53 protein-coding genes (1 of these 53 running past the window's edge) are annotated in these 57671 nt (G+C 66.4%); 26 read left to right on the forward strand and 27 right to left on the reverse strand.

Going from position 1 to position 57671, the window contains the following annotated elements; translation table 11 throughout:
* On the reverse strand, positions 1-1771 hold the 5' portion of the coding sequence (locus O6P37_RS10295) for an acetyl/propionyl/methylcrotonyl-CoA carboxylase subunit alpha (RefSeq protein ID WP_269893956.1). The gene continues 44 nt to the left of window position 1, outside the view; only the first 1771 of its 1815 coding nucleotides appear in the window; its start codon is at positions 1769-1771; the stop codon falls past the left edge of the window.
* A gap of 310 nt (positions 1772-2081) precedes the next feature.
* Here O6P37_RS10295 and O6P37_RS10300 point away from each other — a divergent pair, with 310 nt between their 5' ends.
* Together O6P37_RS10300 and O6P37_RS10305 are read left to right on the forward strand one after the other, a co-directional pair.
* The gene (locus tag O6P37_RS10300) at positions 2082-2408 is read left to right on the forward strand and encodes a PASTA domain-containing protein (protein ID WP_269893957.1); all 327 of its coding nucleotides are present in this window, start codon (positions 2082-2084) and stop codon (positions 2406-2408) included.
* Between the two features lie 133 nt (positions 2409-2541).
* Positions 2542-2877: a PASTA domain-containing protein gene (locus tag O6P37_RS10305; RefSeq protein WP_269893958.1), complete on the forward strand. Its 336-nt coding sequence runs from the start codon at positions 2542-2544 to the stop codon at positions 2875-2877.
* A 19-nt stretch (positions 2878-2896) separates the two neighbouring features.
* Here the strand turns inward: O6P37_RS10305 and O6P37_RS10310 are convergent, their stop codons facing one another.
* Positions 2897-3304, reverse strand: a complete 408-nt coding sequence (locus tag O6P37_RS10310; protein ID WP_408633148.1) for a SufE family protein — start codon at positions 3302-3304, stop codon at positions 2897-2899.
* A 14-nt stretch (positions 3305-3318) separates the two neighbouring features.
* Positions 3319-4206, reverse strand: a complete 888-nt coding sequence (locus O6P37_RS10315) for a sulfurtransferase (protein WP_269893960.1) — start codon at positions 4204-4206, stop codon at positions 3319-3321.
* 164 nt (positions 4207-4370) lie between these two features.
* On the opposite strand from O6P37_RS10315, the gene O6P37_RS10320 reads away from it, so the two are divergent.
* The 3 genes from O6P37_RS10320 to O6P37_RS10330 are packed head-to-tail and all read left to right on the forward strand — an operon-like array spanning position 4371 to position 7640.
* Positions 4371-5702, forward strand: coding sequence for a nucleotide sugar dehydrogenase (locus tag O6P37_RS10320; RefSeq protein WP_269893961.1), 1332 nt, complete (start codon positions 4371-4373; stop codon positions 5700-5702).
* A gap of 11 nt (positions 5703-5713) precedes the next feature.
* Complete coding sequence (locus tag O6P37_RS10325) at positions 5714-6691, forward strand: NAD-dependent epimerase/dehydratase family protein (RefSeq protein WP_269893962.1); 978 nt, start codon at positions 5714-5716, stop codon at positions 6689-6691.
* A 7-nt stretch (positions 6692-6698) separates the two neighbouring features.
* Entirely contained in the window at positions 6699-7640 is a 942-nt protein-coding gene (locus O6P37_RS10330) for a GDP-L-fucose synthase family protein (protein WP_269893963.1), read from the forward strand.
* A gap of 19 nt (positions 7641-7659) precedes the next feature.
* Here O6P37_RS10330 and O6P37_RS10335 read toward each other — a convergent pair whose 3' ends face one another.
* Together O6P37_RS10335 and O6P37_RS10340 are read right to left on the reverse strand one after the other, a co-directional pair.
* Positions 7660-8439, reverse strand: a complete 780-nt coding sequence (locus O6P37_RS10335; RefSeq protein WP_269893964.1) for a hypothetical protein — start codon at positions 8437-8439, stop codon at positions 7660-7662.
* Between the two features lie 97 nt (positions 8440-8536).
* A complete protein-coding gene (locus O6P37_RS10340) occupies positions 8537-8755 on the reverse strand; it encodes a hypothetical protein (protein ID WP_269893965.1) in 219 nt (72 codons plus the stop codon).
* Positions 8756-8823: 68 nt separating this feature from the next.
* On the opposite strand from O6P37_RS10340, the gene O6P37_RS10345 reads away from it, so the two are divergent.
* The 6 genes from O6P37_RS10345 to O6P37_RS10370 all read left to right on the forward strand — a co-directional run bounded on the left by O6P37_RS10345 (position 8824) and on the right by O6P37_RS10370 (position 14758).
* Positions 8824-9951, forward strand: coding sequence for a glycosyltransferase (locus O6P37_RS10345; protein ID WP_269893966.1), 1128 nt, complete (start codon positions 8824-8826; stop codon positions 9949-9951).
* Between the two features lie 32 nt (positions 9952-9983).
* Positions 9984-10655: an SGNH/GDSL hydrolase family protein gene (locus tag O6P37_RS10350; RefSeq protein ID WP_269893967.1), complete on the forward strand. Its 672-nt coding sequence runs from the start codon at positions 9984-9986 to the stop codon at positions 10653-10655.
* Complete coding sequence (locus tag O6P37_RS10355; protein ID WP_269893968.1) at positions 10652-11455, forward strand: SGNH/GDSL hydrolase family protein; 804 nt, start codon at positions 10652-10654, stop codon at positions 11453-11455. Before O6P37_RS10350 ends, O6P37_RS10355 begins: the two co-directional genes overlap by 4 nt.
* Positions 11452-12885 (forward strand): Wzz/FepE/Etk N-terminal domain-containing protein, encoded by a 1434-nt coding sequence (locus O6P37_RS10360; RefSeq protein WP_269893969.1) that lies wholly within the window; start codon positions 11452-11454, stop codon positions 12883-12885. The genes O6P37_RS10355 and O6P37_RS10360 overlap by 4 nt, the downstream gene beginning before the upstream one ends.
* 10 nt (positions 12886-12895) lie before the next feature.
* Positions 12896-14188 carry a Wzz/FepE/Etk N-terminal domain-containing protein gene (locus tag O6P37_RS10365; protein ID WP_269893970.1) on the forward strand — a complete coding sequence of 431 codons (1293 nt, stop codon included), beginning with the start codon at positions 12896-12898 and terminating at the stop codon, positions 14186-14188.
* An 84-nt stretch (positions 14189-14272) separates the two neighbouring features.
* A complete protein-coding gene (locus O6P37_RS10370) occupies positions 14273-14758 on the forward strand; it encodes an acyltransferase (RefSeq protein WP_269893971.1) in 486 nt (161 codons plus the stop codon).
* 10 nt (positions 14759-14768) lie between these two features.
* Here the strand turns inward: O6P37_RS10370 and O6P37_RS10375 are convergent, their stop codons facing one another.
* The gene (locus tag O6P37_RS10375; RefSeq protein WP_269893972.1) at positions 14769-15371 is read right to left on the reverse strand and encodes an LbetaH domain-containing protein; all 603 of its coding nucleotides are present in this window, start codon (positions 15369-15371) and stop codon (positions 14769-14771) included.
* A 242-nt stretch (positions 15372-15613) separates the two neighbouring features.
* Between O6P37_RS10375 and O6P37_RS10380 the strand changes: the two genes are divergently transcribed.
* Both O6P37_RS10380 and gmd read left to right on the forward strand, forming a co-directional pair.
* A complete protein-coding gene (locus O6P37_RS10380; RefSeq protein WP_269893973.1) occupies positions 15614-16333 on the forward strand; it encodes an O-methyltransferase in 720 nt (239 codons plus the stop codon).
* A 103-nt stretch (positions 16334-16436) separates the two neighbouring features.
* A complete protein-coding gene (gmd, locus tag O6P37_RS10385) occupies positions 16437-17468 on the forward strand; it encodes a GDP-mannose 4,6-dehydratase (RefSeq protein WP_269893974.1) in 1032 nt (343 codons plus the stop codon).
* 43 nt (positions 17469-17511) lie between these two features.
* On the opposite strand, the gene O6P37_RS10390 is transcribed toward gmd, so the two are convergent.
* The 10 genes from O6P37_RS10390 to O6P37_RS10435 form a co-directional block, all read right to left on the reverse strand.
* Positions 17512-18951 carry a sugar transferase gene (locus O6P37_RS10390; protein ID WP_269894166.1) on the reverse strand — a complete coding sequence of 480 codons (1440 nt, stop codon included), beginning with the start codon at positions 18949-18951 and terminating at the stop codon, positions 17512-17514.
* A 328-nt stretch (positions 18952-19279) separates the two neighbouring features.
* Entirely contained in the window at positions 19280-20644 is a 1365-nt protein-coding gene (locus O6P37_RS10395; protein WP_269893975.1) for a hypothetical protein, read from the reverse strand.
* A gap of 44 nt (positions 20645-20688) precedes the next feature.
* Complete coding sequence (locus tag O6P37_RS10400) at positions 20689-22041, reverse strand: lipopolysaccharide biosynthesis protein (RefSeq protein ID WP_269893976.1); 1353 nt, start codon at positions 22039-22041, stop codon at positions 20689-20691.
* Positions 22038-22862 carry a glycosyltransferase gene (locus O6P37_RS10405; RefSeq protein ID WP_269893977.1) on the reverse strand — a complete coding sequence of 275 codons (825 nt, stop codon included), beginning with the start codon at positions 22860-22862 and terminating at the stop codon, positions 22038-22040. Before O6P37_RS10405 ends, O6P37_RS10400 begins: the two co-directional genes overlap by 4 nt.
* The gene (locus O6P37_RS10410; protein ID WP_269893978.1) at positions 22859-23782 is read right to left on the reverse strand and encodes a glycosyltransferase family 2 protein; all 924 of its coding nucleotides are present in this window, start codon (positions 23780-23782) and stop codon (positions 22859-22861) included. The genes O6P37_RS10405 and O6P37_RS10410 overlap by 4 nt, the downstream gene beginning before the upstream one ends.
* Positions 23779-25182 carry an O-antigen ligase family protein gene (locus tag O6P37_RS10415; RefSeq protein WP_269893979.1) on the reverse strand — a complete coding sequence of 468 codons (1404 nt, stop codon included), beginning with the start codon at positions 25180-25182 and terminating at the stop codon, positions 23779-23781. The genes O6P37_RS10410 and O6P37_RS10415 overlap by 4 nt, the downstream gene beginning before the upstream one ends.
* A 187-nt stretch (positions 25183-25369) precedes the next feature.
* The gene (locus O6P37_RS10420; protein ID WP_269893980.1) at positions 25370-26599 is read right to left on the reverse strand and encodes a glycosyltransferase family 4 protein; all 1230 of its coding nucleotides are present in this window, start codon (positions 26597-26599) and stop codon (positions 25370-25372) included.
* 73 nt (positions 26600-26672) lie between these two features.
* A complete protein-coding gene (locus O6P37_RS10425; protein ID WP_269894167.1) occupies positions 26673-27218 on the reverse strand; it encodes an LbetaH domain-containing protein in 546 nt (181 codons plus the stop codon).
* Between the two features lie 94 nt (positions 27219-27312).
* Positions 27313-28386, reverse strand: coding sequence for a lipase family protein (locus tag O6P37_RS10430; protein WP_269893981.1), 1074 nt, complete (start codon positions 28384-28386; stop codon positions 27313-27315).
* A gap of 177 nt (positions 28387-28563) precedes the next feature.
* Positions 28564-29127: a YdcF family protein gene (locus O6P37_RS10435; protein WP_269893982.1), complete on the reverse strand. Its 564-nt coding sequence runs from the start codon at positions 29125-29127 to the stop codon at positions 28564-28566.
* 703 nt (positions 29128-29830) lie between these two features.
* Between O6P37_RS10435 and O6P37_RS10440 the strand changes: the two genes are divergently transcribed.
* Both O6P37_RS10440 and O6P37_RS10445 read left to right on the forward strand, forming a co-directional pair.
* Positions 29831-30742, forward strand: coding sequence for a class I SAM-dependent methyltransferase (locus O6P37_RS10440; protein WP_269893983.1), 912 nt, complete (start codon positions 29831-29833; stop codon positions 30740-30742).
* Between the two features lie 157 nt (positions 30743-30899).
* On the forward strand, positions 30900-33497 hold the full coding sequence (locus O6P37_RS10445; protein WP_269893984.1) for an alpha-L-fucosidase: 2598 nt from the start codon (positions 30900-30902) through the stop codon (positions 33495-33497).
* Positions 33498-33502: 5 nt separating this feature from the next.
* On the opposite strand, the gene O6P37_RS10450 is transcribed toward O6P37_RS10445, so the two are convergent.
* From O6P37_RS10450 to pdhA, 3 genes are all read right to left on the reverse strand, one after another.
* Positions 33503-34774 carry a dihydrolipoamide acetyltransferase family protein gene (locus O6P37_RS10450; RefSeq protein WP_269893985.1) on the reverse strand — a complete coding sequence of 424 codons (1272 nt, stop codon included), beginning with the start codon at positions 34772-34774 and terminating at the stop codon, positions 33503-33505.
* On the reverse strand, positions 34771-35745 hold the full coding sequence (locus O6P37_RS10455; protein WP_408633149.1) for an alpha-ketoacid dehydrogenase subunit beta: 975 nt from the start codon (positions 35743-35745) through the stop codon (positions 34771-34773). Before O6P37_RS10455 ends, O6P37_RS10450 begins: the two co-directional genes overlap by 4 nt.
* A gap of 67 nt (positions 35746-35812) precedes the next feature.
* Entirely contained in the window at positions 35813-36886 is a 1074-nt protein-coding gene (gene pdhA, locus O6P37_RS10460; RefSeq protein WP_269893987.1) for a pyruvate dehydrogenase (acetyl-transferring) E1 component subunit alpha, read from the reverse strand.
* 460 nt (positions 36887-37346) lie between these two features.
* Between pdhA and O6P37_RS10465 the strand changes: the two genes are divergently transcribed.
* Entirely contained in the window at positions 37347-38078 is a 732-nt protein-coding gene (locus O6P37_RS10465; protein ID WP_269893988.1) for an SGNH/GDSL hydrolase family protein, read from the forward strand.
* Here O6P37_RS10465 and O6P37_RS10470 read toward each other — a convergent pair.
* From O6P37_RS10470 to O6P37_RS10485, 4 genes are all read right to left on the reverse strand, one after another.
* Positions 38052-38774, reverse strand: a complete 723-nt coding sequence (locus O6P37_RS10470) for a DapH/DapD/GlmU-related protein (RefSeq protein ID WP_332909784.1) — start codon at positions 38772-38774, stop codon at positions 38052-38054. The two genes, O6P37_RS10465 and O6P37_RS10470, sit on opposite strands and share 27 nt — an antisense overlap.
* Before the next feature lie 67 nt (positions 38775-38841).
* Positions 38842-39480: a Maf family protein gene (locus O6P37_RS10475; protein ID WP_269893989.1), complete on the reverse strand. Its 639-nt coding sequence runs from the start codon at positions 39478-39480 to the stop codon at positions 38842-38844.
* Between the two features lie 7 nt (positions 39481-39487).
* Positions 39488-39766 carry an acyl-CoA carboxylase subunit epsilon gene (locus O6P37_RS10480; protein WP_269893990.1) on the reverse strand — a complete coding sequence of 93 codons (279 nt, stop codon included), beginning with the start codon at positions 39764-39766 and terminating at the stop codon, positions 39488-39490.
* Positions 39767-39785: 19 nt separating this feature from the next.
* Positions 39786-41435 carry an acyl-CoA carboxylase subunit beta gene (locus O6P37_RS10485; RefSeq protein WP_269893991.1) on the reverse strand — a complete coding sequence of 550 codons (1650 nt, stop codon included), beginning with the start codon at positions 41433-41435 and terminating at the stop codon, positions 39786-39788.
* A 72-nt stretch (positions 41436-41507) separates the two neighbouring features.
* Here O6P37_RS10485 and O6P37_RS10490 point away from each other — a divergent pair, with 72 nt between their 5' ends.
* From O6P37_RS10490 to O6P37_RS10515, 6 genes are read left to right on the forward strand one after another with little or no spacing between them, the layout of a single operon-like run.
* A complete protein-coding gene (locus O6P37_RS10490) occupies positions 41508-42317 on the forward strand; it encodes a biotin--[acetyl-CoA-carboxylase] ligase (RefSeq protein ID WP_269893992.1) in 810 nt (269 codons plus the stop codon).
* Positions 42318-42326: 9 nt separating this feature from the next.
* Complete coding sequence (locus tag O6P37_RS10495) at positions 42327-42845, forward strand: PH domain-containing protein (RefSeq protein ID WP_269893993.1); 519 nt, start codon at positions 42327-42329, stop codon at positions 42843-42845.
* A 26-nt stretch (positions 42846-42871) separates the two neighbouring features.
* Entirely contained in the window at positions 42872-44650 is a 1779-nt protein-coding gene (locus O6P37_RS10500; RefSeq protein WP_269893994.1) for a lipopolysaccharide biosynthesis protein, read from the forward strand.
* Positions 44651-44677: 27 nt separating this feature from the next.
* On the forward strand, positions 44678-46009 hold the full coding sequence (locus O6P37_RS10505) for an O-antigen polymerase (RefSeq protein WP_269893995.1): 1332 nt from the start codon (positions 44678-44680) through the stop codon (positions 46007-46009).
* The gene (locus O6P37_RS10510) at positions 45999-47126 is read left to right on the forward strand and encodes a right-handed parallel beta-helix repeat-containing protein (RefSeq protein WP_269893996.1); all 1128 of its coding nucleotides are present in this window, start codon (positions 45999-46001) and stop codon (positions 47124-47126) included. The genes O6P37_RS10505 and O6P37_RS10510 overlap by 11 nt, the downstream gene beginning before the upstream one ends.
* An 8-nt stretch (positions 47127-47134) precedes the next feature.
* On the forward strand, positions 47135-48178 hold the full coding sequence (locus O6P37_RS10515; RefSeq protein ID WP_269893997.1) for a glycosyltransferase family 4 protein: 1044 nt from the start codon (positions 47135-47137) through the stop codon (positions 48176-48178).
* 4 nt (positions 48179-48182) lie between these two features.
* Here O6P37_RS10515 and O6P37_RS10520 read toward each other — a convergent pair whose 3' ends face one another.
* Positions 48183-49529 carry a GumC domain-containing protein gene (locus O6P37_RS10520; protein WP_269893998.1) on the reverse strand — a complete coding sequence of 449 codons (1347 nt, stop codon included), beginning with the start codon at positions 49527-49529 and terminating at the stop codon, positions 48183-48185.
* 377 nt (positions 49530-49906) lie between these two features.
* Between O6P37_RS10520 and O6P37_RS10525 the strand changes: the two genes are divergently transcribed.
* The gene (locus O6P37_RS10525) at positions 49907-50944 is read left to right on the forward strand and encodes a glycosyltransferase family 2 protein (RefSeq protein ID WP_269893999.1); all 1038 of its coding nucleotides are present in this window, start codon (positions 49907-49909) and stop codon (positions 50942-50944) included.
* A 29-nt stretch (positions 50945-50973) separates the two neighbouring features.
* Here the strand turns inward: O6P37_RS10525 and O6P37_RS10530 are convergent, their stop codons facing one another.
* Both O6P37_RS10530 and O6P37_RS10535 read right to left on the reverse strand, forming a co-directional pair.
* The gene (locus tag O6P37_RS10530) at positions 50974-52083 is read right to left on the reverse strand and encodes a glycosyltransferase (RefSeq protein WP_269894000.1); all 1110 of its coding nucleotides are present in this window, start codon (positions 52081-52083) and stop codon (positions 50974-50976) included.
* Between the two features lie 166 nt (positions 52084-52249).
* Positions 52250-52933: a GtrA family protein gene (locus tag O6P37_RS10535; protein WP_269894001.1), complete on the reverse strand. Its 684-nt coding sequence runs from the start codon at positions 52931-52933 to the stop codon at positions 52250-52252.
* Between the two features lie 131 nt (positions 52934-53064).
* Between O6P37_RS10535 and O6P37_RS10540 the strand changes: the two genes are divergently transcribed.
* From O6P37_RS10540 to O6P37_RS10550, 3 genes are read left to right on the forward strand one after another with little or no spacing between them, the layout of a single operon-like run.
* A complete protein-coding gene (locus tag O6P37_RS10540) occupies positions 53065-54222 on the forward strand; it encodes a 5-(carboxyamino)imidazole ribonucleotide synthase (RefSeq protein ID WP_269894169.1) in 1158 nt (385 codons plus the stop codon).
* On the forward strand, positions 54219-54737 hold the full coding sequence (gene purE, locus O6P37_RS10545) for a 5-(carboxyamino)imidazole ribonucleotide mutase (RefSeq protein ID WP_269894170.1): 519 nt from the start codon (positions 54219-54221) through the stop codon (positions 54735-54737). Before O6P37_RS10540 ends, purE begins: the two co-directional genes overlap by 4 nt.
* 39 nt (positions 54738-54776) lie before the next feature.
* Positions 54777-55943: an acyl-CoA dehydrogenase gene (locus O6P37_RS10550; RefSeq protein ID WP_269894002.1), complete on the forward strand. Its 1167-nt coding sequence runs from the start codon at positions 54777-54779 to the stop codon at positions 55941-55943.
* A gap of 15 nt (positions 55944-55958) precedes the next feature.
* Here O6P37_RS10550 and O6P37_RS10555 read toward each other — a convergent pair whose 3' ends face one another.
* Positions 55959-57581: a sugar transferase gene (locus O6P37_RS10555; protein WP_269894003.1), complete on the reverse strand. Its 1623-nt coding sequence runs from the start codon at positions 57579-57581 to the stop codon at positions 55959-55961.
* Positions 57582-57671 lie beyond the last annotated feature (90 nt).

Consider the following 57671-nt stretch of genomic DNA (forward strand, 5'->3'; position numbering starts at 1 on the left):
GCGTGACGGCGGCACCGGCCTCGACCGCGAGGCCGGTGATCGTGCCGTCCTTGTGCGCGGTGACCGGGTTCTCCATCTTCATGGCCTCGAGCACCACGACGAGGTCGCCGGCCGAGACCTGCTGACCCTCCTCGACGGCCACCTTCACCACGGTGCCCTGCATCGGCGCGGTGACGGAGTCGCCCGAGGCGGCAGCGCCACCGGCCGTGCCGCGCTTACGCGGCTTGGGCTTCTTCCTGACGACACCGCTGGCGCCGCCGACCGAGCCGCCGTTGCCCAGTGCGAGGTCGCCCGGCAGCGACACCTCGAGCCGGCGACCGCCGACCTCGACCACGACGGTCTGCCGCGGGATGGTGTCCTCTTCCTCGATCGGATCGCCGCCGGTGAAGGGCTCGACCTTGTTGTCCCACTCGGTCTCGATCCAGCGGGTGTGCACGGTGAAACCGTTCTCGTCGCCGATGAACGCGGGATCGGACACCACGGCGCGATGGAACGGGATCACGGTGGCCAGACCTTCGACGGTGAATTCGTCGAGAGCGCGCCGCGACCGCTCCAGCGCCTCCTGGCGGGTTGCGCCGGTGACGATCAGCTTCGCCAGCATCGAGTCGAACTGGCCACCGATCACCGAGCCCGTCTCCACGCCGGAGTCCAGCCGGATGCCGGGGCCCTGCGGCGCCTCGAACTTGCTGACCGGGCCGGGGGCGGGCAGGAACCCGCGGCCGGCGTCCTCGCCGTTGATGCGGAACTCGATCGAGTGGCCGCGCGGCGTCGGATCCTCGGTGATGTCGAGCGCCTCGCCGTTGGCGATCCGGAACTGCTGGCGGACCAGGTCGATGCCCGAGGTCTCCTCGGTGACCGGGTGCTCGACCTGCAGGCGGGTGTTCACCTCGAGGAACGAGATGAGGCCGTCCTGGCCGACCAGGTACTCGACGGTGCCCGCGCCGTAGTAGCCGGCCTCCTTGCAGATGCGCTTGGCCGACTCGTGGATCTCCTTGCGCTGCGCGTCGGTGAGGAAGGGGGCGGGAGCCTCCTCGACGAGCTTCTGGAAGCGGCGCTGCAGCGAGCAGTCCCTGGTGCCCGCGACGACGACGTTGCCGTGGGTGTCGGCGATGACCTGGGCCTCCACGTGGCGGGGCTTGTCCAGGTAGCGCTCGACGAAGCACTCGCCGCGGCCGAACGCCGAGACGGCCTCGCGCACCGCGGAGTCGTACAGCTCGGGGATCTCCTCGAGGGTGCGGGCCACCTTCATGCCGCGGCCGCCGCCGCCGAACGCCGCCTTGATGGCGACCGGCACGCCGTACTCCTTGGCGAACGCCACGACCTCGTCGGCGTCCTTGACCGGATCCGAGGTGCCCGGCACCAGCGGGGCCTGCGCGCGGGCGGCGATGTGGCGGGCGGTGACCTTGTCACCGAGGTCGCGGATGGACTGCGGGCTGGGACCGATCCAGATCAGGCCGGCGTCGAGCACGGCCTGGGCGAAGTCGGCGTTCTCGCTGAGGAAGCCGTAGCCGGGGTGGACGGCGTTGGCGCCGGACTTCGCGGCCGCGTCGAGCAGCTTCTCGAAGACCAGGTAGGACTCTGCCGAGGTCTGGCCGCCGAGGGCGAACGCCTCGTCGGCGAGCCGGACGTGCGGGGCGTCGGCGTCTGGTTCGGCGTAGACGGCCACGCTGGTCAGCCCGGAGTCCTTCGCCGCTCGGATCACCCGGACCGCGATCTCGCCGCGGTTGGCTACAAGCACCTTCGTGATCTTCGAGCTGGCGTGACTGGCCACTTCGCCTCCTGTTGGATCGCCTTGCGCTGGCGTCTCTAAGAACGTCTTTAAGAACTTATCCCGGGCAGTTTAAGCGCCGCACCTGAGGTCTCGGCGAGGCGGTGCCGGTTACTGGCAAGTAGGTTCAGGGGGGCGACGCGATCCCGGTCTGTAGGCGTGCAATTCCGGTCGTTCACCGCGTGTACAAGCTGCGGATACCGGGGGGCGCAGCAAATATCGGAAGTGTGCTCTCGAGATGCCGACGGCCGGGCGCCGCGGTACCTTTCCGGTGCAGAGACAACGGATTTGGCGCAGTGCGAAGGGGGAAGTCATGTGGAGGAAGCCGCTACAGATCATCGGTATCTCGTCGATGATTCTGATCGGTGCCAGTGGCGTCGCGATTCCGGTCGCCACAGCGGATGAGGCGGAGATGCCGGATCTGGTCGAGATGACCCTCGACGAGGCGCAGGCGGAGTTCGCCGAAGCCGCCGCCAACCCGGAGCTGGTCCTGGAGTCCTCGAACATCACAGGACCGAAGCAGGAGCAATTGGTTCCCATCTTCTGGAAGGTGTGTGAGCAGTCGCCCGAAGCGGGTGAACCGATTGCCGAAGAAGAATCCTACGAAGTGGGTGTGGTCAGGGCCGGCGAAGAGTGCTGAGCCGGACCTGACGCCCGCCCGCCGGTAGCTGTACCGACGGGTGATGTCGCGAATATGACGGCTTGCGAACAACCCGGATTGCCAACCGCGCGTTGCTGTAATCTCTCTCCCGGGCGGGGCGAAGGGGGAGTTCATGCGGATCGAACGGATACACGTCGTCACCATCTGCTCGGCCATTCTGGTTGCTGCAAGCGGTGTCGCGGCACCGACCGCACTGGCGCAGGAGCCGCCGGAGATGCCGGATGTCGTCGACATGACCCTCGACGAGGCTCAGGCGGAGGTGGCCTCCGCCGCCGGCAAGCCGGATCTGGTCCTGGAGACACAGAGCGTCGGCGGGCCGAAGCAGGAGCACCTGGTCGAGAATTTTTGGAAGGTCTGCTGGCAGTCGCCCGAGGCAGGTGAGCCGATGTCCGACGACGCCTGGTACGGGGTGGGCGTGGTCAGGGCCGGCGATGAGTGCTACAGCTAGCTGACGCACCGAACAGGCGTCAGGCTCTCAGCCGCTTCTTGATCCGGGCCAGCATGGCCGACATGCCGCGCAGTCTCAGCGGGCTGATGAGTGCGGCCAGGTCGAGGTCAGAGTAGAAGTCGTCAGGCACGGCGAGGATCTCCTCGGCGGGCAGGTCGTCGAGTCCGGTGGCCAGGATCGAGGCGAAGCCGCGCGTCGTCGGCGCCTCGGCCGGCGCGCTGAAGTACAGCCGGACGTGCTCACGGTCGCTCGCGTCGACATGCAGGAACAACGGGGACTGGCACTCCGGTACCGGTTCCATCGCGGCCTGCTCCAGCCCGGCCGGCAGCGGCGGCAGGTCGTCGGCGAACTCCAGCAGCAGCCGCAACTTGTCCTGCCCCTGCACCTCCGCGAAGTCGGAGACGACCTCGGCGAGGGCGGCCGGCATCCCGGCGGCCGACGTCACGGCGCCTCGCCGGGCTCTTCCCCGACGGCGACGGGCACGCGCACGGCGTTGCCCCACTCGGTCCACGAACCGTCGTAGTTCCGCACGCCCGGCAGTCCGAGCAGGTGGGTCAGTACGAACCACGTGTGGCTGGAGCGCTCACCGATGCGGCAGTACACGACCGTCTTGTCGTCCTGGTGGAGAAAGCCGTACAGGTCCTCGAGTTCGGCACGCTTGCGGAAGCGTCCGCTGTCGTCGGCGGCCTTGGCCCACGGGATCGACCGGGCGGTGGGGATGTGCCCGCCGCGCAGGGCGCCTTCCTCCGGGTAGTCGGGCATGTGGGTGCGTTCACCGGTGTACTCCGCCGGTGACCGGACATCGATCAGCGGCTGGGCGCCGAGGATGCCCAGCACGTCGTCCTTGAACGCCCGGATCGGCGCGTCGTCGCGTTCGACGACGGGATAACCGCTGGAGCGCCGGTTGGGGACGTCGAGCGTGGTGTCGCGGCCGTCGGATACCCACAGGTCGCGCCCGCCGTCGAGGAGCCGGACGTCGGGGTGGCCGAACAGGGTGAACACCCACAGCGCGTAGGCCGCCCACCAGTTGCTCTTGTCGCCGTAGATGACGACGGTGTCGTCGCGGGCGATCCCCTTGCGGTCCATCAGCTCGGCGAACTGCGCGCCGTCGATGTAGTCGCGCACGTTCGGATCGTTGAGATCGGTGTGCCAGTCGATCTTCACCGCGCCGGGGATGTGACCGGTGTCGTAGAGCAGCACATCCTCGTCGGACTCGACGATGGCAAGGCCGGGCCTGCCCAGATTGCTCGCCAGCCAGTCGGAGGTGACCAGGCGTTCGGGGTGGGCGTAGTCCTGCAGCGCGGAGCTGGGATCTGGTGGGAGCGGCACGTCAGCGAGCCTACCGATTCGCGTCGCACGTTCAGCCCAGTCGGGCATGCCGAACTAGGAGAAGTGCTGCGGGTGCCGGATTCGGGAAGCACTGTACGCTTTCACTGGCAAACTTTTGGCGTAGCGGAATGGCGCTACCGATCACCCAAAACGTCGGAGGAGCAATGGGCAATCCGCATTACGACGTCGGGATCCTCGGCCTGGGCTACGTCGGTCTGACTCTGGCCACGGTGCTGGCCGAAACCGGCAAAAGGGTGATCGGTGTCGAGCGGCGCCCAGAGGTGGTCGAAGCGACCAACTCCGGACGCCCACATTTCTCCGAAGTCGGTCTGGAAGAGGTTCTGACACGAGTGACGCAGTCAGGGCAGCTGACCGCGACGTCGAAATTCGACCCAGAGACCTGGTGCGACACCTACATCATCACTGTCGGAACACCGCTGTCCAGCGAGGGCACCGCGCGTATCGACATGATCGAGGCCGCCACGCGCGAGGTCGCCGCGAACATGCGCGACGGTGCGCTGGTGATTCTCCGATCAACGGTGAAGGTGGGGATCACCCGGGAAGTTGTCACGCCCATCCTCCAGGAATCCGGCAAGAGATTCGACATCGCCATGTGCCCGGAACGCACGTTGGAGGGCAATGCTCTTCAGGAATTGCGCGAACTGCCTCAGATCGTGGGCGCCGACACCCAGGAGGTGGCGGACCGTGCTGCCGCCGTCTTCCGCCACCTGACGAATTCGGTGGTGCAGGTTTCCAGTCCCGAAACGGCCGAGATCCTCAAGCTCGTGGACAACACCTACCGTGACGTCCAGTTCGCGTTCGCAAACGAGGTGGCACGTGTCTGCGATGCCTTCGGAGTTCGTGCACACGAGGTCATCTCGTCGGGGAAGCTCGGATACAAACGTACCGACGTTCCACTTCCCGGACTCGTCGGCGGACCCTGCCTCGGTAAGGATCCGCACATCCTGATGCAGAGTGCAAGCGGAAAAGGCATCGTGCTTGAGATGGCCGCGGCCGGGCGTCTGATCAATGAGCGGCAACCCGTCGAGACCGCCGAATTCATCGCGGCCGAGATCGCCAGGCGCGAATTGCCGTCGCCGCTCGAGATTCGCATCCTCGGGATGGCGTTCAAAGGGATCCCGGCGACCGACGATCTCCGCGGGTCGATGTCCCTTCAGGTGCTCGCTGCGATAAAGAAGCAGTGTCCAGACGCAAGCATCGGGTTGTTCGATCCTGTCATCACTCCCGAGGTGCTGCGAGCATCTTTTCCTGAGGAACGAGTGTTCAGCCGCATCGGGGATGCGATCAGCGGGGCGTCCGTCGTCGTGATCGCGAACAACCACCCGGCGCTGGGCCGCATCTCACCGCGCACACTCCGTGAATTCGTGTCCCCGAACGGCTTCGTCTTCGACTTCTGGAATCACTTCAGTCATCTGCCGATCTCAGAACTCGGCGATTCATATTTCGGTGTCGGCAATGCGGGAGTCGCGACGTGACGGCGTCACGGGTGGTGGTGACCGGCGGCGGTGGTTTCATCGGTTCCTACCTGGTGAGGCGGCTGGTGCACGATGGTTGGGATGTCGCCGTCGTCGACACCATGATCCGCGGCGACATCAGCCGCTTCCGGGACGTGGCCGACCATGTAGAGGTGTTCGACTGCGATGTCCGGGACGAGGAATCGCTGGTGAACGCGTTCCGGGGTGCGGAGGTGGTGATGCACCTCGCCGCCGTCAACGGCACAGAGAACTTCTACAAGAGGCCTGAACTCGTCCTCGACGTCGGGGTTCGCGGAGCAATCGCGGTGGTGAACGCCGGACGGGAAGCTGACGTACCGGATCTCGTGCTGGCGTCCACCGCCGAGGTGTATCAGACCCCGCCCATCGTCCCCACACCCGAGACCGTGGCGCTCACTCTTCCGGACAGCCTCAACCCCCGGTACTCGTATGGCGGCTCGAAGATCGTCAGCGAGCTGATCGCCTTCAATTACGGGCAGGAGCACTACCGCAAGGTTCAGGTGTTCCGGCCACACAACGTGTACGGCGCCGATATGGGCTGGAAGCACGTGATTCCGCAGTTTGCGGTGCGCGCGCTGGAGGCGGCCGACAGCTCGGAACACCGCCCTGTTCCATTCGAGATACAGGGCGGCGGAAACGAGACGCGAGCGTTCTGCTTCGTCGACGATGTGGTGGATGGCGTTCTCACGATGTACGAACGCGGAGGACATCGCGAGATCTACCACATCGGCAACGACGAGGAAGTGACGATCAGCGAGCTGGCGAAGCGCGTCGGCGACAGCTTGGACGTGAAACTCGACATCCGCTCCGGGCGCGGCGCGGCAGGTGGGACGCCCCGCCGTTGCCCGGATATCACCAAGATGCGTTCCATCGGCTACTCGCCGAAGATTTCCCTGACAGAGGGATTGGCGCGCACGGTGCCGTGGTACGTGGAGCACCGGGCCGACGTGGTCGACAACGAGCTGATGTGAGGTAGCCATGGACGCCGATTCAAGGATCTATGTAGCGGGCCATCGCGGGATGGTGGGTTCCGCCATCGCACGCCGGCTGGTTCGCGCCGGCCATGACAACCTGATCACCCGGACCCACGACGAGCTACCGCTCGACGACGCCCAGAAGGTGGAGGAGTTCTTCGCCGGCGAACGTCCCGAGTACGTGGTGATGGCCGCTGCGAAAGTGGGTGGCATCGTCGCGAATGCCACGTACGGCGCCGATTTCATCCGCGAGAACTTGAAGATACAGACCAACGTCATCGATGCCGCGTATCGGCACGGCGCGAAGCGACTGCTCTTCCTCGGTTCCAGCTGCATCTATCCGAAACTCGCCGAGCAGCCGATCGTCGAGGAATCGCTGCTGACCGGCCCGCTCGAGGAGACGAACCTGCCGTACGCCGTCGCCAAGATCGCGGGCAAGGTGATGTGCGACGCCTATGCCGCACAGTACGGTTTCGGCGCGTTCACGGTGATGCCGTCGAACGTCTACGGAGTCGGGGACAATTTCCACCCGGAACACTCCCACGTCGTCGCGGGGATGATGCGCAGATTCCACGAGGCGAAGGAGGCCGGTGACCCTGAAGTCGTCGTGTGGGGCAGCGGATCGCCGCTTCGCGAGCTGATCGACGCGGATGATCTGGCCGACGCGTGCGTCTTCCTCCTCGAGAACTACGACGAAGGCGGGATGATCAATGTCGGTTCCGGAGAGGAGATCTCGATACGCGACCTCGCCGAGCTGATGAAGGAGGTGGTCGGGTACGAGGGCAGGGTGACGTTCGACCCGAGCCGGCCCGACGGGACGCCTCGCAAGATCATGGACAACAAGAAGCTGACCGCACTCGGCTGGCGGCCGTCGACCACGATCGCGGCGGGGATGGCGAAGATGTACGACTGGTACCGCAGTTCCGTGGAAGCGCGAACCGTCTGACGACGGGGATCGGGTTGCATCAGGTATCTGCCCACACCCGCAGCAGGCCGGCGCGGGAATCCGCCACACCCGTTTCGGCGTAGACGCCGAAGAAGGCGACCCTGCCGGCCCATGCGGCGATTCTCGGGTCCGAGACCTTCCGGGCGGTGCCGTCGGGCAGGTGAACGGTGGCAACCGGACCGTCCAGGTCGATCTCAACGCGCTGGGCGGAGCCATCGGCCGGCAGCGGAGCACTGAAAGCGCCGTCGGCGACAGGAATGAGCCGGAGATCGCCGCCGATCGCACCTGGTGACACCGACAGGCTCCAACTGTTCTGCCCGACCATGAACTGGACCGGAATCGGTGCGCCCTCCGGCTGATCGAGGGGCAGATTAGTGATCCCCAGAATCGCCAGGCCGGATCCGTCGCCGGCGCCGGGAGTGTAGTTCCACTCCATACCTATTCGGGTAATCGGCTGCCCGAGATCGGGGCTTCTCACGACCCCCGAGTCCCGCCCCGATGACGGCGGGTCCACCGCCAGCCGTCCCGCGACCAGCGTGAGACGGGGGGCTCCGGTCGGCTTCGGCGCGATGTTCACCTGTTGTCCGGAGGAGAACCGCTCTGGTGCGTCACCGTCCGAGCGTGTCGAGAAGTCGGCGTAGAGCGCGGATCGGTCTTCGGCGCGCATGGGCGCCGACGGCGGTTCGGGCGGATTCGAACAACCTGCGACGATCGCCGCCAGCAACAGTCCAACCATTCCAACGGCGACGACCGTTTCGGGTTTGATCAGCGGCATTTCACCCGCTTCGACATTCGCCACTCATCGCGTCGCCGATGGTACTCGGCGAACTCCCGGACCGTTTGCCGGTACCCTTGGTGGTTGATATTGAGAATCGCAAGAGCGCTGCGGCGGGGAATCAGTGATCTTGTGCCTTGATGAGCGATTCGGCTGGTTTGGCTGCCTGCTGAAAACGACTCTGGGGAGGATTGAGCATTTGCGCCGTCGCATTTCCGACGTTGCCGGCAGGTTTCTGCGCGTGGTCGCCTGCGGGGCTGGTCGACCCGTCCCTCGCGTCACTGCCGAGCGGCGGCAATGTGACCCGTTCGGTAATCAGTCGTCGGTGCAGCCATTTCACCCGGCAATCGCTACATCGGGCAATCGCCGGGTGGTCCCGGCGGCCGTCCAGGTCGAGGGTTCGCTGAGATGAGGATCCTGCATGCCGTGACGCTCATCAGCCCCGACGGAGCCTACGGCGGTCCGTTGCGGGTGGCGATCAACCAGGCGACCGCGTTGAGGGATCTCGGTCATGAGGTGACGGTCGCCGCCGCCGCGCGCGGCTTCGAGACGCTGCCGACCTCACAGGAGGGTGTCCCGCTTGTGCTGCGCCGGGCTCGAACGCTGGTACCCGGAACTGGGTTCGCCGGGCTGACTGCTCCGGGTCTGGTGCAGTGGCTGGTGAGGTCGAGGAATCACATCGACGTCGTCCACGTTCACTTCGCCCGAGACCTCGTCGTCATACCCCTGGCTGCGGCAGCCAGGCGCCTCGGGATACCTTTCGTGCTCCAGCCGCACGGGATGGTGCTGCCGGGGACGAACAGGCTCGCCCCCGCCGTCGACTTCCTCGCCGGCCGCCGCCTGCTGCGGGCCGCGCGGGAGGTGTACTACCTGACGAACGAGGAGCGCGTCGCCCTCGAAGAAGTCGGCGGTGGCGGAGTCAAGCTGAGTCCGCTGCCGAACGGCGTGCCGCTGTACCCCGAGGCCTTCGAGAGTGGGGACGACCCAGAGGTGCTCTACCTCGCCCGACTGCATCCGCGCAAGCGACCGGGCGACTTCGTGAAGGCGGGCCTGGCGCTGAACGCCGAAGGCGTGCCTGCGAAGTACACGATGGTGGGCCCCGACGAGGGCGAGGCCGCAGCCGTGACAGCAGCCGCGGCGGCCGCGGACAACATCGTCTGGGAAGGTGCCATCGCCGCCGGCAGCGGGCCGGAACGAATGCGTCGCGCGGCGGTGTACGTTCTTCCGTCGGTCGGACCGGAGCCCTATCCCATGGCGGTTCTCGAAGCGATGTCGGTCGGCCTGCCGGTGGTCATCACCGACGAGTGCGGGTTGGCGCCGCTGGTTCGTGACCACCACTGCGGTCTGGTCGTGGCGCCCGGCGCGGAGAGCATCGCCGAAGCGCTGCGCACGTTGCTCGGGGATCGTGTCGCAGCTCGTGAGATGGGGCGCCGGGGCCGCGCCGCCGTCCGCGAGGAACTCGGCATGTCGGCCATCGGCACGCTGCTCGAAGGCCGGTACTCGGCAGCTGTGTCGGCCGTGGGCGGTGCCCGGTGATTCGTCGGCTCCGGGAGCACCGGAACCGGCTGATGAGCATCTCTGTAGTGCTCCTCTTGATCGTCGCGACTGCCATGGTGACTGCCGTCGTCGCGTCGCGCGAGACCAAGAGCATCGTCGCCGTCCCCGCGGCGCCATTCCGCATGTCCCTCATCGGGGATTCGTTCACATCCGGATTCAACAACGGCGTGGTGTGGCCGTCGCTGCTGGCGAACGACTCGAATCTGAGCATCTCGAATGTGGCGTATCCGGGTTCTGGATACGTCGGGAGTGCGGGCGAGAGCGCGCCCTTCGCCGCGCAACTCGACAAGGCGCTGGCTTCGAAGCCGGAGCTAGTGGTCATCTTCGGTGGCGCGAACGACGTCTACAACTCGATCGACCTCGTCAAGCAGTCCGCCATCGACCTCTTCACCGAGTTGTCGAGGCGGACGCCGACCACCGAATTGCTGGTGCTCGGCCCGATCTGGCACGAGGATCCCCCGCCGCAGCGGTTCCTGAACGTGGACTCGGCGCTGGCTGATGCCGCTGACAAGGCGAACGCGGCCTACGTTCCGCTCATTCAGGAGACCTGGCTGGTGGGTGACGGCCTCGTGCAGCGCGACGACTTCAATCTGACCGATGAAGGTCAGGCGATCCTGGCCCGTCGCCTCGGTCCGGTGTTGAAGAGTCAGATCCGGGCGTTGCGAGGCGACGTATGGCAGTGACTTCTCTGGGAGATCTGCTTCAGGGCCGCCGGGCGACGGTCGTCGTCGTCGTGCTGGTTCTCTTGGCGTTGGTCGGAACGGGAGCTGTTCTCTACCGACCGACCGAGCCGCCGACGGCCTCGCCGCCGGGCGCCGAGTCGGAGGTGGTCGCATCGACGGTTTCGGGTCCGTCTGCGTTGTTCATCGGTGACGACTACACGATGGGTCCGTCGACTTTGTCCGATCTGGGCTACGCATCGCTGACCGCCACAGACCTTGGTTGGCAGGTGAACTTCGCGAATCAGCCTGGCACCGGCTACATCAGCGGTGGAGAGGGGCAGCGACTGCCCAGGGTGCTCGGACTGCTGGACAAGAATTCGACGTCGTTTCCCGAGCGCTTCGCCAGTGGGCGCAGTCTCTACGACGCCGACATCGTGGTGCTCGACGGTGGTCGGTACGATCTTCGCTACGGACTCGAGAACCTGGGCCTGATCTTCGAATACACCGTCGTCCGCGCGATCGAGTCGTGGCCCGGCAGCAGAATTGTCGTCATCGCACCGTGGTTGATGACCGACCCAAAGATCGAGATCCCCGGCACCGATCAGTCCGTCGGTGAGTTCCTCGGCTCCCGGTTGCGATCCAACCCCGCTCTCGCCGAGGTGACGTTCATCGACCCGGGTGCGCTGGGCTGGTTCGACGGCGTCGACGTCAAGCCACTGCTCGCCGACGACGGCGTTCATCCGAACATAAGGGGTAACAGGGAGATAGCCAAGCTGTTGACCTCCGCACTGATCCGAGCCGGGCTGGCGAATACGATATGAGTGGGCCGCTCGCTTCGTACTACACCGCCCTGCGGCGCCGATGGCGCTTGGTCGCGGCGATTCCGCTGCTCTTCGTGATCGCCGCGGCAGCAGCGCTTCTGACGTCGCCGGTGGAGTACCGCTCGACGGCGGTGCTGTTCGTCTCAACGCCCCGGGACGACGCCTACACCGCCTACCAGGGCGATCTGTACTCGAAAGAGCGGATGAACACCTACATCGCGTTGAGCAAGAGTCCCGATCTCGCCGCCAAGGTCGCCGAGGATGTCGGACAGGACGTCACGGCCGCAAGCCTGATCGAGAACACCGAACTCGCCGCCGTGCCGGGGACCGTGCTGCTGTCTCTCACGACGGTCGGCACCACCCCGCAGACGGCACAGGCGATCGCACAGGCCTACGTCGATCAGATGCGGCGCAGCGTGGCCGCTCTGGAGGCGGTTCCTGGTGCGCTCACACCCCGAGCTGAGTTGATTCCGGTACAGCCGCCGACGTTCAGCGATTCACCGGGTACGTTCCCTCCGTGGCTATTGCTGGGCGCGGCAGGCGGCCTCGGTCTGGCCATCGGCGGTTTCGTCGCGGTCATAGCGGAGCTCCTCGACAGCCGCATACGACGCCCCGAGGACGCCTCCGAGGCCACCGGATCGCCCGTTCTGGCCAGTTTCCCGTCGACGGTGGCCTGGGAGCGACCCGACACCGAGGACTGGGCAGCGGAGGCCGGCCGGCAACTTCGGGCTCCTTTGGACAGGATGAAGATTCAGCGCTCGAGGGTCATCTTCATCACGTCGGCGGAATCGGGTGCCGGAAAGACGGGAGTGGCCCTCACCGTGTGTCGCGCCCTCGCCGATCGTGGCTCGTCGGTTGCGCTCGTCGATTGCGACTCGCGCAACTCCCGGATCGCCACCGCACTTCGGCTCACCGGAACGACGACTTCCGTGCGTGCGCTGGTCGCTGACACGGCCGCACGATACGGAGAGCGCCGTGGCGGGACCGGCCCGGACGGTCGCCACCCACCGCCGCGCGCGGCCCTACACGTCGAGGAACTGTCCGAGAACTGGAACGGCGTCGTGGTCGTGCCGTTCGGGCTGGAGGAGGAATTTCCTGGCGCCACGGCCGACTCCCCGTTCCTGGAACCGCTGTTCGCCGAACTGCGTGAAGCGTTCGAGTGGATCGTCGTCGACAGTCCGCCGGTTGCCGAGACGAGTGACGCCGTCCGTCTCGCACATCTCTGCGATGCTGTGCTGATCGTCGCGAAGGCCGGTCTGACGAACTTCGACCAGCTGCGCAGCGCTGCTGCGGATCTCGCGAGCGCCGGGGGGCACATCGCCGGAGTGGTCTTCCTCGGCGACGCCCCCCCGCGTCGCGGCCGAACGAGGTCTGCACGCGAACGCGTGGTTGCCGACATCGATCACACCGACCACGTGCATACCAGCTGAAGGAGCCCGAGTGGATTTTGGTCGAATGCTCGCAGCGATTCGCCGTCGATGGTGGATGCTGGCTGTCGCAGTGGGGCTCGGTGTCGGGATCGGGGTGCTCGCCATGCGGCTTGCCGCGCCCGAATACACCTCCACCGCGCGGCTGTTCGTTTCCACAACGGGGGGCACGAGTTCGTCCGAGTCGTACTCGGGCGAACAGTTCTCGCAGCAGCGGAACGCCTCGTATGCCCAGATCATCGCGAGTGAAGTGATGGCCCAGCGCGTGATCGACGAACTGAGACTACCGATGTCGGCTGCCGAGCTGTCGTCGAATATCACCGCCGCCATCGTTCCTCGCACGGTGTTGCTCGATGTCTCGGTCCGAGACCGATCACCGGAGCGGGCGGCCGCGATTGCGAATACCCTGTCCGCGCAGTTCATCGCGTTCGTCGGACCGCTCGAGACACCAGTCGGGCAGAACGAGCCCCGATCGACGATCACGGTCGTAGACCGCGCTGAGGTGCCGACGGCGCCCACGTCACCACAGCTGGCGACCAATCTGTTCTACGGCGCATCCGGCGGATTGGTTCTCGGTCTGCTCTGGATCGCCGCGTCGGCAGTGCTGTCACGCAGAATCGAATCCGCCGCTGATCTCAGCCGGCTGGTCGACGCACCGATCCTCGGACCGGTTGAGATCGGTAAGAGCGATGTCGAGACCCGACTCTTCCGCAATGGCTGGACTGCGCGGGAGGCCGAGGATTTCCGGCGGATGCGCGTCCTCGTCGACGCTCAACGACCGTCCCCACGGGTTCTGCTCATCACCTCTTCCTCCCGCGACCATGTGGCTACGGCATTCGCGGCTAATCTCGCCGCGGCGCTCTGCGAAGCCGCGCAACCGACCGTGGTGATCTTCACGAGCGAGTCACTCGGGATGAACGTGGATTCCCCCGCCTTCGACGGGCGTGAGACCGGCCTGGCCGAGATGCTGGAGGGCCGCGCGACTCTCGACGAGATCATCCGCCCGACCCCCAAGCCGAAGCTCTCGGTGATCCTGCCCGGCAAGTCGGGAAACTTGGACTCACTCCTGTCGTCGCCGGTGATGAGCACGGTCGTGGACTCCCTCAAAGAGGAGTTCGATCGCGTCGTGATCGTCGCACGCTCGGTCAACGAAGGCAGCGCCGCAGCGGTTCTCTCCGCGATCGCCGACGCCGATCTGCTCATCGTGGATCCCCGATCTGCCAGGCGGCGTCACGTGCAGCACGCCATCAGTGAGTTCAGCGCTGCGCGTGCACATCTGCTGGGGGTGGTGCTCGCGAAAACGTGACGAATGGCCGGTGACAGTCGCCCGATCCACTCCTGACAGAAATGAGAAATGCTCGTGACAAGGCGGATTTCGGTGCCCATGAGGATGGCGCAGATCATCGACCGGGTGGACCAGGACAAGTACATGGCTGTCGCATCGCGCATTCTCTCGAAGGCGGGCGTCGTGGTCAGAGGCAGGCCATTGTGGTTGAGCGCCGACATTCATTGGGACTGTGCGTACCCCGGTGCCATCACCATCGGCGACCGCTGCGTGATCAGCGGGAGGGTCACCCTACTCACTCACGATTTCAGTCTGGACCGCGTGGCGGAATTGAAGAGGGGCCGCTCGGATCAGGAATTGATCTTCCGGGGGCCCATCTCGATCGGCGACTACGCATTCATCGGTTGGCAGTCGATCATCCTGCCCGGAGTCACTATCGGCCGGGGCTCGATCGTCGGGGCCGGTTCAGTGGTGACGAAGGACGTGCCGGACGGCACGGTCGTGGCCGGCAACCCCGCGCGCGTTCTCGACAGCACCGACAATTACTGGGACCGCAGTGCAGACAGATTCGAGTGGCAAAACAGGCGTTAGCTATGCCGCGTCAGCGGCGCACCTTGTCCAAAGGCTGAGCCAGCGGTGTCACCATGACAGTGCCCGCAGGGACGTCGGACATGACGACCCCGTTCAAGCCGATCGTGGCCTTGTCGCCAATGGTGACCGCGCCGATGATCCGTGCGCCTGCGGCGATGCGCACATTGTTGCCGATCACCGGCCTTCCCCCGTCTGCGGCGGGACCGATGGTGACCGCTTGGTTGATCCAGCAATTGACGCCGATCGATGCCGCGTCGATCATGGTGCCGATGCCGTGCTGGATGAAGAGTCCGGCGCCGACGTCCTGCGTCCGGAGGCGCAGCGTTCGCTCGCCCCGGTAGACATGGCGGAGCACGAAGCGCACAAGTGCCGGGGCGGAATGGATCCGGTGGTGGATCAGCGACCTGAACTCGGGTAATGACCCGGCACAGCGGGCGAACCGGCGGTAGGGCGACAGCCGCAGGATGACGTCGAGTTTGATGCACTCGGCCCATTGCTCCACGTCGCGTTCAACGACCCAGGTCGCGCCGCCGAGGCGTACGCCGAGCCACAGCGGCCACGCCCATACCGCCGCGCAAGCGTTCAGCAAAGTGTCTCGCCGGGACGTCGCCACGTCGCCACTATAGCGCTGCCCATCGCCGCCGACCACGCGCGCACAGTGCGCCGGCCATGATCGTCGCACGCGATGGCCGACCACCGACGCGGCTGGCGTCGCGCTTCGCCGACGTCACTCGAGGCGCCGCGATCCGGTGGGGTAATGTGCGCTCTTCAATTTGCTAGGCTGGCCGTGGGGGGTCGCAGGCTTGCCGTCACGAATGTGAGGCGAGTTTCGAGCCGAGGGGAATTGACGCCGAAATGAGCAATTTAGCGGGATCAGTCAAAGAAGGCCTGTCGCGAAGAATCGGTCCCGCCGGCATCGGGCGCTTGGAGTACTTCCTGCGACCCTCGCTACGTGCGGGTTGGGGCGGCCCGCTCAACGGGCAGGAAGGCCGCCGCAGGATCTGCACGGATGTCATCGAAGCCCTAGCTGCGCGCGTCATCGTCGAGACCGGGACATTCCGGGGCAATACGACCGAATGGTTCGCGACGTTCGGCGTTCCGGTTCACTCGGTCGAGGCCGAGCCACGCCAGTACGCCTATGCGCGACTGCGATTGCGCGGCGTGTCGGACCGTGTCCACGTGACTCTGGGGGACAGCCGCTTGTTCCTCAAACAACTCGCTTCCGACCCGACGGTGCCCAAGGTGAACGCATTCTTCTACCTCGATGCGCATTGGAATGCTGATCTTCCGCTGGCGGACGAAATAGAGACCATCATGTCGACCTGGACCAGGTCGGTGATCATGATCGACGACTTCGCGGTCCCTGGTGATTCCTACGCCTATGACGACTATGGTCCGGGCGCGGTGCTCGACTCGCGGTATCTGGACTCCTTGAGTCGACCGGACCTGCCCCGCTTCTATCCGTCGCTTCCCGCTTACCGGGAGACGGGTATGAAGCGCGGTTGCGTGGTGTTGTGCAACGACTCCGAGACGGAGAACAAACTCGACGCGCTCACGTCCCTGCGGCGCGGGTGACGGGTCCGCTGGATGTGGGCCGGCGGATGATTCGGGCGAATGGTGTCCGCTAGTACTGTAATTGTCGAACGACGATCCACCGGATCGCATTCCAGGTGAGGACATGAATGTGCCGAAAACTGCACTGATCACGGGTATCACCGGGCAGGACGGCTCCTACCTGGCGGAATTCCTGTTGAACAGAGGGTACGTCGTTCACGGATTGATACGGCGCGCTTCGACGTTCAACACGTCGCGTATCGAACACATCTACCGTGATCCGCACACGCCGGACGCACGTCTCTTCCTCCACTTCGGTGACATCGCCGACGGGTCACGGTTGGTCACCTTGCTCGCGTCGATAAATCCCGATGAGGTCTACAACCTGGCCGCGCAATCCCATGTACGCGTGTCCTTCGATGAACCCGCGCACACCGGGGACACAACCGGACTGGGATCGACGCGAATCCTGGAGGCCATGCGCCTCGCGGGGGTCGAGAGTCGGTTCTACCAAGCCTCGAGTTCCGAGATGCTCGGGGCGTCACCGCCACCACAGAACGAGGACACTCCCTTCTACCCCCGCTCGCCATACGGGGCGGCGAAGGTCTATTCGTACTGGATCACGAAGAACTACCGCGAGGCGTACGGCATGTTCGCAGTGAACGGGATCTTGTTCAACCACGAATCACCCCGGCGCGGAGAGACTTTCGTGACGCGAAAGATCACCCGTGCCGTGGCTCGCATAAAGGCCGGCCTGGAGAGTGAGCTCTACATGGGCAATCTCGATGCAATCCGCGACTGGGGCTATGCGCCCGAGTACGTCGCAGGCATGTGGCAGATGTTGCAGGCGGATGAGCCGGACGACTACGTGCTCGCCACCGGGGAGGGATACACGGTGCGTGACTTTCTCGAATTCTCCTTCACGCATGCCGGGCTGGACTGGCGGGATTTCGTCCGTTTCGACGAACGCTATCTGCGGCCGTCCGAAGTCGACGCCCTGATCGGTGATGCGAGTAAGGCGAAGCGAGTGCTGGGGTGGACTCCGTCGGTGCGCACACCGCAACTCGCGGCAATCATGGTCGAATCGGACATCGCAGCACTGCACAACGAAGGTCAGCCGTGGATCGACAAGCCCGCACTGCCTGACTGGCGTTGACGCTGGCGGCCGCACGAGCAGTCGGCCCGCCGCCGACTTGGAATCAGTAGGCTCCCGCGCCGCTGAGAACCGCGCGAATCGTCTTCACCGAGATGATCAAATCGGTCATCATCGACCAGTTCTCGACATATGACAGGTCGAGGCGGACCAGATCCTCCCAGGCCAGGTCCGAGCGACCACTGACCTGCCACAGGCCGGTGATGCCCGGACGCACCAGCAGACGGCGGCGGACATGCGAGTCGTAACCCTCCGCCTCGGCGGGCAACGGGGGCCGCGGGCCGACGACGCTCATCTCGCGACGCAGCACGTTCACGAATTGAGGGAGTTCGTCGATGCTGTACCGCCGGAGGACCCGACCGACCGGTGTGACTCGCGGATCACGACGCATCTTGAAGATCACGCCGCCATCCACCTCGTTGAGACTGGCCAATTCCGTGCGCCGTTGATCAGCGTCGGCGACCATCGTCCGGATCTTCCACATCTGGAACGGCTGGCCGTCCATGCCGATCCGCACCGACTTGTAGATCACCGGGCCTCGGCTGGTGAGCTTGACGGCAATAGCGGCAGCCATGAGGACCGGTGACGCCGCGAGAAGTACGAGCAGCGAGAAGGCCACATCGAACGCTCGCTTCTCGAAGCGCTTCGCGCCGTCGTATTGCGGCTTGTCGAGGTGGATGAGGGGAAGATCGACGACGGGCCGCATCGTGAGTCGTGGTCCGCCGAGCCCCACCATGCCCGGCGAGACGACCAGGTCGATGTCCAACTTCTCGAGTTGCCAGGACAAGGCACGGATGCCTGCTGAACCGAGGCGCTCGGTCGTGGTCAATGCGACGGTGTCCGCGCCCGAATTCGCGATGCAGGCGCCGATGTCGCCGTCGTCGGCGAGAATCGGCACCGAGCCGACGAGCGGGAACTCGGCTGTTCCGCCAACCTGCCGTCCGGGTTGACAGATCGCCACCACCGAATAGCCGTAGTCGGGGCACCGTGCCAGCGACGCGACGAGGTCGCGCACCGGTTCCGGCTCTCCGATCACGAGGACCGACTTGAGGTAGCTACCCTCACGTCGTTTCGCCGCGACCATCCGTCGGGCGATGCGTCGTCCGCACAGCAACCCGAGGAGTCCCAGAGGGAGCGCGATGGCGAGATAGCCTCGGGCGAGATCGACTCGAATCAGCATCGAAATGATGGCGATCGCGCCGAATGCCGCGAACGTCGCTGCCGCCACCTGGCGGTATTCCTCGGGGCCGGCGCCAAGGATTGCTGGTTCACGAGCGCGGAAGATACCCAGGAAGACGACCCAAATGGCGACGACGACCGCAGAGACAATCGAGTAGCCGGCGTCGAAGATCGCCGCACCGGATCCCGGAACAGCACCGAACCGCAGCCACTGAGCGAGTGCGACGGCGACGATGACGATGGCGACATCGGTGATGAGCAGCGCCTTTGCGTAGCGCCGTTCCCACACCCGCTTGGGCGGCATCATCACGGAGACAGGTCGCTGATGCTCACGCTGCAGCGAAATAGCTGTGGACATCTATTCACCCCCCCGGGCATTAGGTGTGCTAACTTGCGAAGTTGGCTGGACTTGGATTGATGTGTGCAGAGCCGAGCTTGTGATAGGAGGAAACTACCGTGTCAGTCACAAGATCGCCAGCCATATAGGCACTTACGTAAGGGTTAAATAAAATTAGCTGGGCAACATACGCGCACTTTTATTCCGCGACAGTACGATCGTCGCTCGGTGAACACGGGGCGCCGCTTCGCTGCGGTGTCACTTGATCGCGGCATGGTCGACGCGCCGCCGCTGGGACTTAGCCAGCTTCGAGGAAGCGCAACGGATCAGCGGTGATCAGTTGGGCGGCCCGGTCGAGAATGCTGCGGTCGAAGACATTGTCGTGATAGGAGAACGAAACGTTACGGTGAGCACTGACGCTGGCGGTGAAGATGGAGACGTCGTGCGGGCTGTCCGGCTGGACATTGCCCGCGAACGCCCTGGTGCCATCCGTTCGCCACGGTGCCCCGTCGAGGTCGGACATGCGTCCGAGGTCTGAATACATCAGTCGGGCGGGAAGATCAGTGATCATTTCGTCGGCCGGTGCCGACTCGGGTGATCCGGACGAGGCCAGTAGGCGGGCGCTGAGCGCGCCCAGCGCAGCGAGTGGTACCGCCGACTCGGTCATCGTGCGCACATGCCCAGCGAGTTCAGCAACGCTTCCGTCCACCGGCAGGGGCACCTCGAGGCCGACGCCGAAATTGCTGTAGACCGTCCGGCCGCTGGGGAGGTAGCGGCGGCAGTTGAAGGCGACCATCGATCGATCGCGCAGCGGCAGACCCGCCTCGAGCAGAGCGCGCTGTGCGATGAACAACCAGGCCGAACCGGCGCCTATCGGCGTCGTCTGCGCCCGCCGCCAGCCGTCCACCGCCGCGACGGCGGCCACGTCGGGACACGCAAGGCTGACGGCGATCGAGGGGGTCCAGGCCCGCTCCGCACCGCCTGGGTCCTCGGCGCCACCCGGTTCGGTCTGGATCGACTTCGCGTATCGGACCGTCCTGCGTAGTTGACTCGGGTGACGGACGAACGTGTGCAACAGTGCGCGCGGCAACGCGAGGCTGGTGTCCCGACGGGTGACGAACGGAGTGGTCCGCCCGTCTACGAGCGCGAGTATCGCCGCGAACAGGTAATGCATCAACGCCACATCGCCCAGCCCGTGGTCCGACTCGACGGCGATGTGACGATCAGTGACGGTCACCTCGAGAGGCCGCCGGGGTCCCGGACGGTGCCGCACATGGTGGAGGACGGCGGCGATGCCGGACTCGGCGACGGTCGCCGGGACTTCGTGCACCGGTACAGGGGCGCACGGTTGATAGCGCCAAAACCGCTCCGAATGAATCGGAGTCAGCGCCACTCTGGTATGCGGGCCGGCGGTCGCGAGTGCGGCGAGTGCCTCACGCATCTCGTTCGGCGTCGGAGCGTCGATGTCGCCCAACAGTACGATGTAACGATTCGACGCGATCATGCGATCGATGCCCCGAGCCCAGACTCGCCCCGACCGCGAACCCTTCACCATGTGTGCGCCGATCCGAGCCACTCGGGCCAAGGTGCACGCATGACAGAAGTGTACGCCGGGGGAGCCGCCCCCATCATCTCGAGCGAACCCGTCTGCGTTGCGCCACAACGGATGCGCATCCGGCCGTCGGAACAATGCCCTTGAACTGCAGCTCAAGTCACGTCGACGACCGGCGAGCTGTCGTGCTCCCTGGCTCGCCGGCGGAGTAATCGGGGAATCCAGAGGAAGTCGGGAAGAAGCAACGCCACGACCGACGCGACCACGGCCGCTGCCACCACGCCCACGGCGCCGTGGCCACCGGCCCACCACAGGCCGAGGGCCACTGTCGTGACGCCCATCGCGAACAGGCAGCCCGACTGCCACCGTGCCTCCCGCGGCATCGTCATCATGACTCCGGCCGGCAGGTGTACGCACTGAACCACCAGCAGCGCCGCGAAGGCGATGGCGAGGCTGCGTTGCGGCACAACGGAACTACCCGAGATCAACGCCGCAGCCCACGGTCCGAGCAGGATGAGTCCCAGCGCCGCCGCCAGCGAAGCGATCATGAACGCTGCGGTGGACTTGAGCCAGAGCTCGAGGGAAGCCTTCTCGTCGTGGCGGCGCTTCACGAAAACCGGCCACAGCGCCATTCCAGCGGTCGAGAAGACCATCCATCCGATCCCGTAGATCTGCGCCATCAAGGCATACCGGGAGAGTTCGGCGGCATCCGACGCATGCGCGAGCATGAGCCGATGACTGTGCAGGCCGAGCGGCAGACCCACGCTCGCCACGAACAACCAGAGTGATCCGGTCATCAGGCCCCCGCCGACGTACTTCGCCTCTGGGGGCGCAAAGAGCCGCAGGCCGACACCCATGCGCCGCACGGCCAGTACCGTCGCGAGTGCGTTGCCGATCAGCGCTCCGCCGGCGCTGGACACGGCCAACCAGATCGGTGCGATGTCGGCCGCGTTCAGCGCCAATGTGATCAGCAGGGCGAACGCGGCGTTGGCCATCGTCACGGCGACCGCAAGCGGGTTCAGGTCGAGTCCGATGAGGATGCGGACCCCGATGCCGGCAGGGATGCCGAGTGCGACGAGGCACGCGGCGACCGTGATGGCGAAGCGGTCGGCAGGTCCTGAACTGGTGCCGACGAGCACGGCCCAGGAGTCGGTGGCCATCACGACCAGGCTCACGAGGACGAGCGCACCCGCCACCATCGACAGGACCCGGAATCCCTTCTGCACCGTGGCCACAGCGCGGGCACGATTCTCGCCGCCCGCCTTCGAGCACGCGGTGGTGATCACTGCGCCGATTCCCAGGTCCGCGAAGGGCAACAGCAGACTCAGCGTGGTCACAAGGGACACCAGCCCGAAGACCGCCTCGCCGGTCGCCCGGACGATGACGGCGGTGTTCGCCAGGCCGATGAGTGCCACGAGGGGTGTGCCGACCACGCGGAAGGCGGTGCCGAACACGATCGACTTGCGCTCAGCCGAAGTCAGCGCGGCAGTGTGACTGCCTTCGGTCATGACGAGAATCTGGAGAGGCGCGCCGCCGCAACGGATCCGGCACGCCTGGTGGCGTGGGCCGCCCTTGCCTTGAACTCGCGACCCCGCAGGTAGGCGATAGACCTGCGCCTTCCGCCGAGCGGGTAGTACCCGAGCTGATCCCACAGCTTGCGCAGGTCCCGGAAATTGTCGCGGACCGGCCGTACCGACCCCACTCCGCTGGTGTCGAAATCGCAGACCACCCGCGGCACGGTGATCGGCTCCTTCTGCAGCGCGGCCTCGAAGATGAACAACTGATCGGCACCCAGGCCGAAGTTCACGTCGTACCCGCCGATCGCCGACACCACCGCTGATCCGAAGAACGCGGCCTGGTGTGGTACTGGCTGTCTGCCGAGGGCGAAGTCGGTGAGATGGAAGGGAACCGTGCCCCACACACCCATATTCGTTCCGTCCGGTCCGAGGCGGTTGGCCCAACCGAAACCCCATACTTCGCGCGCCGGCGCTCCGGTGTCGCTGATGGCGTCGACGACTGCGGCGAGCGCATCGGGATCGGCGAAACAGTCACCCGAATTCATGAACCACATGAGTTCGCCTCGCGCGTGTGCGATCCCCTGATTCATGGCGTCGTAGCGACCGCCGTCGGGAGCCGACTGCCAATGGGCGAATCCCGGGTCTTGTCCGGCTAGATAGCGTTCCACCTCTTCGCCCGAGCCTCCGTCGATCACGATGTGGTGAATGCGCCCTGGGTATCGTTGAGCTCGAACGCTGTCGACGGTCCGCATGAGACCGTCGAGGTCTCGGTAGGTGATGGTGATCACCGAGACGTCGGGAGTTGTTGTCACCGTTCGATCCTCCGCTTCGACGTGTCAATGAAGTGCCGCAGTCTGCGCAGCGGTATCCGGCCGAGAGCTGCGGTCGCGTAGGCGAAGGCCCAGGGTCCGGGACGGCCGAATCGGGTACCGGCGGCGATGGAGCGCCATACGCCCTGCAGGGATCCTGCGCTCACAGCCGCACCGACCGATATCGTCAGGAAGTAGTCGCCCCGCACCCTGGCGTCTTCGCTCGCCAGCTCACGCACTCCCCAGTCGATCAGCGCGTCAGTACGGTCGGTGGCAGGGCGCGACACCGACCCTGGCGTGATACCGCACTGCACATACGATTCCGGTAACTGAAGGATCGGCAGGGCAGGGTAGGCCCGCCGCACCTCGTGCAACCACAACGGCTCGTCGTGGATGGACCCCGCCGTCACCGAGATGGGGACCCTCTCCGCGACCGCCCGCGGGAACAGCAGCGTCGAGGTCTGCACGGCGGATCCGCCGGTGCGCATCGAGCGGAACTCGAACATGTAGGGATAGATGGCTGCTGTCGGACCGATCAAGTTCCGGGGAAAGGTCATGGGCCGTCCGGCCGGCCACGAGGTGAACCGGCACGACATGATCCATTCATCGCCGTCCGGCGCCGCGGCCAGTTGCCGCTCCAGCTTGTCCGGCGACCAGGTGTCGTCGTCGTCGAGGAGGGCGATCAATTCCCCGGACGCCGACGAAGCGCCGAGGTGTCGGGCGCGACCGGGGCCCTCGCCACCCGTCGTGCGCAGCACGACGATCGAATCGTCGTCCGGCAGGTCGGGTTCGCATTCACCGTCGAGAACCACGATGACTTCGACGGGCCGCATCGTCTGCCGCAATGCGGATTCGACAGCCGTACGCAGCGTGTCACGGCCGACGGTGGCGATGACGACGCTGACGGTCCGTGGTGAGGTCACAGCGGGCCCGGCCTTCGCGAGCGGACGCCGCCACCTGAGAAGTGCTCGGCGGTGAAGACGACCGCCAGCAGGGCGTACGCCGGCATCATGTTGTACACGACGGGGGAGAACAGCAGGTCCCATACCGCCTGGACGCTCAGCAGGACGGCCAGCGCTGCCCATCGGCCGTAGCGCGGCGCATTCCACAGCACCGCAAGGGCCGCCACCAGCAAGCCGAGCGGTAGCAACGCTGCGAAGATGCCCCCTTCGGCCCAGGTGCTGAACAACACCGAGTGCAGCGACACGTTGCCCAAGGTGTCGTACCACGAGTACTCGATCGGTGACGTCGGATTGAATCCGAGCGAGATAGCGAGGTCTTTGGCCTTGTCGAAGACGTCTGGGCTGATGTTGTTCGCGCTGCCCCAGCCGAACCAGGGCCGTTCGAGGATCGCGGTGATCGACAGCGGGGACTCGGTCCGCCCCGCCAGGATGGTGGGGACACCGCTGTCGACCTGCTGCTGGGTCTTGCGCTGCAGGGCCTCCCCCGCGATACCGCTCAGCGCGATTCTCGGCAGCAGGACGTACAGGATCGAACCGAAGAACACCACCACGCCGAGCTGGAGCCACCGCGGCACATTGTTCCTGGCGAGCAGGCCGACGATGAGGATCGCCGCGGAGAAGACACAGACGATCGCGTGTGAGCGGAAGTTCTCGACCAGGCTGAAGCTCCCGAGCAGGAGAAGAGCGATTATCTGCAATTCGATGCGCGCCCGAATTGTGATCATGGCGTACAGGGCCAGGATCCCTATCCATTGCGCCCACACGTATTTCCACTGGTCGGCGAACGTGTAGAACACCGCGTACGGGTTTCCGGGTGTCAGGTAGTACATCAACGCGCCGAGGGCGATCCCGCAGAGGATGGAGAAAGCCCGCTCCACTCGCCTCTCGGCGACGACGAGAAAGCCGACGTAGTACAGAGCAAATGCGCCCCATTGAATGACGCGCTGTTCGAACGGGCTCGTGTCGTTGATCTGAGACGAGATGTACAACGCGACGAAACCGACCACGGCGAGCGCGAAGGGCAGCCACTGAGCCCACGTGGCGCGCATCAGCAGGAGGGCGGGTGCGAGCAGCAGGCAGACCGGGGTCAACAAGGTCAACGCGACGCCCAACCCCTGCACGGCCGACAGCGCTCCAAATGCGATGAGCAGCGAGTTCAGCGCCAGTCGGCGCATAAGGTCGCGCCGCCCCTCGAAGGTGCGATGCGTCTGTTCGCCCGGCTGTGACACGGCTGGCGTGCCTGGGTCGGTGCGGACCGGTGCCTGGCTCACCAGATCATCCATTCGGCGGTCGCCGACCGAGAAGCGGTCATGCTGCCTCTCGTCATCGCGACCTCCCATCTCTTCCTGCCGCCCGTCCAACGCTTCGAAGCGGTCGCGATCCGCGTCGTTTCCGGATCGGCCGTCGACGCAGCGCAGCTAACGCGATGAATCCACCCCGGGTCTCAGCATAAAGGCGTTGGGCGCCGGCGATGCGGCGCAACGATGACGTGACTGTTGCGAACAACCGGCGCGCAATAGTCGTCGAAGTCAGATGCGGGTCGTGGTCCTAACCCGACCCCGGAGAGGCCAGCTCCCGGACGAACCGCCGGATGGCGCTACCGGCCTGTTCCGTGGAGAACTCGGCGGCGGCCATCCGCTGGGCGCCGGCTATGACGTCCTCGGCGCGCGCGCCGTCGCTGTGCAGGACGTCGATCGCATCGAGCAGCGCAGTCACGTTCCCGCTGGGAACGGTCATCGCGGCTCCATGTGACTCCAGCAGAGAGTGGGTGATCCCCGCCGCGTCCACCGCGGCAAGGATCGGTCGCCGGGCCGTGACGTAGGACGTCAGCTTGCTCGGCAGTGACATCTGCTGCACGCCCGGGCGCTCGTGCAGGAGGAGGATGTCCGCGGCGGCGAGAACGGTCGGGTACTGGTCGTCCGGCACGAGCCCGAGAAAGCGTACGTTCCGTAGATCAGCGGACTGCCTCTCCAGTTCGCTGCGCTGATTGCCGTCACCGACGAAGACGAACGACACATCGGTGCCGGCGCTCTGCGCCGCCCGGGCTGCGGCCAAGACGTGTTCCAGGCCCTGTTTCATGCCGATGTTGCCGGTGTGGACGATGGTGCGCCGCCCCTCTTCCCAACCGAGCGCCCGGCGCGCCTCGGCCGGAGTCAGTCCCGCGCTCTCGAACTGCGAAGCGATGGGGACCTCGCTGATACGTTCGGCCGCGACTCCGTTCGAGGTGATGTCGGGTACGAATCTGCGGGTGATGACCCCGACCTTGTCGGCCCGTGCGAGCAGTCCGTACTCGGTCTTGCCGATGGCGCCGGCCAACTTGCCGCCCGCGGTGCCGGATTGCACGGCGGCGTTGCCGCTGAGGTCATGGACGATCACGCCGACGGGTCTACCTCGCCGCCCCACCTGCGCCGCGAGCATCGCACCGACCGGCGGCGTGATGGCGACGATGACCGAAGCCTTGGAGGCGCGCACGTAGGGAGCGCTGAGTGCCGCGAAGCTGGCTTCGAGACGCAGCCGGCCGATGACGCCCGGCCGCGGCGGGACGGCGTGCCGAACCCGCGTTACGCGCAATCGGTCGTCGCCTTCATGCCAGCGCAGCCCACGACGGTAGTGCGAGTCGGTAACCGCCCACTCCGGGTAATGCGGAACCCCGGTGACCAGGTGGACGTTGGCGCCCGAGCGCACGAGCGTGTCGACGAACATGTTGTTCAGTGCTGCGCTGCCGGTCCGGTCCGGTCTGAACAGGATCGCCACGACACAGACGTCGAGTCCGGCCACGGAGAAATCCGAGTCGGTGGTCACGGTGCGGACGGCGCGACGAGCGGTGCGGCACCGCGGGCGGGATGGCAGCTCAGTTCTGCTCCTTGTCAGACGGCGGCGCTTGCAGGATCGCGTGGGACTCCACGTCGGACATGACGACCGCGTTCGGACCGATGATTGCTCCGTTGCCGATACTGATCCGCCCTACCACCTTAGCGCCAGAACCGAAATAGACGTCGTCACCCACCACGGGCGTGCCCTTGGCGGTGAAGCCGACGCTGACCTCGGCGCCGATACAGCAGTTGGCGCCAATGGATTCGGCCCCGATGATCGATCCGGCGCCGTCCTCGATCACCAGACCCGGCCCGATGTCGTCGGTCCAGAGGTGAAGTGTCCGGAGGCCTGGATACAGCATGCGCAACGTCAGTCGAACCGGTAGCCAGGTGGACTGCAGCCGATGGTGCACCACTGACCTGAATTCGGGATACCTATGGGCCAGCAGCGCGAATTGGCCATAGCCAGACAATCCGGCGAAATCATCGTCGCCGTGATGATCGACCCAGCGCTGCACGTCTTTTCTCACCGTCGGCGCGACGTCGGGCGCACGTACGCCGATCCAGAGCGGCCAGGCCCACACCGCATTCAAGGCTGATCCGACCCGTGCACGAGGCGGACGACTCATGAGGCGCGGGTACCCGATGCCTGCAGCGCCAATCCCTGTCTTCATCGCGTCATCGATCGCTGAAGCAATTCGACGGCGCGGCCTTACCCGCGAACCGGTCCTGCATCCAGAGGTAAGCCTCTGCCCCGGGATCGGGGTCGACATGGCCGCGTCCCGCCATCTCCTTGTGCTCGACCGTTCCGCCGCGGCTGCAGGCGCGGCTGACCGCCGCGGAGACCCACTCGGGCAGGATCAGCGTGTCTTGGCTGCCGTTGGCCACGTACAGCGGCGCAGCCAGCGGGCGTTGCGGTAGGGCGTTGGTGTCCAAGATCTCCGTGAGGCGGTCCGCTGCGGCGGCACTCGCAGGACGCACCTGTTCGGGTCGCAGCTGGGCGAAGTACTGCTCCTTGTCCTCGTCGCAGGAGATGAGTTTTCCCAGATGCTCGGCGGCCGGACCGCGGAGATAGTCGGAGACGACGAAGTCGGGCTGCGCCACCTCGAGCCCGGCGATGACAGAGGGCATCAATCCGACCTGGTCCGGCGTGAGGGTGCCGTTGCGCGCCCCGTCGGCGAGCCCGCTGAGATCCGCTGCGGGCGCGAAGGCGATCGTACCGACGAGATCGAGTCCGTCGCCGTAGTCACCGGCGTACTCGTTGGCCGCCCATGACGCTTGGCCGCCCTGTGACCCGCCGAGGGCCAGCCACTTGTCCGACACGATGCCGGGGTACAGGTTTCGCAGCGCCCGAACAGCGTCGATGATGTCGAACGCGGCGGACCTCGGTTCCAGATAGGCGTGCCGGCCGGGGTGTCCCAGCCCCTGGTAATCGGTGAACGCGACGGCGTGGCCAGAGGTGACCAGGCTGATGACCGACGAGGCGTACCCCATCAGGTCGGGAGATTCGGATGGACCGCAGTCATTCGTGAGACCGGTCGTGCCGTGTGCGAAGGAGATCACCGGCCAGCCTCCCGCCGGGGGCTTCCCCGACGGCAGGAAGAACGTCCCGGAGACCTCGGTCGCTGCTCCGTCGAAGCCGGACACCGATCGGTACACCGCCCGGCGTGCGGCGCCGATCTGCGATCTCAGGCCCTCGTCCAGTCCCGCTAACGGCGCCGATTCGACGATCGTGCCGCGGGCCTCCCGCACAGCCGGAGCAATCTCGGGTAACGCCCGGTTCTCCCACGCGGACGTCGCCGGCGATGTCGGAGAAGCGCACGAAACGAGGAATGCTCCCGCGAGCACGACACAGACGAGCAAACCAAGCCCGGTCCTTGCGCCGAACCGCATCTGATGCGAGGGAGTCATGGTTTCACCCTAAGGCTTTCACGGAAGGGGAGTCTTCGCGTCGGGGCCGGCCGACCGGTCGCAGTCGCCCTGGGCGTACGCCTTCGCGAATCCGGCGTATTGATAGGCGTAAGTCATGGCCCACCTCGGCGGCGAGTAGTCGTACACCCGCGGCACTGCGCGGAAGGTCACCTGGGTGCCGTCGGGTGAACCGCACTGTGCGAACACCAGGCGCGCGCGGGGAATGTGAAATCTCCAGGTGACGACGGTTACGTGGTGCCATCGGCGCTGAACGGCGAGATCATGGGTGAAGATGGCCTCCCCACGCGTGGTCGGGGGATCCGGCCGTACACAGATCACCTCGATACGCAATCGATCGTCGCGGCACGCCGTGGACATCGTTGCGTCGTCTTTCGGATATGGATTCGAGAGCACGACGGTGTCCGCCAGACCGCCCTCCGCGAGCGACAGCGCGTACTTCTCGCGACCATCGTGCTCGCCGCCGAGGACGACGATCGCGTCGACCTGCCGGAGCGGATCCTCTGCGGCGCGGTTGAAGACTGCGAAGCCCGTCACCGAGTAGAGCCCCACGAGTGCGGCCACGACCAGGACGGCAGTGAGATTGCCGAGAATTCGTCTTGGCAGAGCGCAGCGAGCACGCCGCCGTCGAGGCATCGGGCGCACCGGTCAACCGGTGGAGCACGGCCGTCGCGACACGGTGCGATCGAAACATGGGGCGCGTCCGACGTCCACTTCGCCGACGGGTGATGTACGGCGGCCGCATCGCTACGCTGGGGGGTGGCCACCTCCGGCTGCCGCATCGGTCGTTCGCTGACAGAATACCTGTCCCCGGCACCCTCCCGATTTTCCCGAACCGGTCTGCTTCGCCGATCGCCGCGTCTGAGCTGTACTCATGTAGATCCTGTTGACGGAACCGACCGCGACGTCTCCCCATCGTCGGCGGATGCGTTACTCCCACCCACCGGAATGTCCGATGAGATGTTTGCTCCGCTACCGATGCTTGCAAATTCAGCAACGTTCGGACAGGTCCGTCCGCCGTGCGCGGCCACGGGTTTGCTGTGCCTGTGAGGAGTCGCTTCTACACCGGTAGTCATGATCGGCAACGCATCTAGATCGATCTTTGTCCGAATGGGCCCCGACTGTGAGGCCACCGAGGGCGCCGTGTCAGGCCCGTTCGGCAAGTCTCAAGATCGATGCGCGACCAGCCGCTGACAGCGTATTTGCAGATTTCAGACGGCGACGATTCAGTTTGCTAGGGGCCAATTCCGCGCCTAAGCTCGTCGTTATGTCCTTCACCGATCACGAGCGGGTGCTTGCGCCGTTCCTCAAACCTGGGACAGTGCTGCACGACCATGACGGAATGCCGGCGGTCCCGCTGCTCAATCTGACGCCCGGGATGTACGCCAATGCATACTATTTCAGCCACCCGAAGTGGGTGGATGTCTGGTTGCGTGCGATGCACCGCTATCCGGAGCTGCGCGAGCGGTGGGAGGCTGCTGCAGGGACTTGGGACGACCGCATCGTCGTCGACGTGGGCTGCGGACCGGGGAACCTGTTTGCGAATCTCGGCGGTGAGCCGAAGGTGCTGATCGGAGTGGACATCGCGCCCTACAGTCTCAAGATCGCCGAAGGCATGGGGTACACGCCCCTGATGGCCGACGGACATGACATGCCACTTCGATCCGGATTCGCCGATCTGGTCGTGATGAACGCGACGGTGCACCACATGGACGACATGGAGCAGGCGATGCGAGAGTCGGCTCGCCTCGTCGGTCCCGACGGATACCTGATCATCGATCACGATCCTCAGAAGTCGGCCTGGGACTTTCGCGGGGTCGGCAAATGGCTGTGGGAATTGCGCAAGCCCGTCTATCGGGCGCTCAAGCGCGGCGGCCACCAGGCGGCCGAAGACGAAGGCAAGTGGGCGCACCGCACGGAATTGCACCACCGACCGGGTGACGGTTTGACGAAGGAGATGGTGCGGGACGTCCTCGACCCGCTCGAGTTCAAGATCGAATTCTATCCGCACAACCACCACGCGGGGGCCGAGGTCCTCAGCGGCGCGATGGGTGAACAGAAGAAGGCGATCCGGATCGGACAGCGGCTCTCCGGAATCCGGTCCACATCAGAGGACGCCGCGCTGTCCCTGCTGATCGTCGCGCGCAAGTTGGGTTCGCACACCGACCCCATCGGCTAGGCGCGGACGACCGCCGACGCGGCACGCGCCGACGGCCAGAACAGGCCGCCGGGATCCGCCGGCGTGTGACTCGTATGACGCTGCTGACCGGTCCATGACGTTCCTCGATCCCGGTCTTGGCGCGACGTAAGCTGGTCATACGGTCACATTGGAAGGTTTGTCGATCATCGCCAGCGCCGACAGTTCGTTCCGCTCGTTCAGGAGTGCTACGGCATCGGTTGTCGCGACGCTGCTCCTGCTGTGGGTGTCGGCATCGGTCGCATGTGGCACGCAACCCAAGGCCCACACGGATCTGCTCCTGTCGTTCCAGGGTTCCGTCGCCGGCGCAAAGTACATCCCCGGACCCGGTGAGCACGGGGCGGGCGCCCTGTCCGTTACCGGCGCGCAACTCGAGGTGCCGGGCCAATTGACGGTCGGCGGTCCCTCGAGCGGATTGGCATGGCCGGTGACCAACCTGGGTAGTGCGGGGATAGGGCAGCGTATGCTCGCCGAGATCGTGGTGTCACCGGGCATCCTCGAACAGGGCGGAACCCTGATAGACGTCGCCGGCGCCGTGCGGCTGGACGTCGTGGACGCCGGTCGGGTGCGGGTCGTCGCAGGGACGACGTCACGGGAATTCGCCCTGCCCGGGCGGACCGGGCCGGAGCGGCGCCCCGTTCATCTCGGCCTCGTCACCCAACTCGACGACTCGGGATACGGTGTGGTGACCGTCCTTTCGGAGGCCGGCCGGATCGGTGAGCCGATGGATGTCACAGGTGCGACGGAGTCGCAGTCGGCGATTTCCTTCGCCCGAGGCGCGACGGGCAGCGTCTACGGCGCTGCGGTGACAACCGGCGGCGGTGGTCAGCGATTCGTTCTGGGCCAGTTGCCCTGCGCACCCATGACAACGAGTGTCGTCTACCGCGTCTCGGTGACACCAGGGGAATGCGAGGCGTCGATTCTCGCGAAGGCGTCGGCGCTCCGCCCGTCACCGCAGCAGAGCCGTTGGCAGGAAAGGGAACTGACGGCCTTCATTCATTTCGGGGTCAACACCTACACCGGCCTGGAGTGGGGCACCGGCGACGAGGACCCGGCAATCTTCCAGCCGACAGGCCTCGATACCGATCAATGGGCCCGGGTCCTACGGGACAGCGGCTTCCGCACAGCCATCCTCACCGTCAAACACCACGACGGCTTCGTCCTCTACCCGTCGCGCTACACGACACACGGGGTGCAGTCGAGCTCGTGGGCCGGTGGTGGTGGAGACGTGCTCCGGTCCTTCGTCGACTCGGCGCGTCGGTACGGCCTTCGCGTGGGTGTCTATTTGTCGCCGGCGGACGAGAACCAATTCCTCGTCGGCGACTACGCCAATGGTTCGGTGGCCAGTCAGCGAACCATTCCGACGCTCACCGGCGATGATGACAGGGATCCGCGCGGCACGCCGACCTACACCCTCGCCGCGACGGATTACGGAACCTATTTCCTCGATCAGTTGTACGAGGTGCTCACCGAGTACGGCCCGATCGACGAGGTGTGGCTCGACGGAGCGCAGGGCCGCATCCCGGCGGACTCCATCGAGAACTACGACTACGCATCGTATTTCGCACTGATCCGCGCGCTCGCCCCGCAGGCGGCAATCGCCATCAGCGGTCCCGACGTCCGATGGGTCGGCAACGAGAGCGGGGTGGCACGGCTCGACGAGTGGTCCCCGCTGGCGGTGAAGTACGTCGGTCCCGACGTCCCTGAGCCTCAGCCCTCTCTGCAGGCCGCCTCCCTGGGGTCGGACGACGACCTGGTCCGGGCGGTGGAGGCTGGTGCCTCGCACCTGGTGTGGCTGCCGGCCGAGACCGACGTGTCGTTGCGGCCGGGGTGGTTCTGGCACGACGAGGAGGCCGCCAAGTCGGTATCGGACCTGCTGAAGATCTATTACGAATCTGTCGGTCGCAACTCGACCTTGCTGCTGAACATCCCGCCCAACCCCGAGGGACGGTTCGCCGATGCCGACGTCGCCCGACTCCAGGAGTGGCGGGCAGCCCTACGGCAGGACATGCCGGCGGATCTCGCCGTCGGCGCCTCTGCAGTCGTTGCGGGCAAGCCGGCGCCGGAGGCCGTCGACGGCGATCTCCGAAGCGCGGTGGCGGTCGAGGGCGATGGAAGCGGTTCCATCGAAGTCGATCTGGGTGAGCCGGCACAGGTCGATCGCGTGTCGCTGTCAGAGGCCACCGCGGCAGGCGGACAACAGGTCGGTTCCTTCGCTGTCGACGTCTGGTCGGACGGAGGATGGCGTCAGATCGGCAGCGGTGGCACCATCGGTCACAAACGCATCATCGCCATGGATGAGCCGGTGCGCGCGTCCAGGTACCGCGTCCGCATCACCGCTGCGCGTGCAGAGGTGTCCTTTGCGGGTGTGTCACTGTACGGACACAGCGCCGAGTCGGTGCCAGCACAGACGGACTACTACGTCGATTGCTCTGCGCAGACGCCAGGAACGGGCACGATGACCTCGCCGATGCGCAGCATCGAGGCGTTGCGTTCGGTCGATCTGCCGGTGGGCGCTACGGTGCACGTTCGCAGTGGAACCCGGTGTTCCGGCTCGCTCGAATTGTGGGGTTACGGCACCCAAGACCGTCCGGCGCGGCTCGTGGCATGGGGTGACGGTCCAGAACCGGTACTCGTGGGTGCGGGGAACACGGCGGCGCTGCGGGCGCTGGACTATCAGGGTTGGATCGTCGAGGGCGTCTCAGTGGTCGACGGCGCAGGGTCGGCTCCCCGCTGACGTGATCACAGGTCGAGCAGAGCCATCTCCGGCGATTCGATCAGATCCCTCGTATCGCAGAGGAACTTGGCGAGCTGGGCTCCATCGGCGATGCGGTGGTCGAAAGCGCACGTCAACATCATCGTCGGCCGGATGGCGAGTTGGTCGTCGACCACCACGGCGCGTGGCCGCAGCGATCCCATTCCCAAGATGGCGCATTCCGGGTGGTTGATCACCGGAACCCCCTCGTCGAGCCCGAGTGCGCCGAAGTTCGACACCGTGAACGTCGAGCCCTGCAACTCAGTCGGTTTGATGACGCCTTCACGCGCAGTCCTGATCAGTTCGGACACCGTTGCGGCCAACTGGAGGGTGGTGCACGCGTGCGCGTCGGGGACCACGGGCACCAGCAGTCCGCGGGGCGTGGCGACACCGATGCCGAGATGGATGGCGCGGTGAGTGTGGATCTGCGGGCCGTTGACCGTGTCCGACCACGTCGAATTGAAGATCATGTTCCGCGTCAGCGCGACGACGATGAGACGCAGGGACAGGACGAAAGGGGTGACCGTGTCTCCCGCCGCTGCGTTGAGTCTGTCCCGGAGGTTCAAGAGCTTGCTGCAGTCGACGTGGACGCTGGCATGTGCATCGGGTATCTCGGTACGGGATCGCGTCATCCGCTCTGCCATCCGCGCGTGAGCGCGGCGCACCGGAACGACCTCGTGATCTCGGCTCGGCGCGGTGGGCCGAGGTTCCGGATGTGCGGCGGCGAGCACGTCCTCGCGCAGGATGAGACCCCCGGGTCCGGACCCCGGCTGGATGTCGGCGAGGTCGACCGCGAGTTCGGCCGCCAGCTTGCGGACCGGCGGCGCCGCACGGGGTCGCCCGTTCGAGGATTCGGCATTCGGTCGGTGCTCAGGAGGTCGGCGACTGTCATCCAGAGCGTCGTCGGGTCCGGAGCCCACCAGAACCGAGAACCCATGTGATGCGCGGCGATCAGTGCCCTGAGGCACCGTTGCTCCATTGCTGCCACCGGCTGGGGCGTCGCCGGCGGGCTCGGTGTCTATACGAGCGAGCAGCGAACCCACCTCCAGCACATCGCCCTCTGCGCCCCGTGTCTCGACGACGCGGCCGCCGAACGGGCTCGGTATCTCGACTTCGGCCTTGGCCGTCTCGAGTGAGCACAGCGGCTCGTTCAGGGCGATCTCGTCACCGACCTGCACGTGCCACGCAACGACGGTCGCGTCCTCGAGACCCTCTCCCAGGTCCGGCAGGAGGAACGACTTCACGCGATCGGGGGTCATGGCTGTCCCAGTGCGCGCTCGACACAATCGAGCAGCCGGTCGGGGCCCGGCAACCACAGTTTCTCCAGCCGGGAGGGCGGAAAGGGGGTGTCGAATCCCGTGGCCCGCAGCACCGGAGACTCCAGCTCGTAGAACAGGTCCTCTTGAATCCTTGCAGCGAGTTCCGCTCCGAAGCCGAGCGTGCGCGGCCCCTCGTGCATCACGACACACCGTCCGGTCTTGCGCACGGATGCCGAGATCGAGTCGAAATCGAGGGGGCTGAGCGAGCGCAGATCAACCACCTCCAGGTCCCAACCGTGGCGCTCCTCGGCGATCTTGGCCGCGCTCAACGCGGTGCCTACCAGCCCGCCGTAGGTCAACACCGTGACGTGGGTGCCCTCGCGGCGGACCCGCGCGCTGCCGATCGGCGGACCCACCGTCGACGTGTCGACCGCCTCACGACCCCAGTAGCGACGTTTGGGTTCGAGGAACACCACCGGATCTGGATTCGCGATCGCATGTCGCAACAACCAGTAGGCGTCCGTCGGTGTCGACGGCGTGACCACATGCAGGCCGGCGGTGTGGACCCAGTACGCCTCGGTGGATTCTGAGTGCAGTTCGACCGCGCCGATACCACCAAATGACGGAATCCGCACGGTGACAGCCATTCCCAGTTCGCCGCGGGTGCGCATCCGGTACTTCGCCAGGTGGGTGACTATCTGGTCGAAAGCCGGGTAGGAGAACCCGTCGAACTGGATCTCGGGTACGGGAACGAAGCCCCGCACTGCAAGGCCGATGGCAATGCCGATGATGGCGGACTCGGCCAGCGGCGTATCGAAACAACGCTCCTCGCCGAAGGTCTCGGTCAAGCCCTCCGTGACCCGGAAGACCCCGCCCTGCGTGGCGACATCCTCGCCGAAGACCAGCACCCGCTCGTCGTCGGCCATGGCGTCGTGCAGCGCGAGATTGATGGCGTCGACCATCGTCATCATCCTGCTGGCGTCCCGGTGCGCGGTGACATGGGGTATCACGGACGTGGGCACGGCGGTGTCCGTCATGTCAGGCCTTCTTCGCCAGCTCGAGGCCGAGCTGCCTGCGCTGTTCGATCAAATCCGGCGTCGCCTCGGCGAAGACGAAGTCGAAGACGTCGTTCACATCGGGATCGGGTGTGTCGATGACGGACTCACGCAGTTCGGCGCACAGCCTCGTCGATCGTGCAGCCAGACGTTCGTCGTCGCGCTGCGTCCACAAGTCCAGGTTCTCCAGATAGCTCCGGTAGCGCGGGATCGGATCGCGCGCAGCCCAGTAGTCGACCTCTTCCTGTGCGCGGTAACGTGTCGGATCGTCGGAGGTGGCATGAGGTCCCAACCGGTATGTCATCGCCTCGATCAGCGTCGGGCCACCGCCGGCGCGGCAACGGCCGGCGGCCTCGGCCATCACCGCATAGCAGGCAAGGGCGTCATTGCCGTCCACTCGGACCCCGGGCATGCCGTAGCCGACCGCCTTGTGCGCGATGGACGGCGCCACGCACTGCTTGCTGACCGGCACCGAAATGGCCCACTGATTGTTCTGGACGAAGAAGATGCAAGGCACGTTGAAAACGGCAGCCAGGTTCAGCGCTTCGTGGGCATCGCCTTCGCTCGTGGCGCCATCGCCGATGAAGGCAACGGTGACGGAGTCCTCACGCAGGCGCTGAGCGGCCATCGCAGCCCCTACCGCGTGCAGAGCGTTCGTCCCGATCGAGATCGACAACGGGGCGCAACGTTTGCGGCTGAATTCGAGCCCTCCGTGCCACCGCCCGCGCCACACGGCGGCGACATTCCCCGCCGGAATGCCGCGCACCACGAACACGCCGAGTTCACGGAACTGCGGAAACAGCCAGTCTGTTTTCCGCAGACACGCAGCGGCGCCGACCTGCGCGGCCTCCTGCCCACGGCAGGGCGCGTAGAGAGCCAACTCGCCCTGCCGTTGCAGATTGAAGAGTTCGTCGTCCAAGTGGCGAGTGACGACCATCATCTCGTAGATCCAGCGCAGCGTCTCATCGGGCAGGGCGCGGTTGTAGCGGTTCTCGTCGGTGGCTTCGCCATGGAGCCCGATCATTCGCACCGGTTCGATCTCACCTGTGATCGTCATCTCCACAGCCCTCCCACGCTGGAATATGAAGCCGAATTCCCCCCACGCGGCCACTGCTCGAATTTCATGCTAGCAAAGTCTTGAGAACGCGTCGTGGCGCTTAGTGCTATCGCTGCTGACGCCGATTCTGCCGTTCGGTGACCATCATGCCGTGCACATCGGGACTCCTCCACTCGAAGCTGCCGACGGTGCGTAGGCACACACCCGCCCTGCGGGTCTTCCCGACTCCTGAGGAGACCGAGTGCGTGTTTGATATTGAGGCACAAGTGATCGACCGAACGGACGCGGCGGCCGATGGCAGGGGGCGTGCTGCGTCGCGGAGTACCGCGATGCCCAGGAGATCAGGCGGGTTCCGGCGCGGTTCCTCCCGTGACGGTCCTGGCCGATGATGTAACGGCACGTCAATATCAATCGGGAATGGCAAATTGCATCGAAGATCAAATTCAGGCAGCATCCAACGATGAAGTACAAGAGGGTGAGAGCCCGCCGACGGGCCCGCTCGGGCCGTGGGCCGGCTCGCGCGCTGACGGCCGCTGTCGGTGTTTTGAGCGCGGTGCTGGGCACACCGGCGATCGCCTGCGCCCACCCGTTCACCGGACCGCACCATCGGGAGATCGTCGTCATCGGTGACTCCTTCACAGGGGGCAGCGCCGAAGGCGGAACCGGCCCGAAGAGTTGGACGGAACTGTCCTGGACGCGGCTGCGGGCCGACGGCATCGACGTGGCTCCCGAGGTCTCCGGCGAGGGCGGGGCGGGATTCGTCGCACGCGGGACGGACGGTACGACGCTTCCCGAAGAGGCTCGCCGGCTCGTGGCCGCGCAGGACGAGGTGGTCGTCTATTTCGGCGGGCTGAACGACCAGAACGCCGATCAGGGTGCACTGCGTGCGGCGGTACGGCAGACGCTGAGTGAGACCAGGGTCAAGGTGCCCTGCGCACGCCTGCTGCTGGTCGGGCCCGCATCGCTCGGCGATCCGGGACCGCGCATCTCGGCAGTGAGAGATGTGCTTCGCCACGAGGCGGAGGACTTCGGCGCAGTCTTCGTCGACCCCATCGCGGATCGGTGGTTCGCGGACTCGCCGGAGCTGATCGGACGCGACCACATCCATCCCACCGACCAGGGGCACCAGTACATGGCGGACCGGCTCGCGCCGGTGGTCGAGTCGTTACTGCAGACGCATCCCGGGTGCTGAGTCGCATGCCGGCCGCGTGTGCTGGGGATCGCTCGTGGCGGGCGCGGTGTCATGCAACTGTGCTCGGGGCGCCAGGACCGTCGCCGCCGGCGGAACATCGGCTGTGACCAGTGCGGTCGCACCCACCGTCGCGTTGTCGCCGATCGTCACGCCGCGGAGGATCGTCGCCTGAGCGGCGACCCATGCCGAGTCGCCGATGTGGATCGGCCCGTTGTCGAACTCAAAGGTCGGCGATTTCTGGTCGTGACTGCCCGTACACAGGAACACCCCCTGTGACACCACGGTGTTGGCGCCGATCGTCACCGGTTCCAGGTTCAAGATCCATGTTCGCTCGCCCACCCAGCTGTGTTCGCCGATGGTCAGCTTCCAAGGCCAGTGGATCTTCACGTCATGCCGGATACGCGCGCCCTTGCCGATGTCCGCTCCGAAAGCTCGAAGGATGCCGACCCGGATGCTGTTCGGGCACCACCAGCGGGTGGTCAACACGCCGGAGGCAACCATCCACAGCACCTGCAGCGAGATGTGCCTGCCCTTGACGTATCCGTCGCCGGTGAACGAGGCCAGATCGAATCGCCCAACGGTGCGCGGGTGTTCGTCGCCCGGTGACATGTCGTCCGCTCCTGAAGTGATCGGCATGATGCTGCGAAGTCTCGCGGCCATCTCGACCTTAACGCGTGCAGCCCCGGCGAGGTGCACAAGCTCCGCTGAGAAAAGTTGCTACGCCAGAGTCAATATGTCGGCACCGTCTGGCGGGTGACTCAACTCAATCGACGCGCCTGGACCACAGTTGGGTGACCGGCAGCCCGACGCGGTCGAGCAGCCGGCGGGTCAGCGGCAGGCTGAGACCGATCACGTTCGACGGGTCGCCCTCGATACGATCGACGAACCAGCCGCCGTACCCGTCTAGGGTGAACGCGCCTGCCACGCCCAGTGGTTCGCCGGTACCGACGTAGGCGTCCAGGTCGGACTCGCTTGGTGTTGCGAAATGCACTGTTGTAGAACGCGATTCGACGGCCTTCTCGACTGTCGCACCGTCGCGGACGCGGAGCACGGCGTGGCCGGTGTGCAGCGCGCCGGCGCGGCCCGCCATCGCCTGCCACTGCATGCGGGCGGCGTCAGCGGTGCCCGGCTTGCCGTGCAGGCGTCCGTCGAGGCCGAGCATCGAATCGCATCCGATGACCACGCAGTCCGCCGCGACGTCCCCGGGAAGCCGGCCCACCACGTCGGCTGCCTTGGCGGCAGCGAGCGCGCACACCACCTCCGCCGGCGCGGCGGCCGGACCCAGCGCGGCGATCACCGCGTCCTCGTCGACGCCCGAGACGATGACGAGCGGGTCGACGCCGGCCTGACGCAGCACACCGAGCCGGCCCACCGAGGCAGAACCCAGGACGACCCGCATCATGCGCTCATCAGCGCCGCATGTGGGTCCGTTGCAACAGGGTGACGCGCTGCCAGCTGAACACCGGGTAGCGCAGCTTGTCGACCGGGTGGCCCCACGGATTCAGCTCCTGCGGGCCCGGCTCGACCGGGGCGCCCGAGGCGCCGGCGAGCACAGTCACCAGCGCCGCGATCTCCGCCTCGCTCGGGGAGCCCTTGACGACATGGAATTCCGGTGCGGCCGGCGCAGGCCGGTCGATCGTCATCTGCCGGGGATCGCTGACCTCGGTGATGTCCGAGTCGTGGTTCATGCCCTCGCCTTCCTGGACGTCACAGCGGGATGTTGCCGTGCTTGCGCGGCGGCGTCTGGGTGATCTTGCGCTCCAGTAGCCGCAGCGCGGTGGCGACGTAACCGCGGGTGTGCGACGGCAGGATCACCGCGTCGACGTAGCCGCGCTCGGCCGCGATGTACGGGTTCACCAGCGTGTCCTCGTACTCCTGCTGCAACTGCAGCCGCAGGGCGTCCACGTCCTTGCCCTCATTCGCGGCCTCTTTGAGCTGCTGGCGGTAGACGAAGCCGACCGCGCCGGAGGCGCCCATCACCGCGATCTGGGCCGTCGGCCACGCGACGTTGACGTCGGCGCCCATCTCCTTGGACCCCATCACGCAGTAGGCGCCGCCATAGGCCTTGCGGGTGATGACGGTGATCTTGGCGACGGTGGCCTCACCGTAGGCGTAGAGCAGCTTGGCGCCGCGGCGGATGATGCCGTTGTACTCCTGGTCGGTGCCCGGCAGGAAGCCCGGCACGTCCACCAGCATGATGATCGGGATGTTGAAGCAGTCGCAGGTGCGGATGAACCGCGCGGCCTTCTCCGAGGCGTTGATGTCCAGGCAGCCGGCGAACTGGGTGGGCTGGTTGGCGACGATGCCCACCGGACGGCCGTCCACCCGGCCGAACCCGACGATGATGTTCGTCGCGTAGCCGGACTGCACCTCGAGGAACTCGTCCTCGTCCAGGATCCGGGTGATCACCTCGTGCATGTCGTACGGCTGGTTCGGCGAATCCGGGATCAGCGTGTCGAGTTCGAGGTCCTCGTCGGTGAGGGTCTCCTCGATGGGGCCCGACGGGTTGGGCGACGGGTACCGCGGCGGGTCGGCGTAGTTGTTCGGCGGCAGGTACGACAGCAGATCGCGGACATAGTCGAACGCGTCCTGCTCACCGGAGGCGACGTAGTGCGCGAGCCCGGACTTGGCCATGTGGGTGTGCGCCCCGCCGAGCTCCTCCATCGTCACCTCCTCGCCGGTGACGGTCTTGATGACGTCCGGTCCGGTGATGAACATCTGGCTGGTCTGGTCGACCATGATGACGAAGTCGGTCAGCGCGGGGGAGTAGACGTGCCCGCCCGCGGCGGCGCCCATGATCAGCGAGATCTGCGGGATCACCCCGGACGCCTTGATGTTGTTGTGGAAGATCTTGCTGTACAGGCCCAGCGAGACGACGCCCTCCTGGATGCGCGCGCCGGCGCCGTCGTTGATGCCGATCAGCGGGCGGCCGGTCTTGATCGCCAGCTCCTGCACCTTGACGATCTTCTCGCCGTAGACCTCGCCGAGGCTGCCGCCGAACACGGTGGCGTCCTGGCTGAACACGCACACGTCGCGGCCGTCGACCGTGCCGTAGCCGGTCACCACGCCGTCGCCGACCGGCCGGTTCTGCTGCAGGCCGAAGTTGGTGCTGCGGTGTTTGGCGAGCGCGTCGAGTTCGACGAAGGAGTCCTCGTCCAGCAGGGCGAGAATCCGCTCCCTGGCGGTGAGCTTGCCCTTGGCGTGCACCTTCTCGATGGCTGCTTCCCCGACGGGATGCAACGTCTCCTCGGCGCGTTTCTTCAGATCGGCCAGCTTGCCCGCGGTGGTGTGGATGTCCGGCTCGTGCCCGGCTGACCCGTCCGTGGGCGTCTGGGAAGGCTCGGTAACGCTCGTCATGGGTGTCGATGCTATAGACAAGCGGCAAGCGACAGCCCTATGGGGCGACCTGACGGTCATTAGGCTGCCCGCATGAAGCGTGCCCCCCTCGATACAGGCGTCGTCGCCGGTCGCGCCGGACCGTTCTGGCGTTCGATCGACGTGGTCGAGCAGACCGGGTCCACCAACGCCGACCTGCTGACACGAGCGAACGCCGGCGACGACATCGACGGTGCCGTCCTGGTGGCGGAGTACCAGAGCGCCGGGCGGGGACGCCACGGTCGACACTGGTCAGCGCCGGCGCGCTCACAACTGTCGTTCTCCGTCGGGCTGAGCCTGGCGGACGTCACACCGGATGCGTGGGGTTGGTTGCCGTTGGCTGCCGGAGTCGCTGTGGTGGACGCGGTGGCTGAGGCGGCCGGGGTGTCTTCGGGTCTCAAATGGCCGAACGACGTGCTCGCCGGTTCCGTCGACGCTCCGCGCAAGCTCGCCGGCATCCTCGCCGAGGTCGCCGCGCCCGCACCGGCCGTGGTCGTCGGCGTCGGTCTCAACGTGACCATGACCGCCGAGGAAGCGCCCGACCCACGCGCCACGTCTCTGCATCTGCTCGGCGCCGCGCAGACCGACCGCAATGTGTTGCTGGCTGCCGTTCTGCGCCGGCTCGCGGACCGCATCGGCCGCTGGCGCGACGCAGATGGCGCCGACGCCGAACTCATCGCCGACTACCGCTCTCGCAGCCACACACTTGGCAGCCGGGTGCGGGCGACGATGCCGGGTGATCAGCACGTGGAAGGCGTCGCGCGTGGCATCGACGACCTGGGCAGGTTGCAGATCGACACCGACGTGGGACTGGTCACCGTCTCGGCCGGCGACATCGCCCACCTGCGACCCGTTCCGCCGTAGAGTGCTGCCGTGGGCTACCCGGACAACGTGCTGGCCAGAGACGAGCAGGTGGTACTGCACCGGCATCCGCACTGGAAGCGGTTGATCGGGCCGAGTCTGATGCTGATCCTGGCCTCCGTGGCGGCCGCCTTCGTGTCCGGTTACGCCAACACCCTGGACTGGGAAGGCCCCGCGACGAACGTCGTCTTCGGGGTTACCGCGGCGATCTGGCTCATCCTCGTCGGCTGGCTCACGTTGTGGCCATTCCTGAACTGGCTGACTACGCATTTCGTCATCACCGATCGCCGGGTGATGTTCCGGCACGGCCTGCTCACGCGGTCAGGCATCGACATCCCGCTCGCTCGAATCAACAGCGTCGAGTTCCGGCACGGTCTGCTCGACCGGATCCTGCGCACGGGAACCCTGATCATCGAGTCGGCGGCACAGGATCCGCTCGAATTCCACGACATCCCGCGGGTGGAGCGGGTGCATTCGCTGCTGTATCACGAGGTCTTCGACACCCTCGGCACCGAGGAATCGCCCAGCTGAACTCCGCGTCCGCGGCGTGATGGGGCTTGGGCTCGCGGCTGCCCGGCCAAGGTTGTTACCAGCATCGTCAATATTCTGTGCTGGATCTGCGCTGTTGCGGATGCTGTCCTGACGTGGCCGACCGCCACCTGTCCCAGGGCAGGCGGCGGCACAGCACTGCTCCGAGCCCGAGGAAACCGTGGAGCCACGGCCGTCTCGGCAAGATATCCCACTTCAACAGGCTACAGAGTGCTGCTAACCTCCGCGGGCGGGGAACTTCGGCAGTGGTGACAACTGTGATCTACCTTGCACGGCAGGTCGTTGATTCGGTTGAGATGGCTTTTCGTGCGATTATTAGCCAGAATTACGCGCAGCGAACAGATGGCACCGAGCGAAGTCCCTTCGATCCGGCGGGGGCGGCCACGGCGTCGACGAGTTGTCCCGACTTCGGAATCGATGGCGAATTGAGCGACAGGCGAAGTGCCGGCGGCGAATTCCGCCATAGTTTCGGATGGCGGGTGCTCACCGCCGGCGGAGGCATGGCTGCCTCGTTCGCCCTGACCGTCCTCGTCGTACGGGGACTGCCGGATCGCGATGCGGCCACGTTCTTCGCGATTCTCGCCGCGCTGGCGATCGGTCCGCTGATCGGTCGGTTCGGTCTCGGCACGAACGTCATCCGACTTGTGCCCGCCGAATCCGACCCCGCGGTGCGGCGGCAGATTGCGGGCACACACCTGCTGGCCGTCGTGATCGCCTCGTCGGTCAGCGCCCCGGTCATCGCCATCTTCGGGTGCAACGCACTGATCGGCCACGAGGGCTTCGTGCCCGTGTTCATCCTGGCAACGCTCCTGGTCGGGGTCGAGTCCACCCGCCTGATGGTCAGCGACATCTTCGCCGCGACCGGCAGAATCGGCTCCTCGGTCGCGACGACGCACTACGTCCGGACCATGCTGGCCCTGCCATTCGTGGCGGCGACGATGTTCGCCCTCGGGAACGAGACGTTGGTCGGGGTCTTGACCGCCTTTCTCGGCGTTGCGGTGGTGCAGTTCGCCGTTGCGCTGTTAAAGGCGAGGACCCTTGTCACGTTTCCCAAGCTGGGCGCGGCATTCTCGATGCTGCGCACAGCGGCCGGCCAGGGTGTCCGGGTGTTCAGCATCGACCTGTCCGAGTTCATGATCATGCAGGGCACCATCTGGTTGGCCACGGCGGCACTGACGCCGGTGGTGGCGACCCAGTACGCCCTTGCCATCACACTCGGTATGCAGGTCGCGCTGTTCAAGAACCTCGCCGCATCGGCGGTGGCTCCGCCCGCCGCCCGGCTGTGGGCGGCCGGAGCCAGAGCACAGGTCGTGCGCGTGCTCTCCAGCGCCGCGACCCTCAGCACTGCCGTCGCCATCGGCTTGGTGGTGCTGATCGCGGCGTTCGGATCCGCGGCCGTCGCGTTCGCGTACGGCAACGAGATGCGGCCGACCGCGACGATGCTGTTGATCATCGCCTTCGGCGGGACCGTGCAGGCCTGCTTCAGCGCCAGCGTCACGCTGATCATCATCAGCGGACACCTCGCTGAGGCTGCTCACGTCGCGATCGCGGTCCTCGTGGTGGCCGCGCCAACGGCCGTGGCGGCGGCCGTCTACGGAGGGCCCATCGCCCTGTCCGCAGTGACCGCCACCAGCCTGGCGGTGATGTACACCGCGCAGTACTTCAACACCAGGAAGTGTCTCGGGTCGGCACCCCGCGCAAATCGCAGGCTCACCGCCGCTGCCCGCGAGCTTCTCAGGGAACCCGCTGCCGACGACGTCGAACCGGCCGGAGCGGGCCGTGCCTGACCATCTCCGGCCGGCTGGGGCGAACAGATGACGTCGCTGGCCGAGAGGCGTACCGCCGCGGTCGGCGAGGCGTCGTTCGACGAACCTCGAGCCAGGTGGCTGTCACCGGTATTCCTCACCCTGTGCATAGCGTCCGCGGCGATCATCCCGACCGCCCTGCTCGACGATCAGCAATTCAGGTCGATGTGGCGGACACCCAAGTCGGTCACCATCGAGACCCTGCTGCTGTTCGGGTGCGGCGCGATGGCCCTCGCGTTCGGTGCGCTGGCCGCGATCACACTGGCCCCGGCTTCCCGGCCCCTCGATGCGCCGTGGCCGGCGCTGGGGGAGCGTTCGGTGTCGGCGTTGCGACGCTGCAGCTCGGTGCTCGCGGCGCTGACGTTGATCGGCTACGCCGGGTTCGCCGTGATGATCGCCAGGTCGGGGATAACGATCCCCCAACTACTCTCCGGTGATCCGTCGGTGAAGACCGCCATCGGCACCATCCCCGGCGTCACCACCTTGACGCAGTTCGGTGTCGCCGCGATGGTGGCCGCCAGCCTGCTACTCGCGCAACGGTTCTCCCGCTTCGAACTGGCCAAACTCCTGATCATCGTCGGTCTGGCCGTCGTGCGCGCCTTCGTGAACAGCGAGCGACTTGCTGTAATGGAACTCGTCGTGCCGATCGTGGTGGTCTTCGCCGCCAAGTTGGCCGCTGCACCGGGCGTCCGGCGCCGCCTGGCCCAGTTGATTCCGGCAGTGTTCCTGGTACTGGTGGTCGTCCTGTTCGGAGTGTTCGAATTCTTCCGATCCTGGGGGTTCTACCGGGCGCACACGTCGGATTCGTTCATCGAGTTCACCCTCAACCGGATCGCCGGCTACTACGCGACCGCGATGAACAACGGCCACCTCAACATCGAGCACCTCCAGTGGCCGAAGCGGCTTCCCTACGACACCGTCGAGGCGGTGTGGTCCGCACCGGGCGTCGAGGCGATGCGACTTTACGAGCGCCTGGGCGGCCATCCGCCGCCGAACACCAGGGACCCGGCCGACTCCCTGTATGTCTCCGTGCTCAGCAAGTTCGGGAACCCCGAATTCAACAGCGAGAGCGGCTATTCCGGACCGTTCGTCGACTACGGGTCGGTTGGGGGCATCATCTTCTTCCTGGTGGTCGGACTGGCCGCCGGGCTCATCTACCGCGGCTTCTGCCAAGGGGCGGTGTTCGGACTGGTGCTGTACCCGGTGTTCTTCATCGGCCTGCTCGAGTTGCCGCGCTACATGTACTGGTCCTACGGCCGGGCCATGTACGCCTGGATCGGATTGGCGGCGATCGTCTTTCTGCTGTCGAGGACAAAGTCGAAGGAAAGCCATGAGACGTGACCTGACCCGTATCGGTGTGGTGCGCCGCATCGGTGCGGTGATCACCGTGCTGGTGTGCACCATGGCCGGTGTCACCGCGTGTGATGCGACGGTTTCCGGCGCGCCCGTTTCAGACGAAACATCCTCGTTGCAAGCGCAATTCGACGCGATGCGGCCCGGTGGCGTCCTCAGCCTCGCTCCCAGGGTCTACCAGCACGCCGGTGTGTTGAAGTTGCGGGTGCCCGATGTGCGAATCGACGGAGGAGGTGCGACGCTGCAGGCAACCAACGACGAGACGTCCTCGGTTCAGGTCTCGGCCGACGGGGTGCAGTTGAGCAACATCACGTTGACCGCCCCCACCGAGGGTCGTCGGTGGATGGCCCTCGATCAACACAAACTGGTGCTCTCGGGCGTCCGGGACACCGTGACCGACGTCAAGATCATCGGATCGGCGGGCGCCGGGATCTTCGCCTACGGCGCAACCGACTTCAAGATCTCTGGCGTCAACATCGTGGGCACACGTGCCGACGGCATTCACGTGACCAGAGGGAGCCAACGCGGCGAGATCAGGGGCGTTCGCACCGACAAGACCGGTGACGACGCGGTCGCGGTGGTGTCCTACGCCGACGACCCGAGCCGCAGTTCTGACATCACGGTGTCCGACGTATCGGTTGCCAGCACGCGATGGGGCCGCGGGATCACCGTGGTGGGCGGGAAGAACGTCTCCATCAGTGACTTCGACGTCGCGAACACCGATTCCGCCGGTCTCTACGTGGCTGCGGAGGGGACGCCCTACTTCACTGATTCCGTGGACTCCGTCACCGTGTCGAACGGCAGCATCACCGGTGCCAACACCAATGCCGACATCGTTCAGGGCGCGGTGCTGGTCTTCTCCGGTCACTCAGGGCGGTACGTCCGCGGCGTCCGATTGTCCGACATCCGCATCTTCAGCACCCCGGCTACGGCGAAGCGCAATGTCGCAATCGTGGTGAACAGCGGCGGCACCGTCGGCGGCCTCGTGATGGAGGACTTCCGCATCGCGGAGTCCGGGCTGGTGCCACTGGAATCGGATGCGCCGCCCGATGCGCTCACCGCGACGGGGTGGAGCCAGGACGGCAAGCCCGTCACGGTCGACTAGGACGGGTGATGAGACAGATTCACGTCAACGGCAAGTGGTTGTCGCAGAAGCTCACAGGAACGCAGCGCTACGCCGCCAACATGGTCGAGGCGATCGCTGCCTCCGATTGCGTAGATCTCGTGCTCCACCTGCCCGCCGGTGCCGAGGCGCCGGACTGGGCGCACGGGTACCGCATCCGGGTCCGCCGGGCGCCGGTGCGGGGCATCGCCTTCGAGCAGGTGTACCTGCCAGCCGTGACGGCCGGAGGGATGCTCCTGAATTTCGCCGGCCCGGCTCCGCTGCTCAAACGCCGACAGCTGGTCACGATGCACGACGCCACGCCGTTCCGGTACCCGCAGACTTTCCGGCCGACATTCGTGGCCTTCTACTACGGCATGTACTTCCTGTTGAGCCGCACCGCGCGCCAGCTGGTGACGGTCTCGGAATTCAGCGCTCGTGAACTGGCCGACGTGCTGAGGGTTCCCGCTGAGCGATTCATCGTCGCGGGATGCGCCGCAGACTCGCTGACCGGTGTCGAGCCTGCCCGGCCGGAACTCGATGTCGCGGCGGGCGGTCACTACCTCGTCGTGGGCACCCAAGCAGTGCACAAGAATCTCGTGGCGCCCATCACCGCCGTCGCGGCGACCGGACGCGACGTCGTGGTGGTCGGTCTCGCCGGCGACCAACAGGTCTTCAGTTCTGCCGGATCGCTCGCCGGGCATGCGGTCGTCCCCGGCCGGTTGACCGATGCAGAGCTGGTGTGGCTCTACCAGAACTCCCGAGCGCTGATTTTTCCGTCGAAGTACGAGGGTTTCGGGCTGCCGCCGCTGGAGGCTCAGGCGATGGGTTGCCCGGTGGTGTGTTCCGATGCGGCGTCGCTGCCCGAGGTGTGCGGTGAGGGTGCGCTGTACTTCGACCCGGACGAACCGGCCACGCTCCTCGCGCAGCTCGATCGACTTGAAGCCGACGCCGACCTGGCCGCCCAACTGCGTCACCGCGGTGCGGTCAACGCCAAGCGCTTCTCCTGGGCAGCATCCGCCGACAAGATCGTCGACTGGCTGCGCAACGCCTGAGCGCTCAGTTCACCTGTAATACAGGGGATTTTGCGTTGTCCAGGCTGTGCCTGTGCGGAGCGTCGCCACGCCGGAAGTTGGGGACGAGTCCGGCACGAGTGCACACGGCCGTGATCGGGATGTTGTTGTGCCGGGCCAACTGCGCCGCCGTGCGCACCGAGTCCGCCACGTCGTGACCGACGCGTACGACGACGATAATCTGCCGTGCGCCCGCGGCGGCATCCGGAAGTGTGGCTGAATCACCCAGAGAGCCACCGTCGATGATGGTCGTCGCACTGCTCATCAGCAGCTGTTGCAGGCCGTGGTCCAGCGAGTCGTCGTACGTGGCGGACAGGTTGTCCGCGAGCGTGATAGTCCGGGTGAGCCCACGCTCGCCGGCGGCGGCCGCGATGAGTCTGGCGACGTCCCGGGTACCTGACCCGGTGGAGGCGCCGACCACCAGGATGCTGCCGGAGTCGGTCGGGGGAAGCTGTGCGTAGAGCAGGCGGGCCAGCTTGATGTGGGAGTCGCTGTTCGCGACAAGAGTGTTCAACCGCACGACGGGAACCAGGACGCTGTCCGCCAGTTCGTCGAGCGCCGACGGTGTGTGCACGACTCCGGCCCGCCTGCGCCACGCCAGGCCGCCTGCCATCGCGATCAGGCCACCGGCAAGTCCACCGGCGAGCGCCCCGAGCGCCCACATGGGTGCGCCGGAATCCTCTGCCTCCGTTGGAACCTGGATGATCTGCACGCCGGCGGGACGTTGCATCTGCACCTGGATGGCCTGGCGCTGCAGCTCGAGCTGCTGAATCTGCGCCAGCAGCTCCGGCGAGGGCGCCTCGGCCTCGGGCACCCAGCCGTACTCGTTGGGCACCGGCGGCGGCGGCGTCAGCTGCGCGATCACATTGTTGATGGCGTCGATCGCCGCCTGCCCGCGCGCTCTGCTCTGCTGCAGGACGTGTTCGCTGTAGACGAAGACGGCGGCATCGACGGCGCGGGTGGCACTTTCGGCGTCCGGTGCCGTCGACGAGAGGGTGACCACCGGTGACTGCGTGTCCTGGACGGCCGAAAGCGCAGGCCGTGCGGTCTCGTTGAGCTGCTTGGCCACGGAGTCGGCAAAACCCGGTGACGTCAGATACGCGATCTCACCCGAGATGTAGCTCTGCTGTTCCTCGGGTGAGGCCGATCCGCTGACCATGATCTGGCTGGGGTCAATGGGCTGGAAGATGCGGACGAGCGCGTCGACCTCGACGGTCTCCGTCGAATGCAGAGCGGTGCCGCCGATGACGGCGCCCAGCGCGATACCTGCGACGGCTGCAGGCCACAGCGGCGTGGTCAACCGGGCGAGGACAGCTCGTAGGTACTTCCGCATCACGGCTCCAAACTGTGTTCGGACGACATCGCCCAGGTAGTTGTCGACAACTCAGCCGCCGTGCTCGGTGATGGCACTACCGTCCCGACGCGACACGAATCGACCAGGGATGACCCTACCATCCGAGCGGCCAGATGAAATTGCCAGTCGTCGCCATATCGGTAAAGTGGCGCATTGCACAGGATGGGCAGGTAATGGCTTTTACCGTTAATAACCCGCGTTGAGTGCCATCTCAGCAACGTTGGCAATAATGACCGTCTGTTAGCTATGGTGATACCGGCCGGATCCTGTCCTGGGAAGGCAGCAAGCGAGGGAGGGGCGCTTCCGCGATGTCACATCTAGTCGGTGCACGGGTTGGTCCGCGCGGTAAGCCGAGCGTGGATGTCGCCATCCCGTCCTACCAGTACGCGCCGTACCTGCGCGAGAGCGCGATGAGCGTCCTCAGCCAGAGAGTCCCGAACCTACGGCTCCTCATCGTCGACAACGGGTCGACGGACGGCAGTCAGGACATCGCTCGGGACATCGCCGCGGTGGACGACCGCGTGACGCTGTACCTCAACGCCCGCAACCGGGGCATGTTCCACTCCTACAACCGGGCGATCGACTGGGCCGAAGCTGATTACTTCATCCTGCTCGATGCCGACGACCAGCTTGCGGCCGACTCCTTGGCGTCGGCCGTCGACTTCCTGGAAGCGCACCCCGAGGTCGCATTCCTCTACGGTGTGGAGGGCCGGTTGGTCGACGGTCTGCTAGACCCCGGGCGGTGCGACGGGTGGACGGCGAAGTGGGGCGTGGTGTCAGGCGAGGATTTCATCCGCCAGACGTGCCGGGACTCGTTCTGCGACATCGGTGCGCCCGCGATGATCATGCGGACCCGCGCACTCAAGAAGGCCGGACATTTGCGCGAGGAATTGGTGCGCACGAACGATTTCGAGATGTATCTGAGGTTGGCGATGTACGGCGATGTCGCCTGGACCAACCGCGTACTGGGCATCAGGCGGCTCCATCAGGCGCAGTTGTCCACACCGTACAACGAACACCGCGTCCTCGACTTCCTCGAGCACGAGCGGGCGTTCGAATCGTTCTTCGCGCACGAGGGCGCGGCGATGCCCGGAGCGTCCCGACTGTTGGCGCAGGCTCGACGTGCGGGCGGCGACTACGCCTACTGGTACGGGTTGTGGCAGCTGCTGCACCGTCGACCCGACGCCCGGGCGGCGTTCGCGTACGCCGGAAAGCGCCGCACCGCACCGGTGCTACTGCCGCCGGTCGGCTTCCTGTTCAAGAGGCGCTGGCTGCGTAGCCTCTACCGCGCCGTCCGGCGGCTGGTGTGCGAACCACGGCGCTTGTCGACTCCTTACGCCGACACCCGGACATCACAGGCGCGCCCCCGGCAATTCGGCCGCCGGGCGTCGTAGTCGACCGGTAGGGCGGAACAGCAGCCGGACTATCGGCTGGCGGGCACCGGGCGCAACGCGGCGGTCAGATCGGCGAGAGTGTCGGCGGCCGTCCGCTGGTCGAAGTGCTGCTCGACGCGGCGCCTGCCCTGTGCGCCCTCCCGATCAGCCATGGCCGTGTCGAGCAGCCGTTGAGCAACGGCGTCGGCCAGACCGGCCACGTCGCCGATCGGCAACACTGCGCCGCCGTCGCCGATGCTGTGCCGGATGCCTCCGGCGTCGAAGGCCACCACCGAACGCGCGGACGCCATCGCCTCGAGTGGCACCAGCGCCATGCCCTCGGCGCGGGACGGCACGACCACCACGTCAGCGGCGGCCATGTAGTCGCCGGGGCTGTCGCTCCATCCGAGCCATGACACCGACGGGTCGTGGCTGATCGGATGGTCGCGGTGCAGTGCATCGCGCAGTGGTCCGTCGCCGACGATCAGCAGTCGGGCGGTGGGGGCTTCCGCCAGCACGGCTGCCCACGCCCGCAGGAGCATGTCGTGGCCCTTGAGGGGCGCCAGGCGTGCCACGCACACGGCTACCGGTCCGCCGGGTTCTATGCCCAGGTCAGCGCGAACACCATGGCGGTCGCGGGGACGCACCCGATCGAGGTCGACACCGTTGCAGATCACCGTGAGGTCCCCCGCCACGCCGGCGGACCGGCCCGCGGCCTGCTCGTCGAGGCTGACGCACACGGTTCGGACGGTCCACCGCGCGGCGAACCGCTCCCACACCCTCGCGGGCAGCGCCGTGGGCCCCGGGTCCGACTGGAAGGACCACAGGTGCGGCTGGAAGATCGTCGGCAGCTTGCCGCGCACCGCGAGACGCCCGGCCAAGCCCGCCTTGGAGCCGTGCAGATGCACCACGTCGGGCCGTTCGGTGCGGACGATGCGGTTGAGCGCCCGCACCTCGCCGAGCACCGAGGGGCCGGGCGAGCGGGTCGCCCGCCATGACGCGACCGGCACGCCGCACTCGCGCATCGCCTCGGGAAGCACACCCGTCGGGGGGCACACCACGATCGGCTGCCACCCGCGCCGCTGCTGATCTTTGGCGAAGCTAATGACGACGCCGGCCACCCCTCCGTCCACCGGCTGGGCCACGTGCAAAATCTTCACCGGACACTCGTCATCGGGTCGGTACGGCGCATGAGGTCGATTCAACACTGGTAATGCGTCTGTCTCAACTCGCAGCGCGCCCGACGGTGCAAATGTGGCAAACCAACTGAGCGACGTTGTAGGGCCCCGACGTGCCGCTGAACTACAGCAGTGGCAAACCGGTCGCTCAAAGAGTCTTGGAGATCCGGGGCTCGGGGGAGTCATCGAGCCTGCGTGAACGGTTGCGCCGACGCATCGGCGTGACGGTGCCCGCGTGCCGGTCCCGTTCTACGGCGCGCTCGTGCTCGTGCTCCAGATGATCTTCCATGGCCTCGGCGAAGCCGCCGCCGGTGAGCGTGGATTCCAGTGCGCGGTCCGGGTTGCGCCCGAATTCGTCGGGGAACACCCAGCGGCGGAACGCCCAGAACCGGAACGCCATCTGAAGCAGATTGCCGATGATGTAGGCCGAGACGAAGTCGGCGATGTTCTCGATGGTCAGCGACACCTCGGGGACCCGCAGGCCCAGCACGTAGCTGGAGAAGTACAGCGGCGCCATGCTCAGCAGCACGCCGACTCCGCTGAACCCGAAGAACAGCAGCGCCTCGTGGTGGCGCTCGCGGCCACCACGGTCGCGGAAACTCCATTCCCGGTTGAGGATGTACGACGCGATCACGGCCACGATGCCGGCGATGATCTTGGCGGTCACCGGCTTGGGTTCCAGGATCGTCAGCTTGAGGGTGAAGAAGATCGCCGAGTCGATGATGAACGTCGTCGCACCGACGATGGCGAACTTGATCAGTTCGTGGTGCTGCTCGGCGTAGGGACGGATCGGCCCCGGGAGGCGCTTGATCGTCGCATCGGCAAAGGACACAAGGAGGCAGTCTACGTAACGCCGCGTGGCGACGCGGAATCCGCTGCTGCGCCCCAGGTCAGGGCGCTGAGCGCGGTCGTGACACGATAGGCGTCGTGCCGACGAATTCCTCCTCGCCGCCCGTCGTGGCCATGATCGGCGGGGGCCAGCTGGCCCGGATGACCCACCAGGCGGCAATCGCGCTCGGTCAGTCGCTGCGCGTGCTGGCCACCGGCCCCGACGAGCCCGCCGCCCAGGTCACCCCCGACGTGGTGATCGGATCCCATACCGACCTCGACGCGCTGCGCCGGGCCGCCGCCGGAGCCACCGCGCTGACCTTCGACCACGAGCACGTGCCGACCGAACTGCTCGACACGCTGGTCGGCGAGGGCGTCAACGTCGCACCGCCGCCGGCCGCGCTTGTGCACGCGCAGGACAAACTGGTGATGCGCCGCCGGCTCGAGGCGCTCGGCGCGCCCATACCCCGCTACACCGCGCTGGAGTCGGTCGACGACGTCGAGGCCTTCTCCCGCGCCGTCGGGGGGCCGGTGGTGATCAAGACGGTGCGCGGCGGCTATGACGGACGCGGGGTCGTGCTGGCCCGCGACGCCGGGCACGCCCGCGAAGTGGTGGCCCGCTACCTGGCCGACGGAGTGGCCGTGCTGGCCGAGGAGCGGGTGCAGATGCGGCGCGAACTCGCTGCGCTGGTGGCCCGGTCGCCGTTCGGTCAGGGGGCGGCGTGGCCGGTGGTGGAGACCGTCCAGCGCGACGGGATCTGCGTGACGGTGATCGCGCCCGCGGCCGGGTTGTCCGATGAGACGAGTTCGGCGGCACAGAAACTCGCGCTGAGTCTGGCGTCGGAGCTCGGCGCGGTGGGAGTGCTCGCGGTGGAGCTCTTCGAAACCGTCGACGGCGGGCTGCTGGTCAACGAGCTGGCGATGCGCCCGCACAACTCCGGGCACTGGACCATGGACGGCGCACGGACCAGTCAGTTCGAGCAGCACGTGCGGGCGGTGCTGGACTATCCGCTCGGCGACACCGGTCTGCTCACCCCGGTGACGGTGATGGCCAACGTCCTGGGCGCCGCGCACACTCCGGCGATGGGCATGGACGAACGTCTGCACCACCTGCTCGCCCGGCTGCCCGACGCCAAGGTGCACCTGTATGGCAAGACCGAACGGCCCGGCCGCAAGATCGGCCACGTGAACATCCCCGGCCGCGACGCGGAGTACCTGCGCGAGCGTGCGGAACGGGCGGCACACTGGCTGTCGCACGCCGAATGGACCGACGGATGGGACCCGCACAGATGAGTTCCGGAGCACCCGCGCCGCGCGTCGGCGTGATCATGGGCAGCGACAGCGACTGGTCGGTGATGGCCGAAGCCGCCGAGGCGCTCGCAGAGTTCGAGGTGCCCTTCGAGGTCGGTGTCGTGTCGGCGCACCGCACACCGGGCCGGATGCTCGACTACGCCCGCACCGCGGCCGAGCGGGGCGTCGAGGTGATCATCGCCGGCGCAGGCGGTGCCGCCCACCTGCCCGGCATGGTGGCCTCGGCGACGCCGCTGCCCGTCATCGGGGTGCCGGTGCCCTTGGCGCGACTCGACGGGCTGGACTCGCTGCTGTCGATCGTGCAGATGCCCGCGGGAGTGCCGGTGGCCACGGTGTCGATCGGTGGAGCGCGCAACGCGGGCCTGCTGGCGGTGCGGATTCTCGGCGCCGCCGATGTGGCGCTGCGCGACCGGATGACGGCGTTCCAGGCCGATCTCGAGCAGATGGTGCTGGCCAAGGACGCAGCGCTGCGGGACCGGTTGCTGGGCGACGGCTGACAGCGGGTAAAGTTACCGGTGAGTAGCTAGGAGGCCGTGATGGCTCAATGGGCCGGTAATCAATCGTTCGACGTGTTCCAGTTGCCAGAGGAACATCAGGAGTTGCGCACCGCGATCCGCGCACTCGCCGAGAAGGAGATCGCACCGCACGCCGCCGAGGTGGACGAGCAGTCGCGCTTCCCCGAGGAAGCCCTGCAGGCGCTGAACGCCTCGGGCTTCAACGCCGTGCACGTGCCCGAGGAGTACGGCGGCCAGGGCGCCGACTCGGTGGCGGCCTGCATCGTGATCGAGGAGGTCGCCCGCGTCGACGCGTCGGCGTCGCTGATCCCGGCGGTGAACAAGCTCGGCACCATGGGGCTGATTCTGCGGGGCTCGGACGACCTCAAGAAGAAGGTGCTCTCCGACCTCGTCGACGGGGCGATGGCGTCCTACGCGCTCTCGGAGCGGGAAGCCGGCAGTGACGCGGCCGCCATGCGCACCCGAGCCAAGGCCGACGGCGACGACTGGCTCCTCAACGGCACCAAGGCGTGGATCACCAATGGCGGCAAGTCGAAGTGGTACACCGTCATGGCGGTGACCGACCCGGACAAGGGCGCCAACGGCATCTCCGCGTTCATGGTGCACCTCGATGACGAGGGTTTCAGCATCGGGCCCAAGGAGAAGAAGCTCGGCATCAAGGGCTCGCCGACCACCGAGCTGTACTTCGAGAACTGCCGCATCCCCGGCGACCGGATCATCGGTGAGCCGGGTACCGGATTCAAGACAGCGCTGGCCACGCTCGACCACACCCGCCCGACGATCGGCGCGCAGGCCGTCGGCATCGCGCAGGGCGCGCTGGACGCGGCGATCGCATACACCAGGGACCGCAAGCAGTTCGGCCGCCCGGTGAGCGACAACCAGGGCGTGCAGTTCATGCTCGCCGACATGGCGATGAAGGTGGAGGCTGCGCGTCTGATGGTCTACAGCGCCGCGGCGCGCGCCGAGCGCGGCGAACCGGCATTGGGCTTCATCTCCGCGGCGTCGAAGTGCTTCGCCTCAGACGTCGCAATGGAGGTCACCACCGACGCCGTCCAGTTGTTCGGCGGCGCCGGCTACACCATCGACTTCCCGGTGGAGCGGATGATGCGGGACGCGAAGATCACCCAGATCTACGAGGGCACCAACCAGATTCAGCGCGTCGTGATGTCGCGGGCCCTGCTGCGCTGACCGCTGCCTGCGCGGTCAGTATGCGCCTTCGCGTCTGAGCACAGCCCGCACCGTCCGCCAGACGATGACCAGGTCGGTGACGGGCGACCAGTTGTCCACGTAGGAGTGGTCGAGCCGGATGCGCTCCTCTTCGGAGACATCCGATCGGCCCGAGATCTGCCACAGTCCGGTCATTCCGGGCTTGACCAGCGACCGACGTTCGACGAAATGATTGACCGACGCGCCCTCACCCGGGACGAGCGGCCGCGGGCCCACCAGGCTCATCGAACCACTCAGGACGTTGAACAGCTGGGGTACTTCGTCGATGCTCGTCTTTCGCAGGAACCGCCCCACCCGGGTGATCCTGGAATCCGATGCCGATTTGAAGAAGATCGAACCGGCCGGGTCGGTTGATGCGCGTTCGACTGATTGCGTCGCCTCGGCGTCGGTCGACATGGTGCGAAACTTCCAGATCCGGAAGCGCCGCCCGTGGAGTCCGACTCGTTCCTGGCGGAAGAACACCGGTCCGCCGTCGTCGTATTTGATCGCCAACGCGGCCACCAGAAGCATCGGCGTCAGGGCCAACAGCGCCGCGGCTCCCACGACGAGGTCGAAGGCTCGCTTGGGATACATCGAGACGCCGTCGTGCCGAGGACGCGCGATGTGGAACAGCGGAAGGTTGTCGATGGGGCGCAGCTTCAACCGCGGCCCGGCGATGTCGGTCATGCCCGGCACCACGATCATGTCGACGTCGAGCGAGTCCAGCCGCCAGGCGAGCTCGCGCATCTTGTCATGGCCGAGATGCTCGACGGCAGTGATCGCAATGGCGTCCGCCTGTGTCAGTTCGATCGCCCGTTCCACTGATTGTTCGTCACCGAGCACCGGCACCACGCCGGCGGCGGTGATGAGATCGGCACCCACCTCGCGGTCATAGCCTGGTATGCAGACGCCGGCCACGACGTAACCACTGGGTGTCGAGCGATCGAAATGGTCGCAGAGCATCGCGATAGAGCTCGGTTTGCCCAGGACGACCACGCGAGTGGTGTATCGGCCGTTCGCTCGTTGGTGCGCCAATTGGCGTCGCAGCAGGTGGCGGCCGACCAGCAGCCCGATCAGCCCGGAGGGTAGTGCGATGACGAGGTAGCCGCGGGAGAGATCGGTCTGCAGCAGCAGGCTTCCAACCGCGGCAGCACCGAACACCCATGCGGTGGCGGAGACGACCCGGCGATACTCCTCTGTCCCCACGCCGACGAGTGAGACGTCACGGGACTGGACCAGGGTGAGCGCGAGCAGCCAGGTTGCCCCGAGAGCGGCGGACAGGGCGGTGACGGGTCCCCAGTCGGCACGCTCGGAGAGGTTGTCGACGGGTAGCAGATGGAATCTGCCGATCTGCGCGGCGGCGAGCGCGGAGATGACGATGATCGCGTCCACCACGAGCACCCGTCGCGCGTAGGACTGCTGCCAGTGCCGAGCGGCGGCGCGGCCGGCGGCTCCGTCGGTCAGGAGCCGGGCGATCGAACCGGGGCTGCGATTGCCCACGGATCCGCCGTCGGCGTCACGCTGCGAGCCGTTGGGCGTCGACACCGGTCCCGGCGTCCGGGGCTTGTCCGTGCCCCTTGTCGCCGTCACGTCAGTACCGGACAGGTCGGACTGTGTCATGTGCAACGTACCTCTCGTTCGCTGCGATCAGCGCCAGTTAAGAACTACACGTATGGGTCGCGAGCTGACAACACGCCACGCTCGGTTGTG

The sequence above is a fragment of the Mycobacterium hippophais genome (assembly GCF_027529605.1).
Taxonomy (GTDB): Bacteria; Actinomycetota; Actinomycetes; order Mycobacteriales; family Mycobacteriaceae; genus Mycobacterium; species Mycobacterium arseniciresistens.

Excerpts from the sequence above, each read along its gene's own strand:
- O6P37_RS10345 (WP_269893966.1), top strand. The coding sequence starts at position 8,824 with ATGAGGATCCTGCATGCCGTGACGCTCATCAGCCCCGACGGAGCCTAC.
- O6P37_RS10485 (WP_269893991.1), bottom strand. The coding sequence starts at position 41,435 with ATGACGAGCGTTACCGAGCCTTCCCAGACGCCCACGGACGGGTCAGCC.
- gmd (WP_269893974.1), top strand. The coding sequence starts at position 16,437 with ATGAATGTGCCGAAAACTGCACTGATCACGGGTATCACCGGGCAGGAC.
- pdhA (WP_269893987.1), bottom strand. The coding sequence starts at position 36,886 with ATGACGATCACAGGTGAGATCGAACCGGTGCGAATGATCGGGCTCCAT.
- O6P37_RS10390 (WP_269894166.1), bottom strand. The coding sequence starts at position 18,951 with ATGATGCCGCCCAAGCGGGTGTGGGAACGGCGCTACGCAAAGGCGCTG.
- O6P37_RS10330 (WP_269893963.1), top strand. The coding sequence starts at position 6,699 with ATGGACGCCGATTCAAGGATCTATGTAGCGGGCCATCGCGGGATGGTG.
- O6P37_RS10400 (WP_269893976.1), bottom strand. The coding sequence starts at position 22,041 with ATGACCGAAGGCAGTCACACTGCCGCGCTGACTTCGGCTGAGCGCAAG.
- O6P37_RS10510 (WP_269893996.1), top strand. The coding sequence starts at position 45,999 with ATGAGACGTGACCTGACCCGTATCGGTGTGGTGCGCCGCATCGGTGCG.
- O6P37_RS10360 (WP_269893969.1), top strand. The coding sequence starts at position 11,452 with ATGAGTGGGCCGCTCGCTTCGTACTACACCGCCCTGCGGCGCCGATGG.
- purE (WP_269894170.1), top strand. The coding sequence starts at position 54,219 with ATGAGTTCCGGAGCACCCGCGCCGCGCGTCGGCGTGATCATGGGCAGC.
- O6P37_RS10320 (WP_269893961.1), top strand. The coding sequence starts at position 4,371 with ATGGGCAATCCGCATTACGACGTCGGGATCCTCGGCCTGGGCTACGTC.
- O6P37_RS10310 (WP_408633148.1), bottom strand. The coding sequence starts at position 3,304 with ATGCCGGCCGCCCTCGCCGAGGTCGTCTCCGACTTCGCGGAGGTGCAG.
- O6P37_RS10380 (WP_269893973.1), top strand. The coding sequence starts at position 15,614 with ATGAGCAATTTAGCGGGATCAGTCAAAGAAGGCCTGTCGCGAAGAATC.
- O6P37_RS10490 (WP_269893992.1), top strand. The coding sequence starts at position 41,508 with ATGAAGCGTGCCCCCCTCGATACAGGCGTCGTCGCCGGTCGCGCCGGA.
- O6P37_RS10480 (WP_269893990.1), bottom strand. The coding sequence starts at position 39,766 with ATGAACCACGACTCGGACATCACCGAGGTCAGCGATCCCCGGCAGATG.
- O6P37_RS10505 (WP_269893995.1), top strand. The coding sequence starts at position 44,678 with ATGACGTCGCTGGCCGAGAGGCGTACCGCCGCGGTCGGCGAGGCGTCG.
- O6P37_RS10540 (WP_269894169.1), top strand. The coding sequence starts at position 53,065 with ATGATCGGCGGGGGCCAGCTGGCCCGGATGACCCACCAGGCGGCAATC.
- O6P37_RS10520 (WP_269893998.1), bottom strand. The coding sequence starts at position 49,529 with ATGCGGAAGTACCTACGAGCTGTCCTCGCCCGGTTGACCACGCCGCTG.
- O6P37_RS10465 (WP_269893988.1), top strand. The coding sequence starts at position 37,347 with ATGAAGTACAAGAGGGTGAGAGCCCGCCGACGGGCCCGCTCGGGCCGT.
- O6P37_RS10550 (WP_269894002.1), top strand. The coding sequence starts at position 54,777 with ATGGCTCAATGGGCCGGTAATCAATCGTTCGACGTGTTCCAGTTGCCA.
- O6P37_RS10455 (WP_408633149.1), bottom strand. The coding sequence starts at position 35,745 with ATGATGACGATGGTCGACGCCATCAATCTCGCGCTGCACGACGCCATG.
- O6P37_RS10300 (WP_269893957.1), top strand. The coding sequence starts at position 2,082 with ATGTGGAGGAAGCCGCTACAGATCATCGGTATCTCGTCGATGATTCTG.
- O6P37_RS10440 (WP_269893983.1), top strand. The coding sequence starts at position 29,831 with ATGTCCTTCACCGATCACGAGCGGGTGCTTGCGCCGTTCCTCAAACCT.
- O6P37_RS10305 (WP_269893958.1), top strand. The coding sequence starts at position 2,542 with ATGCGGATCGAACGGATACACGTCGTCACCATCTGCTCGGCCATTCTG.
- O6P37_RS10515 (WP_269893997.1), top strand. The coding sequence starts at position 47,135 with ATGAGACAGATTCACGTCAACGGCAAGTGGTTGTCGCAGAAGCTCACA.
- O6P37_RS10370 (WP_269893971.1), top strand. The coding sequence starts at position 14,273 with ATGGCGCAGATCATCGACCGGGTGGACCAGGACAAGTACATGGCTGTC.
- O6P37_RS10555 (WP_269894003.1), bottom strand. The coding sequence starts at position 57,581 with ATGACACAGTCCGACCTGTCCGGTACTGACGTGACGGCGACAAGGGGC.
- O6P37_RS10475 (WP_269893989.1), bottom strand. The coding sequence starts at position 39,480 with ATGATGCGGGTCGTCCTGGGTTCTGCCTCGGTGGGCCGGCTCGGTGTG.
- O6P37_RS10350 (WP_269893967.1), top strand. The coding sequence starts at position 9,984 with ATGAGCATCTCTGTAGTGCTCCTCTTGATCGTCGCGACTGCCATGGTG.
- O6P37_RS10450 (WP_269893985.1), bottom strand. The coding sequence starts at position 34,774 with ATGACCCCCGATCGCGTGAAGTCGTTCCTCCTGCCGGACCTGGGAGAG.